63 protein-coding genes and 2 tRNA genes (1 of these 65 cut by a window edge) are annotated in these 52,728 nt (G+C 61.1%); 18 read left to right on the top strand and 47 right to left on the bottom strand.

The features are described 5' to 3' along the window. From MSG32_RS16505 to MSG32_RS16485, 5 genes are all read right to left on the bottom strand, one after another. Positions 1-1,406, bottom strand: a 1,406-nt coding sequence (locus tag MSG32_RS16505; protein WP_248380791.1) for a retention module-containing protein, incomplete at its 3' end; no start/stop codon positions are given. A 215-nt stretch (positions 1,407-1,621) separates the two neighbouring features. After that, positions 1,622-3,778: a DUF3488 and transglutaminase-like domain-containing protein gene (locus MSG32_RS16500; RefSeq protein WP_248380788.1), complete on the bottom strand. Its 2,157-nt coding sequence runs from the start codon at positions 3,776-3,778 to the stop codon at positions 1,622-1,624. Further along, entirely contained in the window at positions 3,775-4,794 is a 1,020-nt protein-coding gene (locus tag MSG32_RS16495) for a DUF58 domain-containing protein (RefSeq protein WP_248380785.1), read from the bottom strand. Before MSG32_RS16495 ends, MSG32_RS16500 begins: the two co-directional genes overlap by 4 nt. Continuing rightward, positions 4,791-5,720, bottom strand: coding sequence for a MoxR family ATPase (locus tag MSG32_RS16490; RefSeq protein ID WP_054556876.1), 930 nt, complete (start codon positions 5,718-5,720; stop codon positions 4,791-4,793). Before MSG32_RS16490 ends, MSG32_RS16495 begins: the two co-directional genes overlap by 4 nt. A 118-nt stretch (positions 5,721-5,838) precedes the next feature. Further along, positions 5,839-6,351: an NUDIX domain-containing protein gene (locus tag MSG32_RS16485; RefSeq protein ID WP_225347259.1), complete on the bottom strand. Its 513-nt coding sequence runs from the start codon at positions 6,349-6,351 to the stop codon at positions 5,839-5,841. 323 nt (positions 6,352-6,674) lie between these two features. Between MSG32_RS16485 and MSG32_RS16480 the strand changes: the two genes are divergently transcribed. After that, positions 6,675-7,226, top strand: a complete 552-nt coding sequence (locus MSG32_RS16480) for a copper chaperone PCu(A)C (protein ID WP_248380783.1) — start codon at positions 6,675-6,677, stop codon at positions 7,224-7,226. Positions 7,227-7,381: 155 nt separating this feature from the next. Here the strand turns inward: MSG32_RS16480 and MSG32_RS16475 are convergent, their stop codons facing one another. Next, positions 7,382-7,993, bottom strand: coding sequence for a LysE family translocator (locus MSG32_RS16475; protein WP_248380798.1), 612 nt, complete (start codon positions 7,991-7,993; stop codon positions 7,382-7,384). A gap of 938 nt (positions 7,994-8,931) precedes the next feature. Here MSG32_RS16475 and MSG32_RS16470 point away from each other — a divergent pair. Then, complete coding sequence (locus MSG32_RS16470) at positions 8,932-9,177, top strand: hypothetical protein (RefSeq protein ID WP_248380780.1); 246 nt, start codon at positions 8,932-8,934, stop codon at positions 9,175-9,177. Positions 9,178-9,437: 260 nt separating this feature from the next. Here the strand turns inward: MSG32_RS16470 and MSG32_RS16465 are convergent. From MSG32_RS16465 to MSG32_RS16355, 23 genes are all read right to left on the bottom strand, one after another. Continuing rightward, positions 9,438-9,523 (bottom strand) — tRNA-OTHER (locus MSG32_RS16465). A gap of 118 nt (positions 9,524-9,641) precedes the next feature. Next, entirely contained in the window at positions 9,642-9,863 is a 222-nt protein-coding gene (locus MSG32_RS16460; protein WP_248380778.1) for a hypothetical protein, read from the bottom strand. Between the two features lie 61 nt (positions 9,864-9,924). Continuing rightward, positions 9,925-11,961: a hypothetical protein gene (locus MSG32_RS16455; protein ID WP_248380776.1), complete on the bottom strand. Its 2,037-nt coding sequence runs from the start codon at positions 11,959-11,961 to the stop codon at positions 9,925-9,927. Positions 11,962-12,091: 130 nt separating this feature from the next. Next, positions 12,092-14,173 carry a hypothetical protein gene (locus MSG32_RS16450; RefSeq protein WP_248380774.1) on the bottom strand — a complete coding sequence of 694 codons (2,082 nt, stop codon included), beginning with the start codon at positions 14,171-14,173 and terminating at the stop codon, positions 12,092-12,094. 8 nt (positions 14,174-14,181) lie between these two features. Continuing rightward, positions 14,182-14,583, bottom strand: coding sequence for a hypothetical protein (locus MSG32_RS16445; RefSeq protein WP_043336616.1), 402 nt, complete (start codon positions 14,581-14,583; stop codon positions 14,182-14,184). After that, a complete protein-coding gene (locus MSG32_RS16440) occupies positions 14,580-15,062 on the bottom strand; it encodes a hypothetical protein (RefSeq protein WP_248380771.1) in 483 nt (160 codons plus the stop codon). Before MSG32_RS16440 ends, MSG32_RS16445 begins: the two co-directional genes overlap by 4 nt. After that, positions 15,059-16,303, bottom strand: a complete 1,245-nt coding sequence (locus tag MSG32_RS16435; protein ID WP_248380769.1) for a hypothetical protein — start codon at positions 16,301-16,303, stop codon at positions 15,059-15,061. Before MSG32_RS16435 ends, MSG32_RS16440 begins: the two co-directional genes overlap by 4 nt. Before the next feature lie 86 nt (positions 16,304-16,389). Continuing rightward, on the bottom strand, positions 16,390-19,767 hold the full coding sequence (locus MSG32_RS16430; protein ID WP_248380767.1) for a hypothetical protein: 3,378 nt from the start codon (positions 19,765-19,767) through the stop codon (positions 16,390-16,392). A 28-nt stretch (positions 19,768-19,795) separates the two neighbouring features. Continuing rightward, positions 19,796-20,194, bottom strand: coding sequence for a hypothetical protein (locus MSG32_RS16425; protein WP_248380765.1), 399 nt, complete (start codon positions 20,192-20,194; stop codon positions 19,796-19,798). A gap of 46 nt (positions 20,195-20,240) precedes the next feature. Then, on the bottom strand, positions 20,241-24,044 hold the full coding sequence (locus tag MSG32_RS16420) for a hypothetical protein (protein ID WP_248380763.1): 3,804 nt from the start codon (positions 24,042-24,044) through the stop codon (positions 20,241-20,243). A gap of 71 nt (positions 24,045-24,115) precedes the next feature. Next, positions 24,116-24,307 (bottom strand): hypothetical protein, encoded by a 192-nt coding sequence (locus tag MSG32_RS16415; protein WP_248380761.1) that lies wholly within the window; start codon positions 24,305-24,307, stop codon positions 24,116-24,118. A 12-nt stretch (positions 24,308-24,319) separates the two neighbouring features. Then, the gene (locus MSG32_RS16410; protein WP_248380759.1) at positions 24,320-25,066 is read right to left on the bottom strand and encodes a hypothetical protein; all 747 of its coding nucleotides are present in this window, start codon (positions 25,064-25,066) and stop codon (positions 24,320-24,322) included. Between the two features lie 3 nt (positions 25,067-25,069). Next, entirely contained in the window at positions 25,070-25,510 is a 441-nt protein-coding gene (locus tag MSG32_RS16405; protein WP_248380757.1) for a hypothetical protein, read from the bottom strand. After that, the gene (locus MSG32_RS16400; protein ID WP_248379189.1) at positions 25,507-26,085 is read right to left on the bottom strand and encodes a phage tail protein; all 579 of its coding nucleotides are present in this window, start codon (positions 26,083-26,085) and stop codon (positions 25,507-25,509) included. The genes MSG32_RS16405 and MSG32_RS16400 overlap by 4 nt, the downstream gene beginning before the upstream one ends. An 11-nt stretch (positions 26,086-26,096) precedes the next feature. Next, positions 26,097-26,642, bottom strand: a complete 546-nt coding sequence (locus MSG32_RS16395) for a head-tail adaptor protein (protein ID WP_248380754.1) — start codon at positions 26,640-26,642, stop codon at positions 26,097-26,099. A 7-nt stretch (positions 26,643-26,649) separates the two neighbouring features. Continuing rightward, positions 26,650-26,979 carry a head-tail connector protein gene (locus MSG32_RS16390; RefSeq protein ID WP_248380752.1) on the bottom strand — a complete coding sequence of 110 codons (330 nt, stop codon included), beginning with the start codon at positions 26,977-26,979 and terminating at the stop codon, positions 26,650-26,652. A gap of 77 nt (positions 26,980-27,056) precedes the next feature. Then, a complete protein-coding gene (locus tag MSG32_RS16385) occupies positions 27,057-28,292 on the bottom strand; it encodes a phage major capsid protein (protein WP_248380749.1) in 1,236 nt (411 codons plus the stop codon). A gap of 15 nt (positions 28,293-28,307) precedes the next feature. After that, on the bottom strand, positions 28,308-28,910 hold the full coding sequence (locus tag MSG32_RS16380; RefSeq protein WP_248380747.1) for an HK97 family phage prohead protease: 603 nt from the start codon (positions 28,908-28,910) through the stop codon (positions 28,308-28,310). Beyond that, positions 28,907-30,127: a phage portal protein gene (locus MSG32_RS16375; protein WP_248380745.1), complete on the bottom strand. Its 1,221-nt coding sequence runs from the start codon at positions 30,125-30,127 to the stop codon at positions 28,907-28,909. The genes MSG32_RS16380 and MSG32_RS16375 overlap by 4 nt, the downstream gene beginning before the upstream one ends. Continuing rightward, positions 30,124-30,288 carry a hypothetical protein gene (locus MSG32_RS16370; RefSeq protein ID WP_165873905.1) on the bottom strand — a complete coding sequence of 55 codons (165 nt, stop codon included), beginning with the start codon at positions 30,286-30,288 and terminating at the stop codon, positions 30,124-30,126. The genes MSG32_RS16375 and MSG32_RS16370 overlap by 4 nt, the downstream gene beginning before the upstream one ends. A gap of 1 nt (position 30,289) precedes the next feature. After that, the gene (locus MSG32_RS16365; RefSeq protein WP_248380743.1) at positions 30,290-31,999 is read right to left on the bottom strand and encodes a terminase TerL endonuclease subunit; all 1,710 of its coding nucleotides are present in this window, start codon (positions 31,997-31,999) and stop codon (positions 30,290-30,292) included. A 6-nt stretch (positions 32,000-32,005) separates the two neighbouring features. Beyond that, positions 32,006-32,485: a phage terminase small subunit P27 family gene (locus MSG32_RS16360; RefSeq protein ID WP_248380740.1), complete on the bottom strand. Its 480-nt coding sequence runs from the start codon at positions 32,483-32,485 to the stop codon at positions 32,006-32,008. Between the two features lie 123 nt (positions 32,486-32,608). Continuing rightward, a complete protein-coding gene (locus MSG32_RS16355) occupies positions 32,609-32,935 on the bottom strand; it encodes an HNH endonuclease (RefSeq protein ID WP_248380738.1) in 327 nt (108 codons plus the stop codon). A 384-nt stretch (positions 32,936-33,319) separates the two neighbouring features. Between MSG32_RS16355 and MSG32_RS16350 the strand changes: the two genes are divergently transcribed. Then, complete coding sequence (locus MSG32_RS16350) at positions 33,320-33,511, top strand: DUF2188 domain-containing protein (RefSeq protein ID WP_248380736.1); 192 nt, start codon at positions 33,320-33,322, stop codon at positions 33,509-33,511. Between the two features lie 17 nt (positions 33,512-33,528). Here MSG32_RS16350 and MSG32_RS16345 read toward each other — a convergent pair whose 3' ends face one another. The 11 genes from MSG32_RS16345 to MSG32_RS16295 form a co-directional block, all read right to left on the bottom strand. Beyond that, positions 33,529-34,038, bottom strand: coding sequence for a KilA-N domain-containing protein (locus MSG32_RS16345; RefSeq protein WP_248380734.1), 510 nt, complete (start codon positions 34,036-34,038; stop codon positions 33,529-33,531). A 178-nt stretch (positions 34,039-34,216) separates the two neighbouring features. After that, positions 34,217-34,444: a hypothetical protein gene (locus MSG32_RS16340; RefSeq protein ID WP_248380732.1), complete on the bottom strand. Its 228-nt coding sequence runs from the start codon at positions 34,442-34,444 to the stop codon at positions 34,217-34,219. Then, positions 34,428-34,853 carry a hypothetical protein gene (locus MSG32_RS16335; protein ID WP_248380730.1) on the bottom strand — a complete coding sequence of 142 codons (426 nt, stop codon included), beginning with the start codon at positions 34,851-34,853 and terminating at the stop codon, positions 34,428-34,430. Before MSG32_RS16335 ends, MSG32_RS16340 begins: the two co-directional genes overlap by 17 nt. Next, entirely contained in the window at positions 34,841-35,194 is a 354-nt protein-coding gene (locus tag MSG32_RS16330; protein ID WP_144726159.1) for a phage holin, lambda family, read from the bottom strand. Before MSG32_RS16330 ends, MSG32_RS16335 begins: the two co-directional genes overlap by 13 nt. Before the next feature lie 44 nt (positions 35,195-35,238). Beyond that, positions 35,239-35,769, bottom strand: a complete 531-nt coding sequence (locus MSG32_RS16325) for a glycoside hydrolase family 104 protein (protein ID WP_225347802.1) — start codon at positions 35,767-35,769, stop codon at positions 35,239-35,241. 723 nt (positions 35,770-36,492) lie between these two features. Beyond that, the gene (locus tag MSG32_RS16320; RefSeq protein WP_248380729.1) at positions 36,493-37,053 is read right to left on the bottom strand and encodes a hypothetical protein; all 561 of its coding nucleotides are present in this window, start codon (positions 37,051-37,053) and stop codon (positions 36,493-36,495) included. A gap of 25 nt (positions 37,054-37,078) precedes the next feature. Next, positions 37,079-37,615: a VRR-NUC domain-containing protein gene (locus MSG32_RS16315; RefSeq protein ID WP_248380727.1), complete on the bottom strand. Its 537-nt coding sequence runs from the start codon at positions 37,613-37,615 to the stop codon at positions 37,079-37,081. Continuing rightward, positions 37,612-37,914: a hypothetical protein gene (locus tag MSG32_RS16310; protein WP_248380725.1), complete on the bottom strand. Its 303-nt coding sequence runs from the start codon at positions 37,912-37,914 to the stop codon at positions 37,612-37,614. Before MSG32_RS16310 ends, MSG32_RS16315 begins: the two co-directional genes overlap by 4 nt. A 178-nt stretch (positions 37,915-38,092) precedes the next feature. Beyond that, a complete protein-coding gene (locus tag MSG32_RS16305) occupies positions 38,093-38,449 on the bottom strand; it encodes a hypothetical protein (RefSeq protein ID WP_248380723.1) in 357 nt (118 codons plus the stop codon). Further along, positions 38,436-39,185 carry a replication protein P gene (locus MSG32_RS16300; protein WP_248380721.1) on the bottom strand — a complete coding sequence of 250 codons (750 nt, stop codon included), beginning with the start codon at positions 39,183-39,185 and terminating at the stop codon, positions 38,436-38,438. The genes MSG32_RS16305 and MSG32_RS16300 overlap by 14 nt, the downstream gene beginning before the upstream one ends. Then, complete coding sequence (locus MSG32_RS16295; protein WP_248380719.1) at positions 39,127-40,134, bottom strand: DnaT-like ssDNA-binding domain-containing protein; 1,008 nt, start codon at positions 40,132-40,134, stop codon at positions 39,127-39,129. The genes MSG32_RS16300 and MSG32_RS16295 overlap by 59 nt, the downstream gene beginning before the upstream one ends. A 68-nt stretch (positions 40,135-40,202) precedes the next feature. Here MSG32_RS16295 and MSG32_RS16290 point away from each other — a divergent pair, with 68 nt between their 5' ends. Next, complete coding sequence (locus MSG32_RS16290) at positions 40,203-40,388, top strand: hypothetical protein (protein WP_176493369.1); 186 nt, start codon at positions 40,203-40,205, stop codon at positions 40,386-40,388. Between the two features lie 20 nt (positions 40,389-40,408). Here MSG32_RS16290 and MSG32_RS16285 read toward each other — a convergent pair whose 3' ends face one another. The 4 genes from MSG32_RS16285 to MSG32_RS16270 form a co-directional block, all read right to left on the bottom strand. Continuing rightward, positions 40,409-40,624 (bottom strand): hypothetical protein, encoded by a 216-nt coding sequence (locus MSG32_RS16285; protein ID WP_248380718.1) that lies wholly within the window; start codon positions 40,622-40,624, stop codon positions 40,409-40,411. A gap of 41 nt (positions 40,625-40,665) precedes the next feature. Continuing rightward, positions 40,666-40,986 carry a hypothetical protein gene (locus MSG32_RS16280; protein WP_248380716.1) on the bottom strand — a complete coding sequence of 107 codons (321 nt, stop codon included), beginning with the start codon at positions 40,984-40,986 and terminating at the stop codon, positions 40,666-40,668. 81 nt (positions 40,987-41,067) lie between these two features. Beyond that, complete coding sequence (locus MSG32_RS16275) at positions 41,068-41,562, bottom strand: phage regulatory CII family protein (protein WP_175089166.1); 495 nt, start codon at positions 41,560-41,562, stop codon at positions 41,068-41,070. Positions 41,563-41,624: 62 nt separating this feature from the next. Continuing rightward, positions 41,625-41,843, bottom strand: a complete 219-nt coding sequence (locus tag MSG32_RS16270) for a Cro/CI family transcriptional regulator (RefSeq protein WP_215824077.1) — start codon at positions 41,841-41,843, stop codon at positions 41,625-41,627. On the opposite strand from MSG32_RS16270, the gene MSG32_RS16265 reads away from it, so the two are divergent. From MSG32_RS16265 to MSG32_RS16230, 8 genes are all read left to right on the top strand, one after another. Beyond that, positions 41,766-42,641 (top strand): helix-turn-helix transcriptional regulator, encoded by an 876-nt coding sequence (locus tag MSG32_RS16265; RefSeq protein ID WP_240548720.1) that lies wholly within the window; start codon positions 41,766-41,768, stop codon positions 42,639-42,641. The genes MSG32_RS16270 and MSG32_RS16265 overlap by 78 nt on opposite strands. 304 nt (positions 42,642-42,945) lie before the next feature. Beyond that, the gene (locus MSG32_RS16260) at positions 42,946-43,221 is read left to right on the top strand and encodes a hypothetical protein (RefSeq protein ID WP_248380714.1); all 276 of its coding nucleotides are present in this window, start codon (positions 42,946-42,948) and stop codon (positions 43,219-43,221) included. 566 nt (positions 43,222-43,787) lie between these two features. Next, entirely contained in the window at positions 43,788-44,075 is a 288-nt protein-coding gene (locus MSG32_RS16255; protein WP_248380712.1) for a hypothetical protein, read from the top strand. Between the two features lie 96 nt (positions 44,076-44,171). Continuing rightward, positions 44,172-44,426 carry a hypothetical protein gene (locus MSG32_RS16250; protein WP_248380710.1) on the top strand — a complete coding sequence of 85 codons (255 nt, stop codon included), beginning with the start codon at positions 44,172-44,174 and terminating at the stop codon, positions 44,424-44,426. 368 nt (positions 44,427-44,794) lie between these two features. Then, positions 44,795-45,709 (top strand): DNA cytosine methyltransferase, encoded by a 915-nt coding sequence (locus MSG32_RS16245; RefSeq protein ID WP_248380708.1) that lies wholly within the window; start codon positions 44,795-44,797, stop codon positions 45,707-45,709. Positions 45,710-45,728: 19 nt separating this feature from the next. Further along, complete coding sequence (locus MSG32_RS16240) at positions 45,729-45,902, top strand: hypothetical protein (RefSeq protein WP_248380706.1); 174 nt, start codon at positions 45,729-45,731, stop codon at positions 45,900-45,902. Further along, on the top strand, positions 45,899-46,525 hold the full coding sequence (locus tag MSG32_RS16235; RefSeq protein ID WP_248380704.1) for a hypothetical protein: 627 nt from the start codon (positions 45,899-45,901) through the stop codon (positions 46,523-46,525). The genes MSG32_RS16240 and MSG32_RS16235 overlap by 4 nt, the downstream gene beginning before the upstream one ends. Beyond that, positions 46,522-46,683: a hypothetical protein gene (locus MSG32_RS16230; RefSeq protein WP_248380702.1), complete on the top strand. Its 162-nt coding sequence runs from the start codon at positions 46,522-46,524 to the stop codon at positions 46,681-46,683. Before MSG32_RS16235 ends, MSG32_RS16230 begins: the two co-directional genes overlap by 4 nt. Here the strand turns inward: MSG32_RS16230 and MSG32_RS16225 are convergent. Beyond that, positions 46,655-47,182, bottom strand: a complete 528-nt coding sequence (locus tag MSG32_RS16225; RefSeq protein ID WP_248380700.1) for a hypothetical protein — start codon at positions 47,180-47,182, stop codon at positions 46,655-46,657. The two genes, MSG32_RS16230 and MSG32_RS16225, sit on opposite strands and share 29 nt — an antisense overlap. A 1-nt stretch (position 47,183) precedes the next feature. Next, positions 47,184-47,702 (bottom strand): ImmA/IrrE family metallo-endopeptidase, encoded by a 519-nt coding sequence (locus MSG32_RS16220; protein WP_248380698.1) that lies wholly within the window; start codon positions 47,700-47,702, stop codon positions 47,184-47,186. 363 nt (positions 47,703-48,065) lie between these two features. On the opposite strand from MSG32_RS16220, the gene MSG32_RS16215 reads away from it, so the two are divergent. From MSG32_RS16215 to MSG32_RS16205, 3 genes are read left to right on the top strand one after another with little or no spacing between them, the layout of a single operon-like run. Continuing rightward, a complete protein-coding gene (locus MSG32_RS16215; RefSeq protein WP_248380696.1) occupies positions 48,066-48,242 on the top strand; it encodes a hypothetical protein in 177 nt (58 codons plus the stop codon). Between the two features lie 14 nt (positions 48,243-48,256). After that, positions 48,257-48,586, top strand: a complete 330-nt coding sequence (locus tag MSG32_RS16210; RefSeq protein ID WP_248380694.1) for a helix-turn-helix domain-containing protein — start codon at positions 48,257-48,259, stop codon at positions 48,584-48,586. Positions 48,587-48,612: 26 nt separating this feature from the next. Further along, positions 48,613-49,452, top strand: a complete 840-nt coding sequence (locus MSG32_RS16205) for a site-specific integrase (RefSeq protein ID WP_248380692.1) — start codon at positions 48,613-48,615, stop codon at positions 49,450-49,452. Positions 49,453-49,505: 53 nt separating this feature from the next. Here MSG32_RS16205 and MSG32_RS16200 read toward each other — a convergent pair. Beyond that, a tRNA-Leu gene (locus MSG32_RS16200) sits at positions 49,506-49,591 on the bottom strand. 407 nt (positions 49,592-49,998) lie between these two features. On the opposite strand from MSG32_RS16200, the gene queA reads away from it, so the two are divergent. The 3 genes from queA to yajC form a co-directional block, all read left to right on the top strand. After that, on the top strand, positions 49,999-51,030 hold the full coding sequence (gene queA / locus MSG32_RS16195) for a tRNA preQ1(34) S-adenosylmethionine ribosyltransferase-isomerase QueA (protein ID WP_107336757.1): 1,032 nt from the start codon (positions 49,999-50,001) through the stop codon (positions 51,028-51,030). A 137-nt stretch (positions 51,031-51,167) separates the two neighbouring features. Beyond that, on the top strand, positions 51,168-52,304 hold the full coding sequence (gene tgt, locus MSG32_RS16190; RefSeq protein WP_082388822.1) for a tRNA guanosine(34) transglycosylase Tgt: 1,137 nt from the start codon (positions 51,168-51,170) through the stop codon (positions 52,302-52,304). A gap of 130 nt (positions 52,305-52,434) precedes the next feature. Then, a protein-coding gene (gene yajC, locus MSG32_RS16185; protein ID WP_043333819.1) for a preprotein translocase subunit YajC crosses the window boundary here: on the top strand, positions 52,435-52,728 show its 5' portion. Its footprint extends 42 nt past the window's final position; 294 of the gene's 336 nt are visible here — the first part of the coding sequence; the start codon lies at positions 52,435-52,437; the stop codon falls past the right edge of the window.

The following is a 52,728-nucleotide window of genomic DNA, read 5'->3' as shown; positions in this document are numbered from 1 at the left end:
ACGGTGCTGCCGTCTTCGGCATCGGTGGTACCGACGATGGTCGGCGTGGTGTCGGAGGTCAGTGCCGGGGCATCGACGGTCAGCGCCGGCGCGCTTGCGTCGATCTCGCCCACGTCATTGCTGGTCGCGGTGTTGCCGGCCGGATCGGTGACCGAGGCTTCGACGCTATACTCGCCTTCGCTCAACGGTGTCTCGGCATCAACCGTGTAGGTGCCGTTCTCGACGGTGGCGGTGACGGTCTGCTCGTTGCCGTCGCTGTCGGTGATGACCAGGGTGACCGTGCTGCCGTCTTCGGCATCGGTGGTACCGACGATGGTCGGCGTGGTGTCGGAGGTCAGCGCCGGTGCATCGACAGTCAGCGCCGGCGCGCTTGCGTCGATCTCGCCTACGTCATTGCTGGTCGCGGTGTTGCCAGCCGGGTCGGTGACCGAGGCTTCGACGCTGTACTCGCCTTCACTCAGCGGTGTCTCTGCATCGACGCTGTAGGTGCCATTCTCGACGGTGGCGGTGACGGCCTGTTCGTTGCCGTCGCTGTCGGTGATGACCAGCGTGACGGTGCTGCCGTCTTCGGCATCGGTGGTACCGACGATGGTCGGCGTGGTGTCGGAGGTCAGCGCCGGTGCATCGACGGTCAGCGCCGGCGCACTTGCGTCGATCTCGCCCACGTCATTGCTGGTCGCGGTGTTGCCGGCCGGGTCGGTGACCGAGGCCTCGACGCTGTACTCGCCTTCGCTCAGCGGCGTCTCGGCGTCAACCGTGTAGGTGCCGTTCTCGACAGTCGCGGTGACGGTCTGCTCGTTGCCGTCGCTGTCGGTGATGACCAGGGTGACGGTGCTGCCATCGTCGGCATCGGTGGTACCGACGATGGTCGGCGTGGTGTCGGAGGTCAGTGCGGGAGCATCGACCGACAAGGACAGCACGACCTCTGTGGGCAGTGTCGGAACAAGATCCAGCCCCAGGCCATCTTCGTCCTCATCATTGAATTCCGGGTCGGTAAAGCCGCCCTCATATTCATAGGAGGTCCGTTCGACACGCCCTTCACGCCCCACCCCAGAGGCATCAAGGAAACCACTACGACTGCTGCCCGGCGCACCGCCACTCTCACCGGCTGCGGGAGCTTCCTGAATCGCGGTCGGGTCTTCGCCACGAGCGATCGCTTCGCGCAACGCTTCCACTGCCGGGTCAACAGGCGCTTCCCCACGCGACTCGGCCAGCAACACTTCAACGCCGATCGGGGCCCCCTGCGGCACCACAAGCTGGGTGCCGTCTTCCAGAACCACGATCGCGCCCTGCGGTGCGACCAGAGTAGCTGTAGATTCAAGCGTCATTCCCTTGACGACACGCTGCGCCTCGTTGGTGGAGGAAGCAACAAGTACTGTGCCTTCTGTGCGGATGACCTGGACCATGGGGACATACTCCTGCTGGGGAAAGGTGCTGCATCATGCTGCGAGGGGGCAATGGCATGATCGACAAGAACGGATAGTTACATTTTGATACACAACATCACTTACCGCAACCTAGCAATTTTCAGTAGTGCCGTCGCGCTGCAAGAATGAGACATCTAATTCAAAAAAACCTCTTTAAATCAATAATTAACACTCACCAAAGTCATCATTACGCTTTAGCGAATCTTGCGAGACTGCACAGACCACTGGCGCCGGATACTACGCAAGGGTGGTGATTGATCATGAGAGCTCGCTAATACCGTAGCATCGTTGTATAGCCATTGTTCAATCAAATCTGCCAAATGTAACAATACTCTTACATTCTGCGGCTGCTGTTGGGCAATACGGCGCAAGTGGCTGCCGGGAGCCTCGCCAACGTACGGGCCATGGCCCGTACGCTCCAGCCGCTTCACCAATCTGCGGTAGGCTCGCACACCTGCGTGCGCTGACACCTCACGGCCAGACCACAACACCAGTGCCACGCCTGCCAGCACCACACTGGCCAGCAGCCCGAGCACACCCCAGACAAGCCACTCCCAGCGGAAGTCACCAAACAGTCGCTGCCAGAGATTTCGCTGCTCGTCGAGACGGAACCCCACCACGCTGCGTTGCCAGCGGTATTCGAAACGCTCCCACTGCCGTCTCAGATCACTGAGCAATGAATTATTCAGCGTGAAGGCGCGCAAGCCAGCATCGGCCATGAAGCCCGGCTGCCCCTGCAGACTCAGCGCCCCCTGCGAGATTCGCTCGGGAGCCACCGCCGCGGTGGGATCAAATCGATGCCAGCGGCCGGCATAGAACACCTCGACCCAGGCGTGGGCGTCATACTGACGGATACTCAATTCCTGCGGCCCGCCGATGCCATCGCCTTGTGCCTCGCCGCCCAGATAACCCGCGACCATACGCGCCGGCAGTCCGGCAGCGCGCGCCAGAAAAACGCTGGTAGAAGCGTAATGGGTGCAATAGCCCTGCAAGCTGTCGAACAGGAAATCATCGACACGGCTGAGCCCCTCGAGGCGCGGTGGCGTCAGGGTGTAGTGGAAAGGCTGGCGATTGAAATACTGGAAAAGGCGTTGCAGGAAGACCTGAGGATCCCCCCCCGACTCCCGCATCAGATCGCGAGCGAACTCACGGGCACGCGGGTTACCATCATCGGGCAACAGCTGATCAAGGCGCTGCATCCATTGCGGAGCCGTTGTCGGTGGCGCGCCGGAGGAAGACATCTCCAGCAGCTCGCGGGTATTGAGTGACGCCAGCCCCTCAAGGGTGCCGTCGATCAGGTAACGGGCCTCGCGGCTGGTCGTCAGTGGCGCGCCGAGACTCGGTCGCCAGGGGCGCGGGTCCGGCTCCAGCAGCAGCTCATAGCGATGACGCGCGACTTCCCCCTCCATGCGTGTTCCGCGCTGAACGTAGCGCTCGGCCGGCCCGCCCAGTGCCTCCTGAAGACGCTCCGGCGTGGCGCGTGACCAGCGCACGCCATCAAACAGGCTCAGGGTATACACACGCCAGTAGCGCTGGGAGGCCGCCGGCAGTCCGTTGTCGAAACGCGCCCGAAACGCCAGGGCATCACTGCGACCCAGGGCGGCGATATCGCCGGGAGAGACACTGTCGGTAAGCCCCGTGGTGGCCTCGTTGAGCTGGGGCACGTTCCACAGCGGCGGCAAGCGGGGAAAGAGCACGAACAAGCCCAGCATCAGCGGCAGGGACAGCCCCATCAGCCAGGCCGTCTCCCGCATGGCCTCACGACGCTCGCGTGCACCGGCGATCAATACCAGTCCGCCGACCAGCCACGCCGCAGCCATGACGGAAGCCGCCGCCATCAAGGGCCCCTGGTCATGCAGAAAGGCCGCCGCCAGCACCACGAAGCCCAGCCCGCAGACCACGCGACCATCGCGCAGGCTGTCCGTCTCCAGCAGCTTGAGCAGATAGATGCCGACCAGCAGGCCGATCATCGCCTCCAGGCGCAGCATCTGGCCGTATTCGAGAAACAGGCCCGCCGCGACCATTGCCACCGCCGCCAGTCGCAACAGGATGCCAGCGCGCGGAACTCGCGCCCGGAGTTGCTGAAAGCGCCACAACGCCGCCAGCAAGGCCGGCAGGGCAAGCCATACCGGCATCCACAGCACATGCAACGCCAGCACAAGACACTGGCCGATGAACAGATGGCGCAGCTCAAGCCAGCCCAGCGCCTGATCAGGCGTCAGCGGTTTGCGCTGCCACCAGCGTCGTCTGGCGCTGGAGGAGGTAGAGAACGCGCTTCTGGCGAGATCGCCCTTTGAGGAGCGGCCCAGGGAGGCGCGTCCCGGGGAAGCCTTGGCTGTCGACAGGCTCATGCGCCGCCCTCCTGACTCAAGGGACGACTCGCGCCGGCTCGCTCGGCGGCCTCACTGGCCGCCAGCTGGGCGGACCATGGCAACCTGTGCTCGCCGCCGAACAGCGTCAGCGCCTCAAGCACTCGACGGCGATGCGCCCCGCCACTGGCGATGGCCAATGTCTGGCCCGGCAGCCGCAGACCATAGGTCGCCTGGGCGCCTTCCGCCGCCAGCACCCGCGCCGTCAGCTCCGAGAGCCGCTGCTCCATGTCGCCACGACAGGCCTCGTAATCCAGCCACAGCGAGGGACGCGCAGGCGTCTCGAAGCGCTTGGTGACCAGCTCCCCGCTGCGCCCCCAGTGTTTCCATGCGATATGCGCTGGCGCGTCGCCCGGCACATAGCGGCGCAGCCCGGCGAAATCGCCCTGCTCTATCTGCTCGAGCGTGCGACGACTGCCCTGCGGGGTGGAGGGAAGCTCTGGCTGTGGATAGACGAGGACCGGCGTATCGATCGCGACCCAGGCCCACAGGCGTACCAGCCCCAGTGGCCAGCGCGACTCCAGCGTCAGCGTCGGCAATGAGAACTGGCCACGCTGAAAGGCCGCCAGCTCCAGCGGCGCACTGCCTTCGCCGTCATGGATCTCGAGTCGCTGGCGCGCCTCTCCCAGTCGCACATCGATGGCATGCGAGCGAGCCCGACCGGTGAGGCGCACCATGACGCGCAACGTATTGCCTGCAAACGCCTCACCATCGGCGATCAGCTGCACTCGCACGCCCGCCAGATTGCGCCAGCTGCGAAAGATGCTGACCACTGCCACGGCGAAAAGCCAGAAGGACAGGCCATGCGCCAGCGAGTTCTCGTAATTGATACCCAACAGCAGCAGCAGGATCACCAGCACCGCCCAGAACAGCCCGAAGGGCGTCGGCAAGATCATCAAGCGCGCGTGATGAAGCGCCTCGCCTCCGCCAATCGACATCTTGCGCAGCATGCGGGCTTTCACGCGCGTCCATGCGCCGGGCTTCGCCACCTGGGTCATGCAGGCACCACCGCCACCTGCCCGAGCAGATGGCGCGCCACGGCTTCACCTTCTGCAACACTGCCTTCGCTGAGGCGGTGCCCCACGACGGGCGCCCAGACCGCTTGCACATCCTCCGGCAGCACATAGTCACGCCCTGCCAGCAGTGCCCAGCCACGCGCAGCGCTGGCCAGCGCCAGCACCCCGCGCGTCGAGAGACCATAGGCCACTTCCGGCGAGCTGCGCGTCGCCGCCACCAGCGCCTGCAGATAATCCAGCAGCGGGTCCGACAGACGCACACGGTCCACGGCAGCCTGCCACTCCTTGAGCACCGAGACGGGCAACAAGGGTCGCAGCGCCTCGATATGCTGACGCCCGGCATTGCCCTTGAGAATCTCGCGCTCGGCAGCGGGTTCCGGGTAGCCCAATGACAGCCGCATCAGGAAGCGGTCCAGCTGGGATTCCGGCAGCGGGAAGGTGCCGGATTGCTGGAGTGGATTCTGGGTCGCGATCACGAAGAACGGTTCTGGCAGGCGACGGGTCTCGCCCTCCACCGTCACCTGACGCTCTTCCATCGCCTCCAGCAACGCGCTCTGCGTCTTGGGCGTGGCACGGTTGATCTCGTCCGCCAGCACCAGCGAGTGGAACACCGGGCCGGGATGGAAGCGGAAGTTGCCCTCACGCGGGTCGAATACCGACACGCCGAGAATGTCAGCCGGCAATAGATCGCTGGTAAACTGCACCCGCTGCATGTCGGCTCCGATCAGACGCGCCAGTCCCTGGGCGAGGGTCGTCTTGCCCAGCCCGGGCAAGTCCTCGATCAGGACATGACCACGGCACAGCAGACAACAGAGCGCCAGACGGATCTGGCGCGGCTTGCCCGCCAGCACCGTCGACAATGCGGCTTCCACCTCTTCCAGCTGCTGTGGCGATACCTTGGCATTCATGCAAAGACTCCAGAACAAAGTGGGGAGGAGGAGATGCGGCCATTACGATGGGCAGCACACGCCAGATGGCGCAGGGCCAGCGGCGTTGCTGCCCAGGCTCGACAAGGAAAAGCGAAGATCATCGGCTCAGGCTCTCACTCAGAAAGCCTTCACGAATCAGGCGCTCAAGGGCCATACGGCTATCAGGCGTTGAAGGATGCAACGCAAGCGCATCGGCAGGCGTGACCCAGAAGGCATCTGCCACTTCTTCAGCCTGCAGCGTCAGCGGGCCATCGTAATGCACCAGATACGCACTGCCGAAGACATGGTTGGTCGCGTCGGTGTAACAGAAATCGAAACAATGCTTGAGCGGCGCACCGCGCACGCCAATCTCTTCCTCCAGCTCGCGACGGGCAGCCACCTGCACGGCCTCACCGGCCCCGACAACACCCCCACTGGCGAGGTCGAAATAGCCGGGGAACACTTCCTTGCTCAGGGTACGCTTCTGGATGCATAGCTCACCGCGGCCATTGAGCACGAAGGCATAGGTGGCACGGTGCCAATAGCGGTAGCGTCGCATCAAGCGACGCGGTGCCGTGCCACAAGGGCGATTCTGCGCATCGACCAGCTGAATGATTTCGTCCTGGATCACCGTTCCCTGTTCCTTGCCTGTCCTTGAATCACTTCGATAGCCATCCGCGACGACCAACACCGCCGGATGGCATCGACCAATGCGTCCCACGGTAGCAGAATGCGACGAAGCTGCCTTCAACTGCGGCCCGGACACCTGCCTTCACACTCGGGCAACAGGTGACGCTCACATTCGTGCAAACCACCTAAAACAGAGCTCTCTGCAATAGCCTCTGCACTAGCCTCTACACTAGAGGCCATCGACGTCAGAAAACACCACACTGGCATCATGGACCGCTCCCATGGTCATTCTCTTTACACACCCAGACAGGAGATGCGCACAGCATGAGGCAACCTCGCCAGGGACATGGCGCGCCGCGACGCGCCGGACAGATATCGGCTGGCCTGACCGCCCTTCGCACCACCACCAGCACCGCCAGCAGATGGCTGGCGTCGCTAGCCCTGCTCTCCCTTGCCACGGTTGACGCCACTGCGCAGGAACCCCTGTCCGCCGCTCCCCATGTCGAGCAAGCCTTTGCGCTACCGACGCCACCGGGTGCCACGACCAGGGCCGCCTACCTGACACTCTCGATCGCAAAGGGCGATGCCGTGCTGACAGGCGCCAGCACGCCGATGGCCGCCGCGGTCGAATTGCACAGCATGCAACTCACGCAAGAGCGCATGCAGATGCACAGAATCGAGCAACTGGCGATTTCCTCTGACGCGCCGCTGGCGATGGCTCCCGGCGGCGGCCCCCATCTGATGCTGATCGGGCTGACGCAGCCACTCACTGCAGGCGACAAGCTGCCGCTGACGCTGCATTTCCTGGCGAGACCTGACACGAGCCTTGAGGTCTCGATCAAGGATTACGCCGAGATGATGTCGCTCAGTGAGTAACGTCATCGGTGCATACGCCTCTATCGACAAACGCCTCTATCGACAAACGCCTCAACCCGCAAAACGCGCATGCAAAACGGCCCTGACACAAGATGCCAGGGCCGTTTTCTACCAGATAACGAATCACCAGATCCTCACCGGGCTGACAGGCTGTCTCAAAGCCCCCAGACCACCCGCAACGCCAGCCCCAGCAACACCACGCCCGTCAGACGGTTGATCCACATCGCGCGTGACTGCAACCAGGGCAGCACCCGCGAGTGCGACAGCACCATTGCCACCAGCACATACCAGAGCCCGTCGATGCCCATGGCCGTCACGACGACCAGCCACTTGCCCATCTCGCTCATCTCCGGCGTGATCAACTGACTGAGCAGCGCCACGAAGAACAGGATCAACTTGGGGTTGGCCAGCGCCACCATGAAGCCATCGCGTATCGCCATGGAACGGGACGTCGTGACGGCCTGCGCCTCCAGCGCTCCACCGCGGCCTGCTCGCAGCGCCTTGACCCCCAACCAGGCCAGATAGGCTGCCCCCAGCAGCATGATCGCCTGGAAGACGCCCGGGTAATGAACAATCAAGGCGCCGAGCCCCCAGGCAGTCAGCGCGGCATACAACCCGACTCCCAGCGCATGACTGATACCGGCGGCGACCCCCGCACTCCTGCCGCCGCCCAGGGTATGGCGCAGCACCATCGCCAGACTCGGTCCGGGCGACATCGCCCCCATCGCGCATAGCGCAACCAGTGACAACCACAGATTCAGCGGCATCCAATGCATGAAGGTCATTCCATGTTCCAGTCAATTGGTGAAAGCGACACTGCGCCGGCCTCGGACATACACCTGGGGGATCACCTGACAGTAGCCCGGCGCTCGCGATGGGGCCCGCCCTCCCCATCCTGCGTTGCTCAAGGGATGAGAGCATCGGGCACATACGACTCCCACCAAGTCTTCAGGCAGACGCAGTCGAGTGTATCAAGCGCCATGCTGATGCGGCAGCAGGCCATATGGACGACCTGGACATGCCCCTCACGATGGGTGTCACACGGGCTGGACAGTCCGCTCTCGAAGGCGGCCGTCGTGCATGGATTTATATGAGAACATAATAAAGTACAGAAATTTACACATTTGAAAACTTGTGCAACAAATCAGACATTGTACAAGTTTATGATAACCAGTAACGTCTCTACCGCTGCTCAGGAAGAGCGGCAGGTTCAGCGTAGTGACAGGCCAAGTGCACAGGAAGTGCAGCCAGGGACAGGCCCTGTCAAAGGATGACGCGCAGGCTTGGGGACTTCGCTCCTTAGCCAGGAAGATTCGTAAGCCTGAGCGGGTAGGTTTACGAATCTTCATGACTGGCAAGCCTGCGAGCTCAGGGAAAGAGAGCACTACGCTGAATGACACCGAATTCAGTCAGCTTCTGAAAGGTGTACAAGATTCTTGCGGGTCAGTAACGCCCGATCGCTGCTCAGGAAGAGCGGCAGGTTCAGCGTAGTGACGGGCCAAGTGCACAGGAAGTGCAGCCAGGGACAGGCCCTGTCAGAGGATGACGCGCAAGCATGGAAGCTTCACTTCCCGGCCAGCAAGATCCATGAGTCTGAGCGATTGACTCATGGGCCTTGATGACCGGCAGGTTTGCGAACTCAAGGAAAGAGACCACTACGCTGCACCTCACCAGATTCAGTCAATTGCTGAGAAGGAGAGGAAACATGGAAGGGAAAGCTCAAGCCGCACTGTGTTGTCCGGCATGCTCCGGCCTGAAGATGGAGTATCAGTACCACACCCCATCGGCCGACCACCTGGTGCACTGCCAGGATTGCCATGAATACGTCGGCATGTGGTTTACCCTGCGCCAGGAACTCGCGATCCAGAACACCCGCATCGCACTCCTCGACCCCTCCCTCGCCAGCAACAGCCTCTATCGACGCGTGAAGAGCGTTCCACATCAGGCGTGAGCCGCCGTCTGGATGCACGAGACACAGGAAAGCCCCGACATTCGTTCGGGGCTTTCCTGTGTCTGGGCCCCTGCCGTCACGTACAGAGCGAAGACAAGCAGCTGCCAGCGCCGTGACAGGCGAAGCGTGAAAAGATAAGAAAGGACAAGTATTCGGGACAGGGGTAGAGACAGACTGAGCGCGAGCGAAGAACCACGAGGAAGATGAATCGGCTGGAGCCAGAAACGCAAAAAGCCGCTCGAAAGCGACTTTTTCAATTCTGGTGCCGGTGGTCGGACTCGAACCGACACGCCTATTAAGCGGCGGATTTTGAATCCGTTTTTGATAGATCTCGAGCCACGCTGGCAGCGGGCCTTTCGAGGCATATCAATAACTTAAAGTATTGCATGACACACACTGCACCCACCATTTGGTCGCAGTCTGCGACCAAACTGCGACCAAACGATGGCGCGATTCCAGCGGCATCACACCTCGACCACCACCACCGGCAGACTCGGCGCCACACCAGTGATCTGGTCCCCCTCCACGTAGACCATGCCACCCACCTGGGCATCGCCTTGGCAGGTGCGCACCCCACCCCCTACCAGATCCACGCGAACGCGCGAACCGCTGACACTGACCACCTCGCCTACCTGGCGCGGCGTGGTCGGCAGCAACGAAAGCAAGCGTCTATATGGGTTAGCCATAATCACATCCCAAGATTATTGTTTAATCACTTATTTCAAATCAGCAAACAATGCCAATTTCTCATATAGCTTCATAACTCTGCCTAAAGCATTTTTTAAAATCAGCATGCTCTATAAAAAAGCTCTTTGCATCTTCCCAGCCTAGCTTTTGATATCGAGGTAATTCTGCTTTCAAGAACACTTTATCTGATATAGGTAAGAAGCGAACCTCAGTGGAAATATATCTTTTGTGAAACTCCACTTGATAAGGATGTTTTAGATGGAATAAAAAATCGTTGAGCGTAGGTTGTTTATCGGACCACTGATAGTAAACACTAAAATTCTTATCCTGAATATTATATTCAATCTCACTGGATTCAAAAAATCTATTAATAACATTTATATCAGTAACAAAAACCTCTCTTCCTCCTACGCGCAGGGGCTCGTCTAATGAAAAAGGCATACCATTTACCACACAAAGAACAATATCAAACTCATTACTACTACCGAAGTATTTTGCGATGATTCCTGGATTATTTTCTAAACCACTGCATAACCTTAATAATTGCTGAGCATGCTCACTATAATCATCTTCAATATTTCTTGAGGTGATTGGATCTCTAGCCAAGGCCCTATTCTTGCATTCGAAGACAAATAGCGTATTACCCCACCGCATAACTACATCATATTGGTATTCCTCTCTACCTATTTTTTCCTTGATTCTCTTAGGTTCAAAACCTTGCTTTTCCAAAGTATAAAAAAGCTTGTTTTCAAGAGCATCTCCTTTATTTAACAGACGTTGTTTATTTCTAGTTACGTTTGAGATAACCAACTCATATAGCAGGGCATCTTTCAGTGTTGGCCCATAAACAAGATACTCGTCTCCAAATTTTATCACGGGAGTATCATAGATATCTATTGATCTAGGGCCGTAAACTACATTATCTATGAACTTTTCTGCAATTCCTGAAGGCAATCCTTGCTCTACCACTTTACTAACAAGATCGTCCTTTTTAAACCTTGGCATTAGTGAATTAAGCACATTCTCTTCGTATAAATCAGATGAAATTTTGCATAACGCTGAATACCCATCCAACCATTGCAATAGAGTTAAACCTAGGCATGAATTTCTCTCATCTTTTAAATCAAGAGAAAGAATCCTCTCTAATACTGCACGACTTGAAATCTTGTTCAACTCGGCTTGATTTAAGCTCACGCCTCGCTCCATGCAAGCACGAAAAGTATTAAAATAAACCTCTTTTGAATATTGCCTTAACCTATGATTAGCAACCATTTCTAAGTAGCTCCAGTTGCTTTGCTTATCAACCTCTAGGCATTCGTCGATATACCCCTTGTACTCTTGGGGTATTTTGCTGTTGTTAGAATGATAACTCCATTTCCTATCGTTATATCGAATACTTTTTTGTAAGAAATCAAAGTTATGCCAAACCATGGCATTCAGGTTAAGAGCACTAACTTTAGTTAACATATCTTCATCTGGATACAAAAATTCTTTGAAATCAAAATACTCCCCTTTTTGTCTACCTTCTAGGAAACCAGTACTTTTCAATATAAGATGGATAGAATCAGCAACAGAGCTAATAGCATCGTCTGGGTCAATTGTATTACCAAAACTATCTTTGATTAGAGTGGATGACTCTGAATCATAGAAGTTGTTTCCTTTAGTTTGAGAAAGCGCTAGTTCTTTTGCTCTTTTTGCTATCTCCAAGTAATCTTCACAACCTCTTACTAAAGATGCAGATACTATCTCCTGCATGCTAATATCATTTGACTCCTGTATATTAATCCTACCCTGACTTATCTTTGAAAAGTAATCATTCACAACCATTATTAAGTTGAAATTATTTGCAACATCCTGCAACAAAACAGATCCATCTTTATTGAGAAGTGCCTGATAAAAAAATTCTAAATATGACTCCACCCACTTTCTCTTATCGAGATCTGGCTGCTTTATCAACAGACACTCATTCCTTAAAACAACATTAATTACCTCCTCCTCGCCATGATTACGCAAAAAGTCATCGACTAATTGCTGCACTACCTTCATATCAGTTAGAGGCTTGACTGTTTTTAATGAAATTTTTCTTTTCTTGCTCATAATACATCCTTGTTTTTCTCTTAATCCAAAACCATATGTAAAAACACAAATGGCAACTTAACTTTCATCACAATCGCCTAACATAATAACCACTGTAGTTCATAGATAGTCAAAAGGCTTCAATTGTCTACTACCAAAAACGCTGTAACTCAATAGACTGACGCACGCTCAGGGCACGCCCCTGCAGGCTTGCGCTGACGCTCACGCCACGCGAGACACCACGCCAGCCATCGCACTCGATCATCATGCCAGGCAGCAGCAGGCCGCCCAGAGAGGCCGCCAGGGGCATCTGCAGGCTCTCGGTGCTCTGGCGCAGGGTAGCGGCCAGCTCAGCGATCCCGCGCGACTGCGCCGGTGCCTGATCGGTGATCAGGGCATCCACCACGGTGGGCGCCAGCTGATCGCCTGCGGTGCCCTGCCGGATGATCTGGGCCTGAATGCCGCCGGTATCACCATGCAGCCACACGGCATTGCGGGCATCACCTGGCTGCTGATCGCTGCCCAGCTGGGTGATGATGTCACGGGGCACCGCCAGATCGACCTCGCTCTCAGACCAGCGCCAGGGCGCTGCCTCGAAGCGTGGCGCCACGATGATGGTCTGATCCTGCTGATGGGCCTGCACATAGCCGCCGGCCGCCTGAGCGATCCGCGAGATGGCGTCGATGGGCGCGAGGCTGTCATAACTCCACGCGCCGGCGGGCACCACCCAGTCAGTCATGCGCCAATCCAGTGACCAGCCCTCTGGCAGCTCAGCACGGGCGAGCTGCGAGGCAGTGGCCTGGCTGTCCTCGGTGTAGCTGCGCGCGGTGGCGTAGGGCGCGCCCAGGTACGCCGCAAGCGAGCGGCCGCTGATGGTCACGCTATGGCTCTGCCAGCTCTCAGAGCGTCGCCAGCCATCCACCAGGCACCGCCACTGCTGCCCGTTGATCTCGGCCATCACCTCCACCGGCTGGCCATCGGTGCCGGTCACCAGCGCTTGAGCGTCACGCCCTGCCAGGCCGGCAGAGAATGACCATGCCCAGCTGTCAGCGTCGATGCTGAGCGTCATCTGGGTGGCCGGCAGCTCCAGGCCATCGGAGAGGCGCACCAGGCGCGCGGAGTTTTGCACGATATAGAGCCTTTTGACGGGAATGGTCGGGGTGGGAATCTCACACGTCAGACCGAACTGCAGCACCCACGGGGCGCTCGGCATGGCGTGGCAGAATTGCAGGGTCGTGCCACCCTCCACCGGCTCGAGCACCGGCGGCTCAGGCCGATCTGGCGGCAGGTCGAGGCCAGGCGGTGGCCGGCGGGCCTGCTCCCAGGGCACGCGCCAGTCGTCGCCAGTGGTGCGCCCTTGCTGATAGGGCACATCCATCGTCACCGGCTCGAGGGTGCGGGCCTCCTCATAGCGCGAGCACCGGCGGGCATCATTGCGGGGTGGGTGCTGGTAGCCGCTCGAGCGAGCAGCCGCGATGCCCTGCCCCTGCTCCCATACCGGCCGCGATGCGCGGCGGACACGCGGCAGCTGCAGCCACTGGCTGCCACTGAGGGTGCCCAGGATGCGCTCGGCCTGCTCCCACCGCGAGCCACTGGTGGCATCGGTGCGGGGGCGGGCAGACCACTGGCCACCCTGGCTGGCCGCAAGCGGTGCGCCCTGCTCGAAGCCTGACGCGGTGGCACCATAGGGGCGAGCAGGCTGCTCCCAGCGGGTGCTGCCCTGGGCCTCGAGCGGGACCGCGTTCTCGAAGCGCGAGGCGGCATTATCGGCAGGACCGCGAAAGACATTGATCTCGCGGGTCAGCGCGACATCGACCACCGCCGGCGCACCCAGCGTGGCCACCAGCGAAAGGCTGACACCATGCTCGACGCGGATCTCTGCCGTCACCGGCGGCGTGGTCGCCTCCAGACTGAGCGACTGGATCAGCTCGAGCTGCGCACGCACGGTGGCTGCTGGCATCACCAGGCTGGCCGCGATCTCGATGGCACTACCCTGGGCGAGTCGAGCATCGACTGATGGCGGCGTCAGCTGGGCATCGAGCACCAGATCGCGCGGCAGCTCCACCGCCTCAGTGGCACCGCCGAAGCCAAGCACGACATTGCCACCCGCCGGCGGCGCATAGTCACCGGCGAACAGCAGCAACAAACCAGGATCACCACCCAGGCGCAGCTCGAGGGCGCGCGCGCTCCAGGGCGCTAGCCCTTGGACAAACTGCAGCCTGATCTCTCTCACGGTGCCCCCTAGCCCTCAGCGAATACCATGCGGCTGATCCGCGTCAGTATCCCGCGATAAATCGTTGTCGAGCTGATGGTCACGTCAGCACCCGATCCCTCGATGCCGACATCCAGATCCATCACCCACGCACCCGCGCCATCGACCAGGCGCGACCAGGTGGCCTCGCCATCAGCGTCGGCCATCACCTCCTCAAAGGCTGCCCCCGTCAGGACGCCACCGGAGAGATCCGCGGCGAATGGCTGGGGCACCTCCAGCGTGGCCAGCGCCACCTGATCGGTGACGGCCGCGCCAGGTGATGGGCGGGTGCCGGAGTACACAACGAATGACGCCGGCGAATCGCCGGCATCTATCGCACCGGCGATGGCCGCCAGGCGCGCATTTTTCACGCTTGTCGAGAAGCTGATCACGGGCTGTCCTCCACCTCGGAATGCACGTTGTCCGAAACGACAGCGTTTTGCTGCAGGGTGTAATCGAAGGCCATCACATAGAACGCGCGGTGCGGGTCGAGGTCCGTAAGACGGTATTTGCCATCGGCCCCGCTCCACGCCTCGCGCACGATGCGGCCGGTGATCCGGTCATGCACCCGCACGCGCCGGCTGACGGGTTGGGCCTGGATGTCCAGAACGGTACCGGCAATGACGCCTTTACGGGCCTTGTCGCGCAGAGTCCCTATTGTTGTGCCGTTATAGCCGGAGCCATACATCTGATCGAAGGCAAAGAGGCTGAACGTGGCCGCATGCGTCGCTTGACGCCGCTGGGTGGTGCCGGTGATCTTGTTCTCGATGGCGTCGATGGACGGCACCAGCGTGCCGCCCTCCCGATAGACCACTGGCCGGCCAGGCGATGGAACGGCAAATATCGGGTTACCATCCAGCGTATCGCTCATTGGTTAGCCCTCCACTTGTCCAGCCGCCACCCCACCAAGCCTGAGCCGTTTATCTCCTTGTAATTGGTATAACCACCCTCATCGTCATAAATGCTCAGCCAGAGCATTACCGGCACATCCACCAAGCCTGGCAGATCATCAAGAATCGCTTTGTGATAAGCCTCTGCCGTCTGCAGCGGTTGGACCAAGCCAGGCAGATACCCACGCAGAATGTTGCCATCGCCTTCGGCCACCTCCTCCACCATGGTCGGGCCGCTATGCACATAGAATCCGTAATCTGCCGGATTCGGGTATTGGTACATGACACCAGACCCAAATCCCAGGCCACGCATGCACCAGAGCGTCGCCTCGTCAGAGGGCATCTGATGATAGGGGCGTGCCAGGTAGTGCTCGCCAGTCGCGCCATACTTGGCGAACTCTGCATAGTTGTTGTCGTTGCTGTCCGCCCAGTCAGCCTCTGAACCATAGGGTATCCCCTGCAGCACGGTACCGAAGGCATCGCCCTGCAGAATGCTATCGAACTCCCCGAAAGTGACGGTTGAGCGCTGGCCCTGCTGGGCATAGCGGCTGGTGTAATAGAACAGGCGATCATCCCCCACCAGCAACCACTCTCGCCCCTCTGACGCATAATCCCAGCCAATCGGCCAGCGAGTCTCAGCTAGTGCGAGATAAGTGTCGATGTCTGTATGCTCGGTGACAATTTTCACCTTGGCCCCGCGCTGCGGATAGGCAGTGTTTGAAGCGTACTGCCAGTTGTCATAACTGCCATCATTCCAGTGGTCATTTTGAACATGGAGCATCAGCCCATTGCTGCGCGGATTGGTCGAGCGCAGCATGACGCGGTGGCGCTCGCTGTCCTCGAGCACCACCTCCCACCCACCAATCGGTGCAGCCTTGATCTCGATCAGCTCGCCGGTGGCGGTGGCCGAGATGGGCGCGGCATCGGGAGCAAAAGTCGCCCAGGTGCTGCCCACCTCGGTGATGCGAAACTCGCCATTGAACTGATCCTGATCGGCACCGCTGATGCTGATCACCTGATGTTTCAGGAAGCCATGCCCCTGGCCGATCTCAGCGGTCACCAGGCCGGTGCTGCTATCGAAGGCGAGCGAGGTCAGCGGGGTGGTGTTGAATCCAGTGATCAAGCACGCCTTGAGCAGATCAATCAACGCGCCAGCGTCGTCACTGCCGCTCGGGCTGCCGCCCATGTCACTGCTGAACCACTTCACGGGAAAATCGGCCATCTTGAACGTCTCCAGAAACAAGGCCGCCCAGCGAGTGGCTGGGCGGTTGAGGGATAGGGATAGAGGGTTGCGCCTGCCGGCTACGGTCAGGCGTTGGCGTTGCCACGGATCTGCAGGCGGAAAGAATCTTGCTGGCCGCTGGCCGGCCCCTGCAGGATCACGCGCGCAAGCCACATCGGGAAACTCGCGCCGATGGTCGAGAAGCGGATCACGTTGCCATTCACCCAGCCGGCCCCGAAACCGCCCGCCTTGAGCGTCCAATAGGGTACGCCCTGATTCGGGTTGGTAGGCGACGTGTCCTCATTGATACTGCCCACGCCGATCTCGCCCACGGTGCGGCCGATGATGCGGAACGTGCTTGAGCTGGTGAAGATCAGCGCCCAGTCCTCAGTGATGGCCCCGCGATTGGTAATGATCGGCGGGTAGGTGGTCACGTTGTACTCGGCCAGGGTGCCATCTGCGCCATCGTTGTCGTCTTTGCTCCAGTCTCGATCCCAGCTCGAGAGATCGAAGAAATCAGCCACGCGCGCTTGCAGGTCGCCGGCCACCATCGCGGCGCTGACCAGCGTATCGCCGGCGGGGTAGTCGTGGCTCAAATTGCCCTTGAGGGTCAGCGCCCCCGACAGATCCACATCACCCACCAGCAGCATGTCCTCGACGCGGTGCAAGGCGTACCAGGGTTCGGGGTGGGTGGCAGTGTCAGGCGCAGCGAGCTGCACGGTGCCGGCGTCGAGGTCTGCACTGTACTGGGTGGCTGGCACCTCCTCGCCGGTGGCGTCCTCCACCACCAGACTGGCCAGCCGCGAGCGGCCGACCTCCAGCGTGGTGCCGCCACCAATCCCCAGCGGGAACGGGGCGCGGCCGGTGTGATGCACCACCACCACGCCGCCGGCGCGATAGATAGGCACGCGGCCATCGCTGGGCAGGCGCACGGGGTCGATGCCGATCAGCTCAGCCTCGAGCGGCAGCGTGGTCAGAATGACGGCATTGAAACGCGCGGTGCTCGGGATCACCTGGGTGGGCCGCCAGATCATGCCGGCGTCATCCACGGCCGTGGCGTCGTACCAGGATTCGGCGCGCTCGGCAGCGCTCAAGCTGTCATTGCTGACCAGCTTGCCGAAGGTCACGCGCACCACCCCCGTCTCGAAGCTCACGCTGCCTGACATCTCGTCACCCTCGATCTCGCCAGAGAGTGCCGCCTGGCCGGTGATCGAGCGGCCGTCGAGCGTCGTGGCCTGGATCAGCAGACCACCCACCTGCAGCGGCGAGCCTGGCGTGCGGAAAAACGCCTCATCGAGCGTCCAGGTGCCGAAGGTGCTCACCAGCGTTTTGACGGTGATGGTGGCGCTGGTGCCGCTCGGCCAGTCAGTGATGCGGGCATCACCGGTGCCATAGTCGATGGTCCCCGCGAGAACGCCGGCCCCGTTGCTGGTCACGCTGCGATAGAGACTGCCCTGGCGGTCGATGAACGTATCGCCTCGGAAGATGAAACTGAGAGTGCCTGGCACGACGCTATCTTGCAGCAGGGGCATCAGCTCGACATCGAGCGGGGCGAGATCCTGGGTGATGGTGTGGGTAGTCGGGGCGGCGCTGTCCAACTGACTGGTCAGCCAGACGCTCGAGCCATTCTCGAAAACGTCGCGTTTCTCTTTGCTGCCCCACTCGCGGTGCGTGGCATCGCCATCATCCCACTCGCTGATCTCGCGGATCTTCTCGACCTCGAAGGTCACCGCGCCGGTAGCATAGTCAATGCTGCCCTCCCATCCACCATTGAAGCCGCCACGGCCATCATCGGTGATGGTGTAGGTGACATCGGCCTCGCCGCCATTCTGCTCGACAGTCTCCCAGGTGCCGGTGCGCGGGCTGCTGCGCGACTCACTCTCGCTGCTCGACCAGGTGCGCACCACTGCCCAGGTGATGGCCACGCTACCAGGACGCACCGGCGCATCACTGATGCTGAGGCTGACCAGGCCGGCCCCGTTGGCAGACGGCAAGAATTGCTCGGTTTTCGGTGCCCCATAGTCATATTCGATCTCGACCTGGGTGCTGGCATCTGGGAAGGCGTCGCCATTGAACTCGACACACGCCTCGCCAGGCTTGGGCGCGCCACTGCCATCGACATAGCCATAGACCACGCGGCCGGTGGCTGCGCCACTGAGGCTCCCCAGGCCATCATCGGTGGCCGTCTTCTCGCTGCCGCCAGAGATCCAACGCACCGTAACGCTGCCAGGCATCACGCCGGCGTGATCGAGCACGAACGTCATCCAGGGTTTGTCGATGGTGGCCTGGCCGGCGCGGTCCTCATAGTGGGCCGGCGTGCCCCAGCTGAACAGCACCGAACTGCCGACATCCGGCAGGCCGCCCAGCGTCACGCTGACAGATCCGGTGGCGTAGTCCACGCGCCCCGCCCCGCTGCCGCTGAGATCGCCATTGGCGTCATCGTCGCGCAGCTCATACCACTTGCCCAGCGAGCGATACGCGATCACCACACTGCCAGGTGCCGGCAGCGGGTCCAGGCGGCTGACATAGGTGAAGCCACGATTATTCAGCTCGATAGCGATCTGGGTGGTGCTGGCGATCTGCGCCACCTCGAAGGTCGAGCCACCGCTGCTGACACTGATGGTGGCCGTGCCGCCCACCTGCACATCGGTCACCGCCTGCTCGGTGGTGGTCGCCGGCACAAGCGGCGCATAGGTGCTGGCCACGGTGACGCTATTGGCCCCGAAGGTGGCCGGCTGGGTCAGGGTGCTGACGCCATAGTAACGGGCGGCATCGGTGCTCTGCCCCTCGCGGATCACGGTGTCAGGGTTCACGGTGCCAGGCTGAGGCTGCACGCCATAGACGCGCTGGCGCAGCGCGGTCGAGATCCCCAGGGTCAGCACGCGGCGCTCGAACGTCTGCACGTTGCTGCCGTTCATGTACTCAAACGTTCGGATCTCGTGATCTATCTCACTGATGCGCACATATTGGACCTCGCCGGCAGCATCGCCCTGCTCGGTCATCAGCGCCAGCACATCGCCCAGATCGGGCAGCGTGGCCTCTGGCATCTGGAAAGTGATGATGCTGCGCTGTCCGGCCAGCTGATCGCCTAGCAGCGTCATGCGCGAGGTCGCGCCGGCGGTCACATAGCTCTCGACATAATCGCGGGACTCGGCACGCTCATCAGATGGCGAGCCCGTGTCGAACATCACCACGCTGACATTAGGATCAGCCGGCACCTGGTCAATGATCGCGTGCGCGCCGAAATATTGGGCGGTGTTGTCGGTCAGCACACCGGCCCCGACCTTGCGCAGCGAGGTGCGCCCCGCTGCACGATCGAGGTCAGAGATGTCATCAAAGATGTCATTGCTCGCGCCATCGGTCACGGGGCGGCCAGTCAGCCGGCCACCGCCATCGGCGTTGTCGGTCATGCGCTCAGACTGCAGGATGCGGATGTCGCCGCTGTGAATCGTGTCGTCGGCCATGTGGCTGGCTCCAGCAGGAAGGTGAGAATCAGGCAGTGATCAGGCGCAGTGTGATGGTGTAGGGGTGATCCGGCCCCTGGCCGCCAGCGGCGAGGCGATAGACCTCGGTGGCCGTGACCGCCTCACCACTGGCATGATCGAACACGCAATCGAATGTTTGCCCATCGCCCCAGATGAGCGTCATGGGCGTACCGTCAGGCCGCGGCGTGGCCGCCAGCTCAGTGAGGGCCAACGCGGTGGCACGGGTTACCCAGGCCCCGTTGCCGCTGGCGAGGGTGACGGGGCGCCCTGCCGCCTGCGCGAATTCCTCGATGATGAGTGCCCCGGTCAGCGTGGGCGTCTGCACCTGGCCGACGCTGTGGGACACCAGCTCATCGGTCCACTGGATGTCATCGGGCAGCACAATGCCCTCAAGGGTGATCGCCATGATGTGTTCTCGTGACTTTCTCGCGATGGAAATGAAACGCCCGCCATCATCGGCGGGCCGTCGTGCGTGAGGCTTGGGCCAATCGATCAAGGAAGGCATCGGCCTCGCGTTCGTCCACCCCGTTGAGGGTGACGGTCTCGTTACCGATGTTGAGGTCTACAGCCACGCGGCGTTGAGCCTGCACCGACTGGGTGAGCTGGCTGGTACGGTTCTGGGCGTCACGGTTGTTCTCGCGCTGGGTAACCTCGGCCTCCTGCACGTTGCGCTGACGCTCAGCCTCATCGGCCAAGGCCTGCTGCTTCTCCTGCTCGGACTGGGCGCGGATATCCTCAAGGCGAAGGTCGTGGGCGCGTTCCGCCAGCCGCAGCGACTCCTGTGCCGCGCTGATAGTCTGAGCATCGCCCAATGCCCGAGCGGCGTTGAGCGCCTCCTGAAGCTCGGCCTGTTGCTGCTGATAGCGCAGCGCCTCTACCTGGGCGCTATCGCCCTGCAGGCTGGCGAGTTCCGAGCGCAGACTGGCCAAGGTGTCACTCACGCTGTCTGACAGCGACTCGACCTGACTGCGCACCGACTGGATGGAGCTTTCGAGACCGGAAAGGTCCGACTCATCGAGCAGGTCGAAGCGGCGTGAAAGGTCGTCCATGTCCTGCGAGAGTGCGCTGGCTGGCGCCCGTCCTGCCTCGATCTGATCGGTCAGTGATTCCACGGCGATCTTCTGCTCGAGGAAGGCGATCTCGGTCTGACGTGACGTGGTGGCGAGGTCCGTCATCCAGGCCGTGAAGCCAGTGGAGTCGAGACGGGTGGCGAGGTTGTCGCGAAGATCACCGATTTCATGGTCCAGCTCGGCAATGCGGTCCTGCATTCCCTCGATGCCTTCGGCCTGGGTGTCGATCCCCCAGTCAGTCGCGAAGGCCTGATAGGCGGCGTCACTGAGTGACCGCATCTGCTCTTCCGTCTCGTGCAGGGCATTGCTCATCAGCTGGGCAATGGTCTGAGCACTGCGCGTGACAGAGGCCTCCACCGTCTGGGCCGCGTCGGCAGAGGCCTGCTGCGCCTTGTCTCCCGTGTCCCGGGCTGCCTTGGCCGTGGCTTCCTGCGCCTCGATCCACTGCGCCTTGAGCGTGCGAGCCCCGGTCACGCCATCCTTGACCAGCCCATCGAGCACCGCGCCGAAAGCCTTGATGCCCTCGTCAGAGCTGATCTGCTCCTTGGCGCCGACATAGGCACGGCTCAGCTCCTTGGCGGACAGCTCACCGGTGGAGGCAATCTTGGTGAAGGCATCAATGGCCGAGCGTTCCGCCTCGGTCACACCGGTGCGGATCTCTTCCAGGGTGGTGCCCATGTCCTTGGCCAGGCGGGCACCGGCAGACTTCCACTTGGTCGCGAGAGCATCCGCGCCGGTCACGCCGTCATTCACCAGCCCATCGACCTGACCCTTGAGGGCGGCGATGCCCTTGTCAGACTTGATCTTGTCCTGCGCCTTCTCGAAGGCCGTCGCCAGCTGCGCCGCGCTCAATTCACCACTGGCCGCCAGCGTGGCGAAGGCATCGAGGGATTCCTGCTCGCTGTCCGCAATACCACTGGACAGCTCGCCCAGCGAGGTACCAAGGGAAGTGGCGGCGTTTTCCAGTGCCTTCTGGCGTTTGGCGGCCGCATCCGCTGCCTGCCTGGCGGCCTTCTCTTCCTCCTCGGCCTGCTTCTTGGCGGCAATGGCCGCAGCCTCAGAGGCAGCGGCTTGCTTGGCAGCAGACTTGGCGGCTTTCTGCGCGGCCGTATCGCTGTTGTCGAAGGCATTGAAGGCATCCTTGGCAGCGGCAGCAGCTTGCTGGGCATAGCGCACTGCATCCGCGTTCAAGTCATTCAAGGTGGCACGGGCAGCCACGGCTCGCGCCTTGGCCTGCGCCACCTGAGCCTCGGATGCCAGCCCCACCATCTCCAGCGCCCTGACCGAAGTAGCCGTCAACTCCAGCACCCAGGTGGAAGCTGCCGCGACCGCAGCGACCAGCCCCGCGACAACAGATTGCACACCACGGAAGACCGCCGTGAGGGAGTTGCCGAGGAATTGCCCAGTATCAATGATCGACTGCATGGCACCGCCGATCTGCTCGCGATGCTCAATGAAACTTCGCGCCCACTCTCCGCCGGTGCGAATCACACCCCCGATGGCCGTGGCGAGGTCATCCAGCAGCCCGGGGTTTTCCGCCAGTGCCTGCTCGAAGTCGGCAGACACCTGATTGACCGCCGGTGACAGCTCGCCCATCAGGCGATTGCTCAACCCTTGTAGCCGGCCTTGCAGGCGGGTGATGGCGGCATCGGTCGCTTGCAGATTGGCGATCTGCTCGGGGGACATGATCAGCCCCACCTCGCTGGCCTCTTCCATCAGCGCTCGGAGTTCAGCGGCATTATTGGCAAGCAACGGTTGCAGGCGCGTGGCATCGTCTGCCAGCGATTCCAGCAGGTTGACCTGAGCGGCCTGGGGCAGATCCTTCATGGCATCGGCCAGGCGCAACATCATCTCGTCTGGCGCCAGCTCGATCAGCTCCTCGGCCTTGATGCCCAGAGCCTCGAGGGCGTCCTGCGCCTCACCGCCGCCGTTCTGATAGGCGTCACCGATCTTGTCCGCAGTGTCCTTGAAGATATTGCCGGTCTTGTCGGCATCGATACCGGCACGCTGAAAGGCGTACTGATAGCCCTGCAGCGCCTGAGTGGAGATACCCAGCGAGCGCGACGTAATATCCAGCTGCTGGGCCATCTCGGCCTGCTGAGCGGTGTAGCGCGTGGCCCAGCCCACGGCCAGCCCTGCCCCTGCCACCGTGGCGGCGGCAGCACCGGCAGCCCACTGTTTGAGTGAGGCACCCGCTTTCTTGAAGCGGCTTTCGCTGCGCTCGGCTGCCTCACCGGATTCGCGGGCGGCCGCGGCGGTCTCACGTAAGCCGGATGCCAGCGAGGTCACGTCGTCTTCCAGCTCACGGGATTGGCGGGCCAGGCGCTGTTCTTCATCGGCCAAGTTGTCGATGTCCACACCCGCGGCGTGGGCATCCTGCTGCAGGCGCGTCAGCTTCTGGGCCTGAGCCTCATGACCGGCGGTCGCCTTGTCGGCTGCCGCGCGGGCCTTGTTGAGGGCCTTTTCCTGCTGCTTCAGCTCGCGCTCGACCGGCTTGAGCTCGGCCGCCAGCTGGGCCGCACTGGCGCTGGCGTTCTGCCACTCTTCCTTGGCCTCATCCGTCGCTTCACGCTGCTGCTGCAACTCATCACGCAGGCTGCTGAGGCTTTGCGCCTGGGCATCGTAGGCGTCCTTCGCCTGCTCCACGGCACCACTGGCCCGCGACAACGCCTGACGCTGCTCATCAGTGGCGTTGGCGCTCCGGCCGATCTCGGACTTGAGGTCACGCACACGCTGGGCGGAATCACGCCATGCCTGACGGGCGGCGGTGGTGGCGGTCTGGGCGCCCTTGTAGCTGGTCTGCAGCTGGGTCAGCGTCTGGGCCTGGGCGACATGCGCCGCCTTGGCGTCGTCCGCTTCTTGAGTCGCCCGCTGTGTCGCCAGCCGCAGCGAGTCCGCACCATTGGCGGAATTCTCATACGCGGCCTGCAAGCCGTCAGCCTTGTCCACGGCTTCGCGCATGGCAGTCCCGGCGTCATCCACGACCGCCGCGACCTTGTTGATCTGGGCGACTAGCTTCTGTTGCTGGCCGATGGCCGACATTTCTTCAGAGAGGCGCTCGACCTCGGCTGAGGCCTCGCTGCTATCCTGCCCGAGATTGTCCAGCTCGCTCATCAGCTTGCCGATGTCTTGCAGCCCATCGACCGCGGCCTGAATGCGCAGCTGAATGTCACTCTGATTGGCCATCGTGTCGTGCTCCGGACATGAAAAAGCCCGCCAGATGGCGGGCTAGGTGGTGCAACTCACAGCAGGCAGGCTCAGACCTTGCCCGCCTTCTTCAGGCGATCCAGCTGGCGCACCTCAAGGGTGAGGGAGTCGCCGGCGGCATACTCCTTACCGCCGTGGCGGTGTGCCTTCCTGAGCTTAACGCTCACCGAGTCGGTGGGATTTGCCTCAGTACCGGGCTTGGCCTCAGTGCCAGTCTTGCCCGTAGCGGTCTTGTCGGTCATGGCTCGCTCCCGTTAGCTGAACATGGTGGCAGTGTAGGCGGCGCCCTTGCCCGGCGGCACCACCAGCGAGCCGGACAGCTGCCCGGTGATGAACTCGGTGCCCATCAGTTCGGTGGCCTGATCCGCCGACAACACGGCACGGAAGATCTCGACCCGGGTACGCTTGCCGGTGGCGAGATTGATGCCATCCACCAGGATGTAACGCGGCTTGGAGATCTCGGTGTCCCCCATTACGCGATGGCCGGTGACCGCCTCGGTGTCGTAATCCACGGTGACATTGCCTGCCGCGGCAGCGGTACGCGCCTTAATGAGGCCGGCACTCAGGTTGATGTCGCAGTCAGCCGTGACATCGGTAGCGTCCTTGGTGACCACGACACTGCCCGCGTCCAGCGAGGAATGCGGCAGCGCCGCCCAGGCCCCTTCCGTCAGGGTCAGCGCCTCACCGGTCACGCTGTCAGCTTCAGCATCGGCAAGCTCTGCCGTGCCGCCAAGCGTCTCCGCCAGCATGCTGGCCGGCATGGAATCGAACTGGATGGTGACACTGGCCGAATCGCTGGGCAGGTTGACGGCATCCAGCGCCTGGCCGTAGTTGTCCTTCTGATAGGAAGGGCGAGAGATGCGGTTCACGCTGGTCGGCGTGATGCTCAGGGACGGCACGTTCATCGGGCCATTCAGGGCGCCGAACTTGCCGTCGGCATCCACCTCGGCCATGAAGATGTCGCCAGACATGATCAGGCCTGTGTCTTTGAAGTCAGCCATGAGTTACCTCGTGCGGGTGTAGGTGATGGTCACGGGCAGATAGATGGGAAGAATGCGGCTGCCCAGCTCCGCATCATCCAGTTCGGCTTCACCAGTCGTGATGGTGACCGCCAGCCCATCGAGCAGCACCTGGCTCTCCGGATAGATGGCGTTGTAAAGATCATTGAGCAGTGCATCCTGACCGGCACGCCCATGCGCCTTGAGGTCGAGATAGGCCTCGATCTGAAGGCTGATCGATTCCTTGCGCGTTCCCCGCCCGGCACGGGCCTCTACATTGCTGGCCAGACGACGGACATGCAGCAGTGGCAGCGGGGTCTCCGAGCGCAGGTTGATCTGGATGGCCTCGGTCTCGATATGCGCGATGTCGGTGGCATGGCCATTGGTCGTCGAGATGGCCGCCAGTTGTGCCACGAAGGCATCGATCACGCGGGTGATGGGCGTCATGTGGCTCTCTCCTTGGCCAAGCGAGCGAGGAAGCGTTGCTGGAGGTCGAAGGCGACCTGCTTGCGCAGCTCGCCATTCACCTGATGATTCCAGTGGTTCTTGAGGGTCCAGCCGTTGGCACGGGTGAGGCGACGCTGACTGCCCTTGCGGTAGCGCACCAGCGGTGTCTTGCTGCCACCCTTGGGATTGACGAAGCCATAGACGCGCATGCGCTGGCCGCCCTTGCGAATCCAGATACTGGCGCGGGTGCCAGTGCCATCCTCCACCTCGGTGCTGTACTGCCAGGACTTGAAGGGCACCGGCGAGCGGCTGAGCGTGAGGCTGGCGCTGGGCTGGTCCTTGCTGGCCTTCTCGACCGTGATACGCGAGCGCACCGCCGTCGGCCTGACCTTGCCATCGGCGCTGATGTCATCGATGAGCTGCTTGCGGGTCGCGGATGCCTGCTCATTGATGGCCGAGGTCATCGCGCGGCGAGTGGCCGCGGGTAGCGCCTTGAACTCCGCCAGGCTTTCGGTCAGCCCCTCGATGGCCACGCCCTTGGGCAGCCGTGAATTCTTGCCGCGTTTGCGAGCCATGCAGCCTCCTGTCAGCGAGGGATGGTGAACAGCTGCACGCTGATGCCGTCATCGCTGCCTTCCACGATGCCTTCGATCTCGAGCGCCAGGCCGGCGATGTGAATCCTGTCGCCGGGCTCTGGCCACGGCCAGCGCAGCTCCGGCTGCAACACCTCGACCACGTTGCGGGCCTCATTGGCCTGGCCGATGAAGACGTTCTGGCGGTGCAGCCATGCCTGAATGGGATAGGCCTCACCACTCAGTGGCTCATACTCGGCCACCACGCCCTGTAGGCGACGCGCGGCAATCTCGACCATGCTGCGTGCCGGGTCGATGGATTCGATGATGAACAGCACCCCATCGCGGCGGCGGATGATCTGGCCTGCCGCCAGCTCGGCACGAGGCCGCATGCGCACCAGCGTGGAAGATGGGGCACGGATACCCGCCTGCTCTTCTCGCCCGGCACTCTTGGGCTCCACGAATTCGGCCCAGACCTCACGCAAGGTGGGCCAGCTTGGCGGGTGCCCGGTGCGGCTACCCAGCAGGGTGACGCGATGGCGAAGCTGTCCGGCGCGCATAGTCACCTCATGCAAAGTGGTAATGGGTGTAGTGATCGACCAGGGCGCCCACGGCCATGGGTACCTCTGAGGTGATGGTGCCGATGACCACGGCTTCGCGGGTCTCGTACCAGTGACCGATCAGCAGCAGCATCGCGGTGGTGATGTCGTCATCGATGACCAGCGCGTGCTCATCCCCTTCTGTCGGAATGGCGTCGTGGGTTTCATACAGCGTGCGCCCCGTGCGTCCTTCAATGACGCGACGGGCCGCATTGGAATAGGTCTCGAGGAGCTGATCGTCCTCGGAGAAGTCCGGCTCCAGCCGGACGTGCAGCTTGATGATGTCCAGCTCGAGCATCGGCATGCCTCATGGGGCTTGCCCCAACAGGCAAGGGCCGCACGATGGCGGCCCTTGTGTCAGGTGGTGGATGAAGATCAGGCCGCCTTGCCGGTCAACGCCTTGATGGCGGCGGTGTCCTGCAGCACGCAATCGAAGCGATGGAAGGCGAGGAAGGCCGTCTGGTCGAACTCGGCATAGCGCTCGACTAGGCGCTTGAGCGTCATGTAGTTGATGCGACGAATCACGAACTGCTGGAAGTCACCGGCGAACATGAATTTCTTGCTCGCGGCCATGTCCTCGAAGCCCTGATCAATGAAGTAGGACTGACCGAGTACCGTGGATGGCGCCAGACCCGCGACGGCCGGCAGCCACAGCGGGCGACCCTGGCCATCTTCCATCTCGGTGATCTTCTGCAGAGTGTTGTCGTTGAAGCCCAGACGGAAGTTCGCCGCGCGACGGTACGCCGGATCAATGCTGTGGATCAGCTTGGTGATGTCCTTCCAGTTCAGGCTGGCCGCAGCGGCTGCCGCCACGGTGCCAGTGACCGAGGTGGCGAGGCCCTTGGGCTGCTGGGGGCTACCTGCACCGGTACCGCTCACCAGGTACTTGGCTTCGGCGCGACCGATACGGGAACCGATGCGCGAGGCCAGGAAGCCCTCGATGTCGAAGGCCGAGTCCTGCAGCAGCTCGTTGGAGACACGGATGACCTTGGAGCTCAGCTTCTTGGCGCCGAGGTTCTGGATGCCGAACTCAACATCCTTTTCACTGGCGGCGGTGTTCTCCCCCAGCAGCTCACCCTCTTCCCCGGTGCCGTCAGACACCGGCCATTCGATGTTGGCGCCATCGGAGGTATTCAGGATCTGGGCAACCGAGGCCAGTCCGCCATAGTCCTGCATGGATTCATGGATGCGGTTGAGCATGGTAGTCGGGACGGTGTAGCCGCCCTTGTCATTCTCGCCCGCTGCCTGAGCCCGCATCTCACGCATGATCACGCGCTGTTCTTTGCTCATGTTGCCCATGCCTTCACGCACGAAGGCATCGAAGGCCGCGGCACGCTGCTCATCCACGCTCGGGCCCTGGGACTGCCCAGCTTCCGGCGTCTGAGACTGGCCGCGCAGCTCCTCTTCGTTGTCACGCACGAAGCGCTGGTCCGCATCACGCAGTGCTTCTTCGCGATCGATCTTGTCCTGCAGGCCATCCAGCTCGCTCTTCATGGACTGCCACTGGCTGCGCTGCTCATCCTTCCATTCGGTGTCGCCGGCATCTTCATGCATCTTGCGCATGTCCTTGGCGATGGCCGCGTACTTCTGCTTCAGTTCAGAGAGTTTCATGTAGCCTCCACGGGCTCAGGCATTGATGAGTTCAAGGAAGCGCTCGCGGGCGCGGCGCTGATTGACGGCACGCTGCGTGATCTCTCGGAGTTCATCGCAACGGGCTTGGAGCGACCGCTTGGCGGCGCCCGCATCGGGGTAAGCCGGATAGGTCACGGGGGACACATCCAGCAGGCGGCTGAATCGGTGAATGGTTCGCACGATCACGCCGTGCTCGTCCTCGCCCCACTCGTCACCATCGGGGGCGACTCGGAAGGCGAAGCTGGAACCGGTGATGTCACCCCGTGCCAGTGGCGCCATGACCAGATCACGCACCGACTGGGTGTCGGGTGGGTCGATCTCATAGCGCAGGCCCTCTTCATCCACGGACAGCGACAGCGTGTTGCTAAGGGTGCGGCCGAGCACGAAGTTGGGGTCATGGTTGAACAGGGCACGCACGTCATCGCCCAGCACGTTGTCGAACGCGCCGGGGGCGATCTGCTCCTTGAACATGCCCATGATCATTTCACTGCGCTTGTTGAAGACGGCACCGTGACCAATGATCCGCAACGGATGCCCTTCTTCGCCCGCTTCGGCGCGGACCTCGCACGTCAGGGCGCGCTTTTCTGTCTCACTCATGATGTGGAGTCCTCGGGCGAGGGTGACTGGCCCAGCTGACTGGCTGGGGTGGCGTTGACGCTGATCAGCATTTCGCTGAGGCCATCGCGTGGGTTCATGTCTTCCAGGGCGCGGACTTCGTTGCGGTCCATCCAGCCATCGGTGATGGCCTTGTGATAGAACTCGGCACGCTCCGTGGGGGTGCCGCGCAGCAGCCCGGCGAGGTTGAACTTGGCGTAGTAGCCAGCCCGTCGCTCGGTGGGCGTGAAGATGGCGCGGTTGATCTCCTGCTCCCAGTTGATGACCCAGGGCATCATCGTGTGCCGCACGAACTGGATGGCCTGCTCGGAGATATTCGAGAAGGTGGCCTTGTCCAGGTCGTTGATCATGTGCGCGGGCACATTGAAGATGCCGGCCACCTCGGAGCGGTTGAGCTTGCGCGTCTCGAGGAACTGGGCGTCCTCCGGCGCGATGGTGATCGACTTGTAATCCAGCTGTGCGGGGAGCATCAGCGTCTTGTTCTCAGACTGGCGCAGACTGGCCACGGCCTTGGCCCAGGTCTCCTTGAGGCGATTCCAGCTATCGGCGTTCAAGCTGTCCTTGACGGTGACAAGCCCGGTCGGGCGCCCGCCTCCCTCGAAGAAATCCTTGCCGTAGCGCTGGGCCGCCAGTCCGAGGCCAATGGTCTCGGCGTGCTGGCGCACCACGCTGACACCGGTGCGATCGTGCGAGCCGAGTGCACGAACGTGGATCATGTCCTCGGTCGCGACGGCGCGTGAGCCATCTTCATCGGTGACGGCATATAGCCAGCGGTTGCCGTGCTTCACCGGGCTGCAGTTCCATGGGCAATGGCGTTGCAGGGAGACGGCATTGCCCCGCGCATCGCGAACCACCTCGGTGTAGCCATTGCCCCAGCCGAGCACGTGGGACTGGGCTGTCTCGCGCCACTTGTAGCTGGTCTGCCAGTCATTGGGCTCGTCATGCAGCAGCTGATACGCGGGGTGGTCCGTGGCGGCGGTGATGACGCCGTTCTGCTTGCGCATGACGTGCAGCGGCAACTGCGCCAGCGAGGATGACAGCACGTAGATGCAGGCGTAGACCGCGCCAAGCGTCATGGCGCTCTGCTGGTTGACCGTGATGCTGGAGTCGCCATGCAGGTAGTCCGCCAGCGTCTGACCGGTGAGCGGTGTTGTCGGGTTCTCGACCGAGCGGGTGGAGAACAGTTGATCGAGAATCATGAGGCCCCCTTACGCATGGCGCGTGCGCCGAGCAGTGCCAACACCAGTAGCAGGCTGCCACTGGCCATCAGCGCATCCGCGAGGCCGAATCGCAGGTACAGGCCGCCCGTCAGGCTGGCGAAGCCGGCCAGCCCGAGGGTGTCGAACAGTAGGTTTCGCATGTCACATGACCAGGAAGTCGTCGTCTGAGAGGGAGTCGAGAAGGCTGGGTGGCTCGACATCGAGGGTGATGGCACGCCCCAACGCCATGAGCAGCGCGATGATGCCGTCGATCTTGTTGTCGGCAGCTTCCTTGCGCGGGTAGATGTTCTCTTTGGCGTCGGCCTTGGCGACCACGTTGCTGGCCATCCAGGTGAGCAGCGGGTCAGCCGGGTGCGTGAAGCGGCCGCCAGTGACGGCGGCTTCCATTTCGCGCATGGCGGGGCTCATGTTCTGGACCGTGTTGCGGTACTCGATGACCGGCGCGCCTTCCTGCATCAGCTGATGGGCGAGCTGGGTGGCCCGCCACGGATCGTAGGCGACTTCCTGCACATCGAAGCGACTGGAGAGATCGAGGATGTCTTGCCGGATGACCTCGAAGTCGAGTTCTTCGCCATCGGTGATTATCAGGTGGCCGGAGTTGACCCAGCCCTCATAGGCAGCGCGGTTGCTGCTGGCGCGCTCGATCGCGCCTTCCGGCAGGTAGCTGCGCACGAAGGCACGCCACTCGACCTTGGCGTCTTCGCGCACCTTGCGGAAGATCAGGCCGATGGCGGCGATGTCGGTCTTGCTGGCCAGGTCAACGCCCAGCCAGCAGGGCTCGCCCTCCATCTGTTCCAGCGACATCGAGTCATCGCCGGCCGCCAGCCAGGTGGCCATGTTCAGCCAGGCGCTGCGTGCCGAGACCCAGACATCGAGGTGCTTGGTCAGGAAGGAGTTCTGGCGACTGGGGTACTGGATGGCGTCGCGCTGCGCCTTGAGCAGGAATTCCTCGCTGACGCTGACACCGAAGTTGGGATTGGCCTTGCGCAGCACGTCCGGTGACTGCCAGTCGTCGCCCTCATCGATGGTGTAGATCAGCGCGAAGAGCTCAGGGTTATCGACCACGCCATCGAGCATCTGCTGTGCCTGACGGCGCTTGTCGTAGCAAGGGCCAGCGAGGTTGAAGCCGGCAGTGGTGATGATGAACATCAGCGGCTGATCGCGAGCACCCATGCCGGTCAGCATGGTCTCGTAGAGGCTGGGCGATTGATGCTCATGGAACTCATCGACGATGGCGCAGCTGGGGCTCGAGCCATCGCCCGGGTCACCGATCATCGGTTCCAGACGGGAGCCGTCACCGGGGATACTGATGTTCTTTGCCATCACCTCGATACCGGCGGCACTGACCAATGCCGGCGATTTCTGCAGCATCAGCTTGGCCGGGCGGAAGACCTCCCAGGCCTGCTTCTCAGTGGTGGCACCACAGTAGACCTCGGCGCCGTACTCCCCATCGGCGGCCAGCATGTAGGTGGCCACCCCCGCGGCGATCACTGACTTGCCGTTCTTGCGCGGCACCTCGATGTAAGCCTCACGATAACGGCGCTGACCGTTGCGCTTGCTCACCCAGCCGAACAGCACACTGAAGATGAAGAGCTGCCAGGGCTCGAGCGTGATCAGCTTGCGTTCGCGCGCCCACTTGCCCTTGGTGTGAGGCAGCAGCTGGATAAAGGCGCATGCCCGCTCGGCGGCGTCACGATCGAACCGATAGGGAAAGGCGCGCGTCTTGGCCGCCTTCTGTTCATCGACATGACGCTGGCAGGCAAGGCGGACCCACTTGCAAGCGGGTATCCGGCCAGCCACCACGTCCCGAGCGTACTTGTTCGCAGCATTGACGTTGGGATAGCTGGCCATTGAGTGTCATCGCTTGTTGCCACCCAGCAGCTCGGCGAAGGGGTTGGCGGCGTCCTTGGAACCGGGCACGGCAAGGCGTGCTCGGCTGGACGGGTCGAGACCGAGTGCGCTGCCGAAGGTCGTCATCTGGCGGGCTGCCTCATTCTTCGCGGTCAGAGCTGGGTTCTTGATGGGGGCACCGGTGGCAGGGCTTGCCAGCACCAGGCCGCATTGCTGGATCTCGACCACGGCCTGCCGCCAGGTGGCGTAGGCATCGCAGTAGGCCTCGAGCTGATGCAGGTCAGAGCGCGTCAGGATCTTGGAGCCGACCAACCAGGGCGCGAGCTTGTCCCAGGCATCGCGACCGATCTCACATAGCCAGTCGGGTGCCGGCGGGGCTTCATCGAGTGCATCGCCCTCGGGCTCGTCATGGTTGATGGCACGCTTGCCGGCGTTGCCCTGCACCGCCTTCAAGTGGCTTGGTTTGGGCTTGCGACCTCGTGTCATCTGAGAATCCTTCGCGCTAGGCTGATTTTTCAATTTCGCGGGTGTGAGAAAGAAACGTAACGGAACGGTGGCCGGCCCCAAAGGTGGTAGAGATTGCACCCCCTCCCCCTCGCAGGGCCTGGCTCAGTCGCCTGACCTGGCCGCCAGCGCCTCGCTTGCCGTCTTAGCCTGATGGCAGACCTTGCAGATCGCCTCGAGGTTGTCAGCGGCGTCTGTGCCGCCCTGAGCCTTACCCACAATGTGATCAACTTCAGTGGCTGGCGTGATGCGATTCACGCGCTCACATGGCTGACAGAGGTAGCGATCACGCTTGAGAATCGCGTTTCGCAATCGCCGCCATGGCCGACCACCTCGTCCTTGCCCGCCTCGCTTACTCTTGCCCCAGTTGATAGCGCGATCGGCATGCGCCTCGCAGTACCCGTGAGAGGCAGTCGTCTTGCCACCACACATGGGTGCCTTGCAGGGTCGTGGTGGTTTGATAGGCATATAAAGCCCTCAACATGAGCGTCGATAGATATTTTTATTCTTATTGATGCAACTAATTTAGTGCACCAAGATTAACAAGACATATCTACACAAAGAGAGGCCGAGATGACGGCTCCTAGCAGCATCCGCGTGGTCGCTAGAGGCAACCAGTGGGCCGTGAAGCGAGAGGGGAAAACGCTGTGTATCAGATGTTTTACAACACAATACGATGCGATTGATTACGCACGCGCCCTCGCGGCCCGACTGAGAACCAAGCTCGTGATTGAAGCAAGAGGCGGAAACATTGTTGATAAATACTCACCATTACTACAGTAAGAACTACACATATATCGATCACAGGAGCCTTTCATGATGCTCGAGCTATATCTCTACCGCTGCACTGACGGCTGGGCAGTACGTCGTGAGCTCGAGGATATGCCGCACAAGACATTCAAGCAGGAAGCCGAAGCCCGTGAGTACGCAGAGGCTCTCACCCATATCAAGGGATACAAGCTCTATGTCATCCGCGACGGAGGCACTGGGCGAGACCGCGTGCTGTGACCAGGGCAAGGGAGTGATCATGAGTCGATGGGTAACGCCATCTGGAGCTCTTGCCGCCAGTAGTCAGCGCGAGACTCCAGCGCCGGCTTGACCCACCGATGGCTGGCCAGCTCGCGACCGGCAAGGCTGCCCTTGGCATGCTGGTCATCCAGTGCGCGACAGGCCTTCTCGAACTCTTGCATAGCGCTCAGCTCACCGCGCATCAACGCATCGATGCGTAGGTCACACCATGCGGCAAAGTCATCATCCAGCCATCGCGCGAAGGCCACCGCTAGCTTGGGATGCAGCCATGTGCCTTGTAGCAAGCCGCCTCTTCGGGTGATCACGAGACCGAAGTCCGATTTTCGGACATCGGTCCTCCCCATCGCTCTAGCCAAGGCAGCGATATAGCTTTGGGTTCGCGGAAGCTCCAGCCATTTGGCCGGCCTCTTGCCAAAGCGCTTGGCAATGTCAGTAGCATTGATCCAGCAATCTGTGTTGAAGCGGACCGACTGGCCTTCGTAGTCGAGCGGAATAACGTTTGTCATCGGTAGAGCCTTTTAGAGATAGAGCCTGTCACCCAGGAGTCGCCAACCCAGAGAGGCCCGATGAAGCCATCGGCGCTCCTCAGGCTCTATCCTGAAAGGCTCTGGTAAGTACCGGGCGCGGGTGAAGCGCCCACAAAAAAGCCCCGCCAGAAGGCAGGGCTTTTCAATTCTTCTGGTGTTACTCGGCAGTCGTCTGCTCGGCCCCATCAGGGCCATCGGCCAAGCGCTCGAGGATCGAGGCCGTCGCCGTGCGGTCAGCATTGAAGCGGCGGCGCTGTGACTCATAGTCGGCCAGCAGGCTGAGCAGATCGCGATTGGAGGCCACTGGCCGATCAGGGGCGGGCAGTGGATTGAGCAGATAGCTCGGCACTTCGGGTGTGCACTGCCACTCAGTGGGCATCACCACTGGCTTGCTCTCGAAGGCGCTGCAGCCACTCAGCAGCAGCATCAGGCACAGGCCGGTCAGCCCACTCAGCAGTCGGCGCATCGTCGTTCTCCATTCGGCGAGCAGCTGCCCGGGCAGCCATGATTGAACGGTCATCTAGGGCGCGGCTGGCTTCGCGGGCCTCCAATGCGACGGACAATCGCTTCATCTGATTGCCATAGTGCAGCGCCATCATCTCGAGCCCGCGGTTGACCGCCTTCTCAGTGGAAAGCTCAGCCTTGAGGTCATTGGCATGCTGCTCGGCCTTGGTTGCCTCATAGGTCTGCATCGCACCCCAGCCCAGCACCACCGCCATCAGGATGACCTCGAACTTCACGCCTGATATCAGCTTGCGGCCCCATGCCCACGCGGTCGTGATCAGTGCAGCCATCGTCCCAGCACCTTATCGAAGATGGCGTCAGACTTGGCACGCAGCCACTCGACACCGAGGAAAGCGATCGCGGCGCCAATGGCCACGGCCATGTCCTGATCCAAGCCACCCCAGTCCAACAGCGGCTTGAGCGCCAGCGTCAGGCCACCCACCAGGGTCGCCTCGAGCACTGACTTGTAGAAGCGGCCACCGGCATGCAGGCCGCGCAGCAGCGCGATCACGAATGACAGACCCGCTGCATAGAGGTTGGCTTGATACGGCTGTAGCCACTCCAGCAGCATCTGCCATGTCGATGGATCGCGGTGTGGCATATCGGCGGGCTCGTGGTCGTCATCATGCATATGGCCTCCTGAGTCGGTAGGCCCTGCGTAGTTCGTCGTTATCGTTATGCGATGTGGCCGCCAGCACGCACGTACACGCCCAGCAGCTCATCGGTATCAAGCTCACGCTGGCCATAACCTGCCCCTGGCAGGCTCGCCCAGATGCGCCGGCAAGCATGGATGGCCTCAGCGATGCGGCCGTCATACACCAGCCCCAATGCCCGGCACTGGCGGATCAACTGCTTGGCAGCCTCATCCTGAGAGGCTGGCGAGAAGTCCGGCAGGTGGAAGCGCTTGGCCAAGTCATCCCACGTCCCTACCAGGAACTGGTACCGACCAGCCGCGGTGCTGTGGATGTTGTACGACTTCAGCCATACCGACTGGCGGGGGTGATCATCGAAGCCATCGAAGGTCTTGCCACCCACCAACACGTCATAGCCCTCGATCGAGCTGAAACGTGGCGTGCCTTCGGCATAGGCAATGGTGTCCAGGAAGGCCGCCAGATTGCTGGCATCATCAGCCGCTGGATCAACAGGCGCATCGAAGCCCACCAGCTCGACCTCATCGAGCCAGTGAGCGGGGGCATGTGCAGGCATGGAGCTCACCGATAAGCAGATACGAAAAAGCCCCGCCAGATGGCAGGGCTCGGAAATCACATGGAACACACTAAGAATATCGTCTGCGGGAACGACCGTGCTTCAGTGCTGCCTCAGCTACGTCATGAGTGAGCCGTGTAAATTCACATTCCTCAATGACCACATCCAAGTCTATCCCCATGTCGTCACACACAATGCATAGAGACTCTCCAAGAGGCCTGAAATCGCCCCCTTTGGCCATCTCCACATGAGTCACACAAATGATGTCATCGAGCATGGCCGTCCTTAAAGGAAAAAGTTCGATTGATACCTATCGCTTGCTCCAGCCCGCGCGCAAGCTCCTCCTCGTGACAGGCCGAACCTGCTAAGTCACTCGTCAGCCCTAAGTGTCTATAGCGCTCGAGTAGCTCCGAGAAGGTGAGCTCGTCCCTGTTTCGCTCTTTATTTAGCAAAGCCCCTAGAGCCAGAAGCTCCGAAGGGTCAGCCTTAGCTCTTTCAACGAGTCCAGCGTCTATGTGATTCATGTTATCCCCTGCTCAGAGTGCCCCCATCAGCGAGGGTGAGCCATATCGGGGAGAAGAGCCAAGTTACCTATCAACGAGATATAAACCAAAAAGCCCCGCCAGATGGCAGGGCCTTGAAATGAGTGGTGATCCAGAGACACAAGAATCACACAGTAGCTGAATCGTACCCTCAAACCCCCGCTTGTGCAACATATGGTAGTCAGGCGGCCATCTCGGCCTGAGAAAGCACCATATGCAGTAGAGATTCACGCGCTCTCGTGGCCGCTCTTTGCAACGACTTCACAGTACTGAAGGGCTCTGCCACCTTCACTGCCCCGGGCACCCACCCCAGCCGCGCCAGAATCGCCACCTGCGCCGACACGGCCTGCGATTGGGTCATCATGCGCGGCGACTGGCAATGCTGCACCGGCGGAATGGCATAGGCCGCCAGCAGTACCGCCATGCGCTGCCGATCACTCAGGCGTGACAGCAGCGCTGCCGCCATCGTCCGCCACTGGCTTTCCTGCTGATAACGCTCTGCCGCCTTGCCGACGTGATCCACCAGGCCCGTGCACTCACCACGCCCTTCCCCCATACCGCCCACTGATGACACCTGATGCCATCCGGAATTCTGATGGCGCAGCCCGGTGCGATACTCGATCTCTTCCTCGAGCAGCTCATCCAGAGCATGCGCCAACGCCTGCTGGCGCCTCACGCCCTCCGGCAGCTTCTCGATCAAGCGGAAGGTCTCCGCCAGCCCCATATCCTCGATCCGCTGCATGTCCTGCCCTCCTGATCCGTGAGCCCTATGCCGTTGCCTTGCGCCACTCACTGCCATGCGGCATCACTTCTGGCTCACCGGCCACCACCGTCTCGGGCCAGCTCGCATAGGCCACCAGCACCGCTTTGGCCTCATCCACGCCTTTGGCCAGCACTGCCAGATAGCCATTGGCCTCCATCTTCTCCAGCCACTCACGCTGAGACTTCGCCAGGGCAGCATCGTGAGGTGGCGCCGCTTTGAACTCGATGTAGAGCCCGTGATAACCGCCGCGGGCCGTGGCCACCACCAGGTCACTCACCCCTGCCCGCACGCCTTGCATCTTGAGGTCTGCCGCCGTCTTCTTGTTGCGCTTGCCACCATTGGGGACGTGGTAGACCACACCGCCCAGCAACTGCCCCACCTGCATGCCATTCTGCTGCTGTGCGTACAGCCAGCGAATCAGCACCTTCTGCTCCAACCCTTCACGGTCGATGCGTGGCGCCGACTTGCGGGCTTGGCCGGCGGTACGGTTCGGCGACTTGCGGGCCGCCACCTTGGCGGAAGGATGTGCTGCCCAGCTCATGACGATGCCCTCACCTGATTGGATTGCCAGCGGCGATAGTTGGTGATGATCCGGCGCAGCATGTGCGCCGCCCTCGGCTCGTGGTCAATCTCGGCACGACTCTTTACCCCACAGGCCGTGCGAATAAAGTCCACCGCGTCTTCCTCCTTGTGCGTACCATCCGGCAGCACATTGGTATCGATGCCGTGTCGGGCGCGGCGCGCCTGATCCAGATATCGATGGAACCCCTCGGCCTGGCATAGCATCGCGGCCTTGCGGGATAGTGGACCGCCAGCGGGCTTGGGTGTGGTCTCTGTCACGCTTGCCCCCTCAGTCGCTCACCATTGGCATTGAAGCGTGGAGCGCCCAGGGCAATGCAGCGCTTGCACGTCCCCAGGCACCCCGCCAGCTGATGGACGGCCACTCGCCTACCGCAGGCAAAGCAGCGACGCAGGGCTGAACGATTCGGGCGATTGAAGCTGCCGGCGGGGCGATAGCTCACTGCAACATCCCCAACACATCCGTCTGACGTCCTGCTGGCGCCAAGCGGATCAGGCGGTATTCATGCGCGGCACTGTCTCCACGCCGGCGGATCTCCACGATCAACCCATGCTGGCGACGCAGATCTCGCAGGCGGGCACTGATGGCTGCCTCACTATCCAACCGATCGAAGCGCTTGCGGATCTCGGCAGCCAGCTCATGCAGCATCAGCCACGAGCGCGATTCACTGAGTGCCAGATACGTCCGCCCTAGCTGGCAAGCTGGATTGTCTAGCGACGCGCGGCGCGGACGAGTCGCACCAGTAGGCTTGCTGCCAATACCCGTGGTGATTGCCTGATTCTCATGATTCGCCATGTGCCAACCCTCCTCGCATCATCTTCAGTGCCTGGGCAGGTGTGATGCCTGCCAGTTCACCCGCCGCCTTGCGGGCCTTCTCCTCCCCCGCCATGGCGGCACGTTCTGCCGGTGACAGTTGGCCGTCATGCCCAATGGCCGCTTGCGGCTTGAGGTCATCACCCCGGGCGTATCGCTCCACCACCTGCTGGTAGTACACGCGGAAGGCCCGTTCGTGCTTGTCCATGCGCTGATAGCTGGCCGAGGCCATGCCGTGAAGGTCCATGTGCTCGCCCGCGGCAGCGATGGCCTCATGCGGATACGGCTTGCCGGTGAAGGCGTGATCCTGCAATGCCTGCCAGGCGGTATCGAAGTCCGGCAGGCCCAGCCCCTCGGGCGTCATCTGGCATAGCTCGGCGAACTGCATGGCGCTGTCTGGCGGGAAGGCGTTGCCACGCTGCTGGAGCGACTTGGCCGTGCGGGCCTTCTCGGCCTGCAAGCCACAGCGCAGGTGCTGGGCGCTCAGGTGGCTCAGGGCCGCCAGCCACTCACCTTCCGCGTCACAGCTCACCCATTGGCCATTCTCTTCAGTGCCCCAACCCATCTCGCGGCAGCGCCGATGCCAGTGGGCGCCATGCAGCTGGGCCAAGCGATCGAACAGCGCATCCACCGCCTTCTGGCTCACCCGTGGCAGGTCATCACAGCCACTCGCCATCGATGACGTCGCCGGACGGCGGCTGGCCTTCGGCTTGTTCACGGCGGCGCTGCTCAATGAGTGCACGCCCTTCAGCGGCTGAGAGTTTCGAGTTACGGATTGGACCAGTTGAGCGACGGCTTCCATGGGTGCCTCCAGCGTTGCGTGCAGTGTTGTTCGATGAAGTGTTGGCGTTCTGGCTCATGCGGGCCTGGCGGGCCGACTGTCGCTTGCGGTTCTCACTCACCCAGCGCACGAAGCGAGTACACCAGGCATGATGCGAGTGCCTCCGGCCCGGCTGATCCGCGAAGTGCGCGGTAAAGTCCGCCAGCTCGCCCTGATCCCATGTCAGGGATGGGGCACCACGGCGCATTGTCTCCGTCTGCCAGTGCGTCGCATCCGGCTGCCAGTCCAACGTCATCGGCACCTGACGGGCGCCGGCAGTCGCTTGCGGCTGGCCGTTGTCAGTTTGCTGGGACGCTCGTTCGAAGATGCTCGGCTCGCCCGCGCTAGAGAGAGAGGGGTTAGGATCATTGGTACTCTGATTCGTCGGAGATTTTTCCGACCCTGGCACGGATATTTTTCCGACCCCGCTCGGTGATTTTTCCAAGGTCGGATTTTTTTCCGACTCTTGAGAATCAGGCGCCGAGGGACGGATCGGAGATTTTTCCGACCCTGTCGAGCGGCCCCAGGTCACACCCTTCTCGGTTAGGCGCATGTACGTCCGGTTGTCGCAACTGGTCATCACGATCAGGTCGAGCTTGGCCAGCTGCTTCATGAGTCGGTAGGCGGTGTCGTGCTTATCAGTCAGCAGCGGAAGCTCTTCGCAGATCTTCCCCTTGCCGATGTTGAAGTAGGTGTGGCCATCGATCTGACGCGCATCTGCCCAGGTCGGCACCTGATGCAGAAACGCAAACAGCACCGCCTGCTGAGCATTGAGCCCCCACTCGACGGCCTTGACTTGGTTGATAGCAACGAGGTACTGCATCAGCGATATCCCCGCATCGCGCATTGACGACTCGTTTGTGATCGGGTGTAAGCTAAGGCGGTCACACCACGCGAGAAACTAAGGAGCGGGACATGGATAACGCGAAGCACGAAGCGGCGCAGCAGGATGAAATCGAGCGCGAACGTCGAGCGGTTAAGCTTTTCAATGACTTCATCGATGAGAACGCCGACGACCTCAAGCTGATCGCGCATTGGGGCGACGGGCATTGCGGTTACATGCTTCACATTCTTCAGGAGAAGCTCAGCCGGAAGCCGTAGGGATATTCGTGCCGTGATGCTCATGCCTCACCTCCTGCCAGTGTCAGATATTTGGCAGCGCGGGCCTGATGCCACTGCATGCTGCCCAGATCGCCGCCCTTGTCACCGCGGCGGGCCGCCAGCAACGCATTGCACTGGTGCCAGGTGGCGTAGGCCGCGTGATAATCGCCGGTGAGGCGCGGCTGGTCCGGCAGCAGCTCCTTCAGCTTGGCGACCTTGCGGCCAGCACGGGACATCTCTGTCTCAAGGCGTGCCGAACTCATTCGTGCCGTGATGCTCATGCCGATACCTCATCGCCCTTGGCTGCCACGCCCAGTGACAGGCGCTCGAAACGTCCTGCCTCGCTCATGTGGTGGTCGATCGACAGAGTGCGGCGGGCATCTGCCTGAGCCGACTCATCCTGCCCCTTGCCGCATTCCAGCAGAGCCACCACAGCCAGGTGGTGCTGCATGCTTATACGCAGATCAATCACGCCACCCACTCGCTCACGCTTCTCGATCATCACCGCCAGCCGATAGGTCTCGGCCTTGAGGGACTCACAGCCCCAACCCCGATAGCTGGTCAACATCTGCTTGGCTTCACTCGTCTTGATCGTCATGCCATACTCCCTTGGCATAGTGAGATGCTTCCCCCGTACTGGTTTGGACGCCTTCGGGGGATTTTTGTATCTGGTGCCCGGTTATCGACTCACCACCTTCAGCGGCTTGCGCATCGCTTGCAGCTGTCCCATCAGGGTGCTCATCTGCTGCTCAATGGCCTTGTGCTGCGCCTCAAGCTGCGCCGCCTCTTCCTCGTCTACCTCGCCATCTGCAATCGCCGCCTGAATCAACGCCGCCATCGCACCCTGCCCCTGCTGGGCATCCAGCACTGACGCGAACACGTCACCACGGCTCACCTCGCCCTTCTCGCAGCGCGGCACCGCCACCATGCCCAGGTGATCGAGGAACGGGGCGATCAGGCGCAGCTGGTGCTCGCGGTCCACGTTCCAGAAGATCCCCACCACGTCGATCAGTCGCATCGGCATGGGATCGTCCTCGGCCACCCGGCGGTAAAGCGACTTCACCGACATGCCGATATCGCTTGCCAGCACCTTGGGGCAGCACTCGAAAACCACGTCATGCACCGCATCCAGATAGGTATCCATGTCACGTTCGGGGGCTGTATGGCTGTCCATGGTGAATCTCTCCGTGTTCGTTCCGTTTAAGCCGATATGGGCGGCTGGCTATGCTGTGGGTGTCAGGCGGTGTGCTTATCGCGGCCAAAGACTCGTGGACAAAGATGTTCAGCCAGAAACGCTCCATCGGTTAATCGCTCTGCTCTCAAGGCCGCTGCGGGCGACATTCCATTTGTGCCGCAAACCCAGTGGGAGACAGACCCTTGATCAACCCCCAAAGCCTCAGCAGTCTTTCGTTGGTTCCCGAAGTGGGCGACAAGACGCCTGTAGATATTGCTCATACAACACCCCTCTATGCGATTTCTCATATTCTAGAGCATGCGAAAACTCATTTGCAACAACATGAGCATGCGCATAACAATCCCGCCATGGAACTCAAAGACAGAATCAGGTCTGCCCGAAAGGCAGCCGGACTCACCCAGGTTCAGCTAGCCGAGCGGGTTGGAATCGACCAATCGGTCATTTCTAGTCTCGAGAGAGGCAAGCACCGGGGCTCGACACATACGATCGCCATTGCGCATGCGCTCGGCGTCAGCGCGAGATGGCTGGCTACTGGCGAAGGCGAGATAACTGAATATTGGGCAGCCGTCGGAAGCGACGCCAGTGAGCTGGTACTCCATGAAACGGAAATCGTGGAGGGGACTGAGCCTCTCAGGGATGACGAGGTTGAGATTCCGTATTTCCGCGAGGTTGAGATGGCGGCGGGCGATGGCCGCACCCAGGTCATCGAGAATCACGGGGCGTACATGCGCTTCAGCCTGCCCCGCCTGGCGCGCGCCGGGGTAGATCCCAAGCAGGCCGCCTGTGCTACCGTCTCTGGGGATTCCATGGAGCCAGCCATCTTTGACGGCTCACCCATCGGCATTGACAAGAGCTGCCGCCACATAATCGACGGCAAAGTGTACGCGTTGGATCACGGCGGGATGCTGCGCGTGAAGCGCCTCTACCGCTTGCCGATGGGTCGCATGCGAGTGGTCAGTGATAACCACATCGAGTACCCGGAGGAGGTCTACACCCTGGGTGATCCGGATGCCCCGAAGATCATCGGTCGTGTCTTCTGGTGGGAAACCTTTGCCTGAGAAATCCTCGCTCGCGCGCGTAACCAGAGAGAGTGGTTCTAATAGGTAGGTTCTAGGTACGACAATGGCGTCACCCTCCCCCTGACACTGGTGACACCCTCCCCAGCTCACTTCCACCCGAAGCCCCTCCAACAAATGATCGACCCGCCCACCGTGGCGGGTTTTTTATTGCATGCCACATAACCTCAAAGCTCAATATGGGAAAAATATGCGTAATCTCATTGACCAATAATATGAGCATTGCCATAATCATCCACATCGACACGGCATATCGCCATCGTCACTGAGTGGACTGGAGCAGCCCATGACCGACACAGCCCGCAAGCATCGTTCAGCCATCACCCTCGCCGTCATCGTCGGCGGCCTGGTCACGCTCGCCAGCCTCACCCAGCAGACCGATGGCCCGCGCCAGCTGACCGCCAGCGAAGCCGAATACTGCGAGATGACCGCCATGTGGCAGGAAGACGCCAAGGCCGGTTTCGTCGAATCACAGCGCCGCGGCTGGCCGGACTTCCATCGCAATGCCGCCAGCCTCTGCACCCCTCAGATTACGCATGGTCAGCAGCTTGCCAGTCGCTGATCGGACCTCGCCCCACGGCCAGCAGGTGGTGCCAGTGGGATTACGAGCATAACCACCCGCAGGTAAGGCGCCGGTTCCTCCCTTGCGCTAGCGGCCTTACCCCCGACACCTGGGCAAGTGGTGTGACAGCTGGAGAGACAGCGCTTATCAGAGGGCATCGGCACTGCCGGTATCGCCTGATGAGTCCCGAACCGCCGGGCAATGCGGCTGCTCTTTAACAATCAGGCATGCCCAGCCCGCCCGTAGCGTTAGAGACGTGAGAGGCCGCTGGGAGTACGCCGCCCAGGGCTGTCGAAATACTGGGAATGGTATGGGGCTTTGCCAATGGCAGAGCCCACCCGAGAGTGCATTGGCAAGCCATAACACAGCGCGACGGCTTCCCGATGCTCTTTCCCTGCAGTGCCTGTGCTTCCCCGTCACGTCCATGACGGGGCCTTTTGGTACTCCCCTTTTTCATCGTGTCTCTCGGCGCACCTTGCCCACCCCAACCGGTGGGCCTTTTTGTGCTCACACGCCAGTCTCTCTTGGGGGCTGACCTGTGCGCTCAACTACTCGAGGAGGTCAGCATGACGCTCTTTCTTCGATCTCGGGTCACCGTCGATGGCATCACCGCGACGATGGCGGAACACGCCGAGCGGCTCGGTATCGGGGAAGGGACACTCTTGTCCCGCATGACGCGCTTGGGTCGTCATGATCCGATACTACTGCTTGAGCCAGTCACCAAATCCCGCAAGCCGGCGAAGCCCCAAAGCTTGGCAGAGGCTGTCAAAACGCTAAGGCGAAGGCCTGCCGGCTTGTTGGCGACTGCCAAGCGGCTGGGCGACTACGCCTCACTGACACAGAAATCACCATGATTCACCCGCTACTCATCGCCGCCACTTGCCTGGCGGCTTTCTTTTGCCTGCTCGCCGGTGGCTGGCTCGACACACTACTCACCAAGGATGACTGACATGACCCGCGATCAACTGATGGAAAGCCTAATGCACCTCCCTCATCCGTGGCCACGCCCTGAGACCGAGTGCAACCTGCCGACCGAGAACGCTCACGGTGACCTCGAGGGCTGGATCAAGGGCCCGACCAACAACGAATGGCACTACGCATGGATCGGTGCCCATGAGCGCCGCATCGTCATCACTCGGGAACAATGGGAAGAGGCGCTGCTTACCAGGGAACCAGCTCACGATACGCAGTCGTGCAGCAGTTGAGAGAATTTCAGATTGCTACCAGATACCGGGCGGGGGTGGTGCATTCAAGCACCGCTATAGCTTCAAAGTGATTTAATGCGTTGAAAAACATGCCTTTCACTAGAAAACCAATAGCAAGGCCGACTGTTACTATCACCTCAACAACCCAGACTGAGTTAGCAACACGCCTTTGGAACTACTTGCCACCTTCCTAATGTCAGCCATCGTCATTAGCGTTCCACTATCCATCATATGGCTGGGAACACTTCGCGATGACTGAAAGCCATACGCCACCGAGATGGCATAGCCAAAAATCGAATAACGCCACGCAAGCCCCCTATAAGGGGGCTTTTTCGTGCCTATTTGACGAAATTCGACACGGATAAAAAATGAACGTCATCGACCTCTTCTCCGGTGCCGGTGGATTCAGCACCGGTGCCAGCATGGCCGGCTGCAACGTGGCCTGGGCTGCCAACCACTGGCCAGATGCCGTCGAATGGCACAGTCGCAATCATCCGGATGCAGCACACATCTGCCAGGACCTGCATCAGGCGGATTGGAGCCAGGTGCCCACGCATGACCTGATGCTGGCGTCGCCCTGTTGTCAGGGCCACAGCAAGGCGCGAGGCAAGGCCAGCGGTAATCCTCAGCACGATGCCAGCCGCTCGACTGCCTGGGCAGTGGTATCAGCTGCCGAGTATCACCGGCCGCCAGCCATCCTCGTGGAGAACGTCCCCGAGTTCCTCGATTGGCAGCTCTACCGCCCTTGGGTGCTGGCCATGCAGGCACTGGGTTATGCCGTCAGTCCGCATGTAGTAGATGCCGCTGACCTCGGCGCCCCGCAGAACCGCATCCGCATGTTCCTGGTGCTCACCCAGTCCGCTCAGCCGCTGAAACTGAACCTGCCAACACTCGATCACCTGCCGGCCGCCAGCTTCATCGACTTCGAGTCAGGCCGCTGGCAGCCCATCGAGAAGCCCGGGCGAGCCGCCGCCACCCTGGAGCGAGTTCGCGCAGGCCGCGCCACCCACGGCGAGCGATTCCTGATCAGCTACTACGGCAACACCAAGACAGGACGCTCGCTGGATCGCCCTATTGGCACCATCACCACGCGCGATCGGTGGGCCATCGTCGATGGCGACCGCATGCGCATGCTCAGCCGGTGGGAGTGCCTGTCGGCAATGAGCTTCCCCGACACCTATCAGCTACCGGACAACCACCGCCTCGCCGTGCACCTGCTTGGCAACGCGGTATGCCCTACGCCGGTCAGCCACATCATCAAGGCGCTGCAGCAAGCCGCTTGAGCGCCTCCGGAGACACCCCGTGAAGACATCCACCAAGCACTGCCCTCATTGCGGCAGCACGGCACTGGTGCTGTACAGCAGCACCAACGAGAAGCAGTGCGGTGACTGCCACCTGATATTCGAGTGGACGCTCGATGAAGGCCAGCCGCCCTTGGTGGGGCCGGCACGCAACGTACAAGGGAGCAAGGCATGACTGATTACACTCAAGTGGGAGAGCGCTTTGACAGGAATGTTGCTGAGCACGAGATGAAGGTGATTCTGGATGATGGCCTCCATCGCCATCTTCTGTTCAAGAAGCCGGGCACCACTGATCAGCACTTCCGCATAGTAACTTGGCCCGGGTACCTCACCTTCTGCGGTGACATGGGCACCTTTACGTTCTACCGCAACGCAGACATGTTCGACTTCTTCATGGGCTCCGGTGGAGGCATCAGCCCACATTACTGGCAGGAGAAATTGCAGGCCGGTGCCGGCAGTGAAGGGTCCCGAGCCATCGCAGAGGAGTGGGACTCCGACTCATTCAAGCAGTCCGTACTGGGGTGCTGGAAAGACTGGCTTCAAGGCGATTCATTGCCCGACCCCGAAGCCACGGAAGAGGTGAAGGAATACCTGCGGGACAACCTGCTCAATTGCTGCGATGAGTTCGAAGCAGTCGCCGCGGTTCGTGACTTCGACTGCGATGAAGCGCCGGACATGCTGGACGACTTCCACGAGACCTCTGACACCCGGCTCCGGTACCACTACCTGTGGTGCTGCTATGCCATTGTCTGGGGCATCAAACAGTACCGCCAGCGTGAAGAACAGGAGGCCGCATGAACACTCTACGCGACATGCCGATGGTCACCATCGAGCAGAAGAACCGGTTTCGAGAGGCCGCGCTGAAGGTAGAGGCTGAGCGTGATGAATTGGCGGCTCAGTTCTCCGAGATGGCGACAAGGGACTTTTCTAGTCACTGCCACTCCCGCCACCTTTGATGGCCTTAATCGCGCCGGCTATTTCACGCACCAACCGCTCGAGCAGAGCCCCACCCTGGTTGTCTTCCTGAGGGGCAACATAGGCTGAGACAAAGCGCATGCAGGTGATCATAGTAATGAGCCCGAGAGCCGAAAAGAAAAAGGCCGGTACCATAGGTACCGTGAAGGGAAGCACAGTCGATAAGTCTGGCGTGTTGCCATTCTCCACCCATTTTTCAATATGGTGTGTGTAAGCGTCGATGAAACTGTGCGCGAACTTAATGGCATAGAAGAAAAACGCGAGGGTGAATACGCCCATGAAAGCAACGGCAAGGATGCTCATACGCCTGCCGATGATATGACGACTCAGGATTTCGCCATCAAGCTTATCCTTATCGCTTGGACCGCCAATATGGTCTTGATGAATTTTCTCACTCTGAAAGTCACCAGGAGCACTTGCGCGGTCGCTTTTTTCCGTACCGCTGCGCTCAATCCAAAAAAAATCGTCTTCGTTACTCACCCTACAGCAGCCCCAAGTTGATCAGCCGAAACCGGATGGCGGTGACAGATACACCGAAGTACCTAGCCAGCTTACCTATATCGGATATCTTGCTAGCTTGGTGTCGAACGTACTCCGCAGGCATGATTAGCTCGGCGGCGAAGGCGTTGGCGTCGATCTCACGCCAGTCGCCACGATCATTGAAGGTAGTATCGCGCAGACGAGTGTGCTCCTTGCTGACGTGATTCAGCAAAACATGGCCAAGCTCGTGTGCCTGAGTGAAGCGTTGCCGAACGGGGGCCTCGTCACGGTTGTAGGCACAGCGAAAACTTGGTTCGGCTTCTGTGACGAACTCAGCATATCCGCTAAGGTCGCCCAGCGATTCACCCACCATGGAGATAGGCATGCGCTGCGCTTCCTCACCCTTACCTTTAACGATAGTAATACCCTTGGCTACAGCGACCGGGTTGACGGGGAAGTTACCATCCCATGCCAGTTCGCGTGCCTTCTGGGCCAGCTTGATTGCATCTTGCGTTGCCATAGGCCCCTCCTCAATGACTGTTGAGCGCCCTCTGAGGCCCTCCCCAGCGACTAGACATATCTCAGTATAGCGCTGAGCTGTTCAACAATCGGTGGCTGCATATTTACAGGCAGCATTATAAATTTCAAGCCCCCTTACACGCAAAAACCAAACTTGTCAACCACAACCACCCGCGAGGTGGTTTTTTTGTGCCCGCCGGGAGGCCAGATGCGTCAGGTATCGCAATCAAGGTGGGAGCCGCCAGCACATGGCCCGTGCCCGCAGTGTGGTGGCAGCGGCACATTCCAAGGCGTCTTCCATCGTTCGCCCTGTGCTCACTGCCATGGCACCGGGTACGCCGCTGACGATGGTGAGGCGCTGCCATTGGAAGACCTGATCGTGATGATCAGTCGGCGCCGCGATCACTGGCGACAAGCACATGCCCAGCTGATGAAGGTGCCCGGCGTGCGTCAGGCCGTGGAGCAATACCAGGCGGCGCGACAGGCGGAGCAAGAACGTGAGGCCATGGGCTATGGCTCGGGCCGGTATCAAGGTGACTGATGGAGGCGACGGCAGTGAATCTTCTCACCCCCGAGGCGGTAGCCCGCCAACTGAGCATGAGCCTGAGCTGGGTCTACACCCACAAGCACCAGATTGGCTACGTGAAATTTGGAAAGTCTATCCGCTTTGAGCCGGATGCGGTGGCGGCATATGCTAGTGCCTGCCAGCGTAGCCCAGAGCATGAGGGCAACCTATGGGAATCACAGTCAGATACCGCGAAGCACGCGGGAAATGGGTCGTTACCGAAACGCATCAGGGTCAGCGACATCAATCAACGTTTGACGGGACTCGAGAAGGCGAAAGGCAAGCGCGAGAGTATGCCGCAGCACGCGAAACAGCACTGAATGAAGCAGCGTTTCAAGGCCAGCGGATGGGACGCGAACGGCGCCGCACGTTTCTCGAGGGGGTAAAGCGGTGGGTCGATGAGTACGACGTCGCCAGCCAGGCAAAGGCTATCCGGCCGGTTGCGGCCTACATGGGCGAGGACGTGCTGATCGGACAAGAGACAGTGGACAAGGCCAGAGAAATGGCCAGCCACTTGAGGAAGGCAGGACGCGCTCAGAGCACAATCAACAACCACCTGCAGGTGGTGAAGCGGGTGCTCAATCTGGCGTATATCGAGTGGGGCTGGATCAATCAGCCGCTGGGCGACAAGATCCGGAAGAAGACGCCGAAGAACGAACGGCATATCTATCTGAACGCGGCAGAGCTGACGCTACTGATGGAAGCGATACCGGATGCACGCGCTGTGGATAAGAAGGTGATCGCCCTGGCAGCCTTGACGGGACTGCGCCAGGGCGAACTGCTCGCACTTGAGCCTTCGAACATCCACGGTGGTCGCATCCTGCTGCGACCAGATCAAACCAAGTCCGGCAAGGCCCGGGTGGTGCCTGTACCAGAAGATGCTCGGCCATGGTTGCATGACCTGCCCTTCGATACCACCTACGCCCGATTGAGGAAGACGTGGGAAGACGCTCGCACAACGATGGGCAGACCGGACCTACGCTTTCATGATCTGCGCCATAGCTATGCAAGCATGCTGGCTCAGGCTGGCGAGAGCATGACCACGGTGCGCGACCTGCTGGGGCATTCCAGCCTGATCGTCACAAGTCGTTATTCTCACATGTTCGAACAGGGCATTGACGAGATCGGAGCGCGGCTGCCGCGGTTGAATGCGACCGGCTGCGACCAAACTGCGACCAAGCACTAAAGGGAGGGAGCCAGAAACGCAAACAGCCGCTCGTAAGCGACTGTTTTCAAAGCTGGTGCCGGTGGTCGGACTCGAACCGACACGCCTATTAAGCGGCGGATTTTGAATCCGCTGCGTCTACCAATTCCGCCACACCGGCAACGGAGCGAAATTATACGGGACATTGCGCCAAGGTCAACGAGTTTTGGCGTCAGATCAGACACATGGAGCGCTTCCTCACACCCCGCGCCGCAGTGGACTGAGGCGTGTCGCCCGCAAACGGGTCTTCGCGTGGACGATGGCATTGGGTATCATGAGCGACCTTTTTCGTCTGCCCGGACAGCCAAGGCCTCGAGAGTGTCGCACCTGACTGCCCCACCCGCAGAAAGGGAGTCATGCGCTCGCGACGAGAGCGCCAGTGTCTCAGGGCGGCATCTCCCCATTGTGCATGTACGCATGCCACGGAGCGCATCACGCGCCTCGTGCTATCAGAGTGTCAGGTTGGCCATGTCACGTATCGATTCCGGTGATGCCTCGGGCGTTGCCACACCTTCCGACGCGCGCCCGATGCAGCGCAGCGATTACGATTTCAGCCTGCCGGATGAGCTGATTGCCCGCTACCCGTCAGAGCAACGCAGCGATTGCCGTCTGCTGCATCTGGATGGCAAGAGCGGCGAGATCGTGCACCGCCGCTTCCCGGATCTGCTCGAGCAGCTGGAACCCGGCGATGTCGTGGTGTTCAACGACACCCGTGTGATCCCCGCGCGCCTGCATGGTCAGAAAGCCTCCGGCGGCAAGATCGAGATGCTGCTGGAGCGCCCGCTGGACGCCCATCGTGGCCTGGCGCACATCCGCTCCAGCAAGTCGCCCAAGCCGGGTACCGAGCTGATCTTCGAAGGCGGCATCACGGCCGTGGTCGAAGGCCGTCAGGAGGCGCTGTTCGAGCTGCGCTTCCACGGCGAGACGCCGATGATCGAGCTGCTCAACCAGCACGGCCACATGCCGCTGCCGCCTTATATCACTCGGGATGACGAGCTGTCGGATCGCGAGCGCTATCAGACGGTCTATGCCAAGCGCGATGGCGCCGTGGCCGCCCCGACGGCTGGCTTGCACTTCGATGAGCCGATCATGGCCGCCATGGCCGAGAAAGGCATCGAGACCGCCTTCGTCACCCTGCATGTGGGCGCCGGCACCTTCCAGCCGGTACGCGTCGACAGCATTCTCGAGCACCACATGCACAGCGAGTGGATCGAGGTCGGTCAGGAAGCCTGCGACAAGATCGCCCGTGCCCGCGCCGCCGGCCGTCGCGTGGTCGCCGTCGGCACCACCAGCGTGCGCTGTCTCGAGAGCGCCGCCAAGGCCCACGCTGGTGAGCTGGCCCCCTACTCCGGCGACACCGACATCTTCATCTACCCGGGCTACGAATGGCAGGTAGTGGATCTGTTGATCACCAACTTCCATCTGCCGGAATCGACCCTGCTGATGCTGGTCTCGGCCTTCGCCGGCTACGAGCACACCATGGCGGCCTATCAGGCGGCGGTGGAAGAGCGCTACCAGTTCTTCAGCTATGGCGATGCCATGCTGCTGGAACGCGCCTGAATCCCCTCTTCTGACATGGCCCCGGCATTCGCCGAGGGCCGTGTCATGCGCAGTTAACGCGCCCCGCGCTATGCTGCGGCATAGTGGCATCGACACACCAGCTGCGGCCTGTTTCGCCGCCAAGCAAAGAGAGCACCATGCGTAAAGAATGCTTCATGAGCTTTGAAAAGCTCGCGACCGATGGCCGTGCACGTCGTGGCCGCATGACCTTCCCGCGCGGCACCGTGGAAACCCCGGCCTTCATGCCGGTGGGCACCTACGGCACCGTCAAGGGCATGACGCCGGAGTCCATCAAGGACATCGGCGCCGAGATCATCCTCGGCAACACCTTCCACCTGTGGCTGCGCCCGGGCACGGAAGTCATCGAAGCGCATGGCGATCTGCATGACTTCGCGCAGTGGGACAAGCCGATCCTGACCGATTCCGGCGGCTTCCAGGTCTTCTCGCTGGGCAAGACGCGCAAGATCACCGAACAGGGCGTTCACTTCCGCTCACCGGTCGATGGCTCCAAGGTCTTCATGGGCCCGGAAGAATCGATGGCGGTGCAGCGCTCGCTGGGCTCCGATATCGTGATGATCTTCGATGAGTGCACGCCGTACCCGGCCACCCATGATGAAGCGCGCAAGTCGATGGAGATGTCCCTGCGCTGGGCGCAGCGCTCCTACGACGCGCATGGCGACTCGCCGTCGGCGCTGTTTGGCATCATCCAGGGCGGCATGTATCCGGATCTGCGCGAGAAGTCCCTCGAGGGCCTCAAGAAGATCGATTTCGACGGCTACGCCATCGGCGGCCTGTCCGTGGGCGAGCCCAAGGACGAGATGATCAAGGTTCTCGACTACCTCCCCGAGTGGATGCCGGAAGACAAGCCGCGCTATCTGATGGGCGTCGGCAAGCCGGAAGACCTGGTCGAGGGCGTGCGGCGTGGCGTCGACATGTTCGATTGCGTGATGCCGACCCGCAACGCGCGCAACGGCCACCTGTTCACGCCGACGGGCACCGTCAAGATCCGCAACGCCGTCCACAAGCGTGACACCTCACCGCTGGACCCGGACTGCGATTGCTACACCTGCACCAATTTCTCGCGCGGCTATCTGCATCACCTTGATCGCTGTGGAGAAATGCTCGGCTCGATGCTCAACACCATCCACAATCTGCGCTACTACCAGACCGTGATGGCTGGTTTGCGCGGTGCAATTGAAGCGGGTACATTGCAGGACTTCGTGGAACAGTTCTATGCCGCGCGCGGCCTGCCGGTGCCGCCGCTGGCCGACTGATCGAGGCGAATGACGACCGGGGGCCAAATCCTCCGGTCGTCTTGATATTCGACTCGAGCCAGACGTGAAGAAGAGCCTGAATCACGCTCATTGCATAACAACAGTTCACTCGTAACCTCTGGAGATACACATGCTGGAATTCCTGATTCCTGCCGCACACGCGGAAGCCGAAGCGGCTGTCGCCGGCGGCGGCGCCATCGGCCAGATCGTCATGCTGGTCGGCTTCGTGGTCATTTTCTATTTCCTGCTCTGGCGTCCGCAGTCCAAGCGCGCCAAGGAACACAAGAACCTGATCGGCAATCTGGCCAAGGGTGACGAAGTCGTCATCGGTGGTGGCCTGGTTGGCCGCATCACCAAGGTCAGCGAGCAGTTCATCACCATGGAGCTGAACGAAGGCAACGAAGTCAACGTGCAGAAGTCTGCC

Source organism: Cobetia sp. 1CM21F, from assembly GCF_023161745.1.
Classification (GTDB): Bacteria; Pseudomonadota; Gammaproteobacteria; order Pseudomonadales; family Halomonadaceae; genus Cobetia; species Cobetia amphilecti.
Note: the sequence above shows the minus strand (reverse complement) of the source record. Positions and strands in the feature narration are given on the sequence as shown.

What these genes read in the sequence shown, in the direction of transcription:
- MSG32_RS16500 (WP_248380788.1), bottom strand. Translation starts at nt 3,778, where the DNA reads ATGAGCCTGTCGACAGCCAAGGCTTCCCCGGGACGCGCCTCCCTGGGC.
- MSG32_RS16495 (WP_248380785.1), bottom strand. Translation starts at nt 4,794, where the DNA reads ATGACCCAGGTGGCGAAGCCCGGCGCATGGACGCGCGTGAAAGCCCGC.
- MSG32_RS16490 (WP_054556876.1), bottom strand. Translation starts at nt 5,720, where the DNA reads ATGAATGCCAAGGTATCGCCACAGCAGCTGGAAGAGGTGGAAGCCGCA.
- MSG32_RS16480 (WP_248380783.1), top strand. Translation starts at nt 6,675, where the DNA reads ATGAGGCAACCTCGCCAGGGACATGGCGCGCCGCGACGCGCCGGACAG.
- MSG32_RS16475 (WP_248380798.1), bottom strand. Translation starts at nt 7,993, where the DNA reads ATGCCGCTGAATCTGTGGTTGTCACTGGTTGCGCTATGCGCGATGGGG.
- MSG32_RS16470 (WP_248380780.1), top strand. Translation starts at nt 8,932, where the DNA reads ATGGAAGGGAAAGCTCAAGCCGCACTGTGTTGTCCGGCATGCTCCGGC.
- MSG32_RS16460 (WP_248380778.1), bottom strand. Translation starts at nt 9,863, where the DNA reads ATGGCTAACCCATATAGACGCTTGCTTTCGTTGCTGCCGACCACGCCG.
- MSG32_RS16455 (WP_248380776.1), bottom strand. Translation starts at nt 11,961, where the DNA reads ATGAGCAAGAAAAGAAAAATTTCATTAAAAACAGTCAAGCCTCTAACT.
- MSG32_RS16440 (WP_248380771.1), bottom strand. Translation starts at nt 15,062, where the DNA reads ATGAGCGATACGCTGGATGGTAACCCGATATTTGCCGTTCCATCGCCT.
- MSG32_RS16435 (WP_248380769.1), bottom strand. Translation starts at nt 16,303, where the DNA reads ATGGCCGATTTTCCCGTGAAGTGGTTCAGCAGTGACATGGGCGGCAGC.
- MSG32_RS16430 (WP_248380767.1), bottom strand. Translation starts at nt 19,767, where the DNA reads ATGGCCGACGACACGATTCACAGCGGCGACATCCGCATCCTGCAGTCT.
- MSG32_RS16425 (WP_248380765.1), bottom strand. Translation starts at nt 20,194, where the DNA reads ATGGCGATCACCCTTGAGGGCATTGTGCTGCCCGATGACATCCAGTGG.
- MSG32_RS16420 (WP_248380763.1), bottom strand. Translation starts at nt 24,044, where the DNA reads ATGGCCAATCAGAGTGACATTCAGCTGCGCATTCAGGCCGCGGTCGAT.
- MSG32_RS16415 (WP_248380761.1), bottom strand. Translation starts at nt 24,307, where the DNA reads ATGACCGACAAGACCGCTACGGGCAAGACTGGCACTGAGGCCAAGCCC.
- MSG32_RS16410 (WP_248380759.1), bottom strand. Translation starts at nt 25,066, where the DNA reads ATGGCTGACTTCAAAGACACAGGCCTGATCATGTCTGGCGACATCTTC.
- MSG32_RS16405 (WP_248380757.1), bottom strand. Translation starts at nt 25,510, where the DNA reads ATGACGCCCATCACCCGCGTGATCGATGCCTTCGTGGCACAACTGGCG.
- MSG32_RS16400 (WP_248379189.1), bottom strand. Translation starts at nt 26,085, where the DNA reads ATGGCTCGCAAACGCGGCAAGAATTCACGGCTGCCCAAGGGCGTGGCC.
- MSG32_RS16395 (WP_248380754.1), bottom strand. Translation starts at nt 26,642, where the DNA reads ATGCGCGCCGGACAGCTTCGCCATCGCGTCACCCTGCTGGGTAGCCGC.
- MSG32_RS16390 (WP_248380752.1), bottom strand. Translation starts at nt 26,979, where the DNA reads ATGCTCGAGCTGGACATCATCAAGCTGCACGTCCGGCTGGAGCCGGAC.
- MSG32_RS16385 (WP_248380749.1), bottom strand. Translation starts at nt 28,292, where the DNA reads ATGAAACTCTCTGAACTGAAGCAGAAGTACGCGGCCATCGCCAAGGAC.
- MSG32_RS16380 (WP_248380747.1), bottom strand. Translation starts at nt 28,910, where the DNA reads ATGAGTGAGACAGAAAAGCGCGCCCTGACGTGCGAGGTCCGCGCCGAA.
- MSG32_RS16375 (WP_248380745.1), bottom strand. Translation starts at nt 30,127, where the DNA reads ATGATTCTCGATCAACTGTTCTCCACCCGCTCGGTCGAGAACCCGACA.
- MSG32_RS16370 (WP_165873905.1), bottom strand. Translation starts at nt 30,288, where the DNA reads ATGCGAAACCTACTGTTCGACACCCTCGGGCTGGCCGGCTTCGCCAGC.
- MSG32_RS16365 (WP_248380743.1), bottom strand. Translation starts at nt 31,999, where the DNA reads ATGGCCAGCTATCCCAACGTCAATGCTGCGAACAAGTACGCTCGGGAC.
- MSG32_RS16360 (WP_248380740.1), bottom strand. Translation starts at nt 32,485, where the DNA reads ATGACACGAGGTCGCAAGCCCAAACCAAGCCACTTGAAGGCGGTGCAG.
- MSG32_RS16355 (WP_248380738.1), bottom strand. Translation starts at nt 32,935, where the DNA reads ATGTGTGGTGGCAAGACGACTGCCTCTCACGGGTACTGCGAGGCGCAT.
- MSG32_RS16350 (WP_248380736.1), top strand. Translation starts at nt 33,320, where the DNA reads ATGATGCTCGAGCTATATCTCTACCGCTGCACTGACGGCTGGGCAGTA.
- MSG32_RS16345 (WP_248380734.1), bottom strand. Translation starts at nt 34,038, where the DNA reads ATGACAAACGTTATTCCGCTCGACTACGAAGGCCAGTCGGTCCGCTTC.
- MSG32_RS16335 (WP_248380730.1), bottom strand. Translation starts at nt 34,853, where the DNA reads ATGGCTGCACTGATCACGACCGCGTGGGCATGGGGCCGCAAGCTGATA.
- MSG32_RS16330 (WP_144726159.1), bottom strand. Translation starts at nt 35,194, where the DNA reads ATGCATGATGACGACCACGAGCCCGCCGATATGCCACACCGCGATCCA.
- MSG32_RS16325 (WP_225347802.1), bottom strand. Translation starts at nt 35,769, where the DNA reads ATGCCTGCACATGCCCCCGCTCACTGGCTCGATGAGGTCGAGCTGGTG.
- MSG32_RS16320 (WP_248380729.1), bottom strand. Translation starts at nt 37,053, where the DNA reads ATGCAGCGGATCGAGGATATGGGGCTGGCGGAGACCTTCCGCTTGATC.
- MSG32_RS16315 (WP_248380727.1), bottom strand. Translation starts at nt 37,615, where the DNA reads ATGAGCTGGGCAGCACATCCTTCCGCCAAGGTGGCGGCCCGCAAGTCG.
- MSG32_RS16305 (WP_248380723.1), bottom strand. Translation starts at nt 38,449, where the DNA reads ATGGCGAATCATGAGAATCAGGCAATCACCACGGGTATTGGCAGCAAG.
- MSG32_RS16295 (WP_248380719.1), bottom strand. Translation starts at nt 40,134, where the DNA reads ATGCGCGATGCGGGGATATCGCTGATGCAGTACCTCGTTGCTATCAAC.
- MSG32_RS16290 (WP_176493369.1), top strand. Translation starts at nt 40,203, where the DNA reads ATGGATAACGCGAAGCACGAAGCGGCGCAGCAGGATGAAATCGAGCGC.
- MSG32_RS16285 (WP_248380718.1), bottom strand. Translation starts at nt 40,624, where the DNA reads ATGTCCCGTGCTGGCCGCAAGGTCGCCAAGCTGAAGGAGCTGCTGCCG.
- MSG32_RS16280 (WP_248380716.1), bottom strand. Translation starts at nt 40,986, where the DNA reads ATGACGATCAAGACGAGTGAAGCCAAGCAGATGTTGACCAGCTATCGG.
- MSG32_RS16275 (WP_175089166.1), bottom strand. Translation starts at nt 41,562, where the DNA reads ATGGACAGCCATACAGCCCCCGAACGTGACATGGATACCTATCTGGAT.
- MSG32_RS16270 (WP_215824077.1), bottom strand. Translation starts at nt 41,843, where the DNA reads ATGAGCAATATCTACAGGCGTCTTGTCGCCCACTTCGGGAACCAACGA.
- MSG32_RS16260 (WP_248380714.1), top strand. Translation starts at nt 42,946, where the DNA reads ATGACCGACACAGCCCGCAAGCATCGTTCAGCCATCACCCTCGCCGTC.
- MSG32_RS16255 (WP_248380712.1), top strand. Translation starts at nt 43,788, where the DNA reads ATGACGCTCTTTCTTCGATCTCGGGTCACCGTCGATGGCATCACCGCG.
- MSG32_RS16250 (WP_248380710.1), top strand. Translation starts at nt 44,172, where the DNA reads ATGACCCGCGATCAACTGATGGAAAGCCTAATGCACCTCCCTCATCCG.
- MSG32_RS16245 (WP_248380708.1), top strand. Translation starts at nt 44,795, where the DNA reads ATGAACGTCATCGACCTCTTCTCCGGTGCCGGTGGATTCAGCACCGGT.
- MSG32_RS16235 (WP_248380704.1), top strand. Translation starts at nt 45,899, where the DNA reads ATGACTGATTACACTCAAGTGGGAGAGCGCTTTGACAGGAATGTTGCT.
- MSG32_RS16230 (WP_248380702.1), top strand. Translation starts at nt 46,522, where the DNA reads ATGAACACTCTACGCGACATGCCGATGGTCACCATCGAGCAGAAGAAC.
- MSG32_RS16220 (WP_248380698.1), bottom strand. Translation starts at nt 47,702, where the DNA reads ATGGCAACGCAAGATGCAATCAAGCTGGCCCAGAAGGCACGCGAACTG.
- MSG32_RS16205 (WP_248380692.1), top strand. Translation starts at nt 48,613, where the DNA reads ATGGGACGCGAACGGCGCCGCACGTTTCTCGAGGGGGTAAAGCGGTGG.
- queA (WP_107336757.1), top strand. Translation starts at nt 49,999, where the DNA reads ATGCAGCGCAGCGATTACGATTTCAGCCTGCCGGATGAGCTGATTGCC.
- tgt (WP_082388822.1), top strand. Translation starts at nt 51,168, where the DNA reads ATGCGTAAAGAATGCTTCATGAGCTTTGAAAAGCTCGCGACCGATGGC.